This is a genomic window from Hyphomicrobium sp. 01T421 (assembly GCF_056398805.1).
In genome coordinates this window covers 1,552,245-1,607,231 of sequence record NZ_JBFTQC010000001.1, presented here as the reverse complement: position 1 = coordinate 1,607,231, position 54,987 = coordinate 1,552,245, and the positions used below count along the sequence as shown (strand labels likewise).

The 54,987-nt window shown below is 60.7% G+C and carries 55 protein-coding genes and 1 tRNA gene (2 of these 56 running past the window's edge); 22 read left to right on the top strand and 34 right to left on the bottom strand.

What is annotated here, in order from left to right:
- The 3 genes in view from AC1DK3_RS07305 to AC1DK3_RS07295 are tightly spaced (at most 11 nt apart) and all read left to right on the top strand, a layout consistent with a single transcriptional unit that may run on beyond the window.
- Window positions 1-1,719, top strand: partial view of an ATP-binding protein gene (locus AC1DK3_RS07305; protein WP_477191578.1) — the 3' portion only. Its footprint begins 1,005 nt before the window's first position; the window shows 1,719 of its 2,724 coding nt (coding positions 1,006-2,724); its start codon lies beyond the left edge, outside the window; its stop codon occupies window positions 1,717-1,719.
- Window positions 1,716-2,408 (top strand): response regulator, encoded by a 693-nt coding sequence (locus AC1DK3_RS07300; protein WP_477191577.1) that lies wholly within the window; start codon window positions 1,716-1,718, stop codon window positions 2,406-2,408. Before AC1DK3_RS07305 ends, AC1DK3_RS07300 begins: the two co-directional genes overlap by 4 nt.
- 11 nt (window positions 2,409-2,419) lie before the next feature.
- Window positions 2,420-2,884, top strand: coding sequence for a PTS sugar transporter subunit IIA (locus AC1DK3_RS07295; RefSeq protein ID WP_477191576.1), 465 nt, complete (start codon window positions 2,420-2,422; stop codon window positions 2,882-2,884).
- Window positions 2,885-2,909: 25 nt separating this feature from the next.
- On the opposite strand, the gene AC1DK3_RS07290 is transcribed toward AC1DK3_RS07295, so the two are convergent.
- Window positions 2,910-4,448 (bottom strand): acetolactate synthase large subunit, encoded by a 1,539-nt coding sequence (locus AC1DK3_RS07290; RefSeq protein WP_477191575.1) that lies wholly within the window; start codon window positions 4,446-4,448, stop codon window positions 2,910-2,912.
- A 686-nt stretch (window positions 4,449-5,134) separates the two neighbouring features.
- Between AC1DK3_RS07290 and AC1DK3_RS07285 the strand changes: the two genes are divergently transcribed.
- Complete coding sequence (locus tag AC1DK3_RS07285; RefSeq protein WP_477191574.1) at window positions 5,135-6,178, top strand: cytochrome-c peroxidase; 1,044 nt, start codon at window positions 5,135-5,137, stop codon at window positions 6,176-6,178.
- A 33-nt stretch (window positions 6,179-6,211) separates the two neighbouring features.
- On the opposite strand, the gene AC1DK3_RS07280 is transcribed toward AC1DK3_RS07285, so the two are convergent.
- The 8 genes from AC1DK3_RS07280 to AC1DK3_RS07245 all read right to left on the bottom strand — a co-directional run bounded on the left by AC1DK3_RS07280 (window position 6,212) and on the right by AC1DK3_RS07245 (window position 15,209).
- Complete coding sequence (locus tag AC1DK3_RS07280; RefSeq protein WP_477191573.1) at window positions 6,212-7,834, bottom strand: ABC-F family ATP-binding cassette domain-containing protein; 1,623 nt, start codon at window positions 7,832-7,834, stop codon at window positions 6,212-6,214.
- A 361-nt stretch (window positions 7,835-8,195) separates the two neighbouring features.
- Entirely contained in the window at window positions 8,196-8,363 is a 168-nt protein-coding gene (locus AC1DK3_RS07275; RefSeq protein ID WP_477191572.1) for a hypothetical protein, read from the bottom strand.
- 110 nt (window positions 8,364-8,473) lie between these two features.
- Window positions 8,474-9,136, bottom strand: a complete 663-nt coding sequence (locus tag AC1DK3_RS07270) for a ParA family protein (protein ID WP_477191571.1) — start codon at window positions 9,134-9,136, stop codon at window positions 8,474-8,476.
- Between the two features lie 246 nt (window positions 9,137-9,382).
- Window positions 9,383-9,457: transfer RNA gene (locus AC1DK3_RS07265), tRNA-Glu, on the bottom strand.
- 109 nt (window positions 9,458-9,566) lie between these two features.
- The gene (gene recJ / locus AC1DK3_RS07260) at window positions 9,567-11,399 is read right to left on the bottom strand and encodes a single-stranded-DNA-specific exonuclease RecJ (RefSeq protein ID WP_477191570.1); all 1,833 of its coding nucleotides are present in this window, start codon (window positions 11,397-11,399) and stop codon (window positions 9,567-9,569) included.
- 210 nt (window positions 11,400-11,609) lie between these two features.
- On the bottom strand, window positions 11,610-12,611 hold the full coding sequence (glpX, locus tag AC1DK3_RS07255) for a class II fructose-bisphosphatase (RefSeq protein ID WP_477191569.1): 1,002 nt from the start codon (window positions 12,609-12,611) through the stop codon (window positions 11,610-11,612).
- Window positions 12,612-12,647: 36 nt separating this feature from the next.
- Complete coding sequence (locus AC1DK3_RS07250; RefSeq protein ID WP_477191568.1) at window positions 12,648-13,973, bottom strand: homoserine dehydrogenase; 1,326 nt, start codon at window positions 13,971-13,973, stop codon at window positions 12,648-12,650.
- Window positions 13,974-13,982: 9 nt separating this feature from the next.
- Window positions 13,983-15,209, bottom strand: a complete 1,227-nt coding sequence (locus tag AC1DK3_RS07245) for an LL-diaminopimelate aminotransferase (protein WP_477191567.1) — start codon at window positions 15,207-15,209, stop codon at window positions 13,983-13,985.
- Between the two features lie 402 nt (window positions 15,210-15,611).
- On the opposite strand from AC1DK3_RS07245, the gene AC1DK3_RS07240 reads away from it, so the two are divergent.
- Window positions 15,612-17,420, top strand: coding sequence for a PHA/PHB synthase family protein (locus tag AC1DK3_RS07240; RefSeq protein WP_477191566.1), 1,809 nt, complete (start codon window positions 15,612-15,614; stop codon window positions 17,418-17,420).
- Between the two features lie 62 nt (window positions 17,421-17,482).
- Here AC1DK3_RS07240 and AC1DK3_RS07235 read toward each other — a convergent pair whose 3' ends face one another.
- From AC1DK3_RS07235 to AC1DK3_RS07225, 3 genes are all read right to left on the bottom strand, one after another.
- Entirely contained in the window at window positions 17,483-17,803 is a 321-nt protein-coding gene (locus tag AC1DK3_RS07235; RefSeq protein ID WP_339084431.1) for a hypothetical protein, read from the bottom strand.
- 21 nt (window positions 17,804-17,824) lie between these two features.
- A complete protein-coding gene (locus AC1DK3_RS07230) occupies window positions 17,825-19,114 on the bottom strand; it encodes an O-acetylhomoserine aminocarboxypropyltransferase (RefSeq protein WP_477191565.1) in 1,290 nt (429 codons plus the stop codon).
- Window positions 19,115-19,202: 88 nt separating this feature from the next.
- Window positions 19,203-19,409, bottom strand: coding sequence for a hypothetical protein (locus AC1DK3_RS07225; protein ID WP_477191564.1), 207 nt, complete (start codon window positions 19,407-19,409; stop codon window positions 19,203-19,205).
- Between the two features lie 420 nt (window positions 19,410-19,829).
- Between AC1DK3_RS07225 and AC1DK3_RS07220 the strand changes: the two genes are divergently transcribed.
- A complete protein-coding gene (locus AC1DK3_RS07220) occupies window positions 19,830-20,057 on the top strand; it encodes a hypothetical protein (protein ID WP_477191563.1) in 228 nt (75 codons plus the stop codon).
- Window positions 20,058-20,443: 386 nt separating this feature from the next.
- Window positions 20,444-21,205 carry an arginyltransferase gene (locus AC1DK3_RS07215; protein ID WP_477191562.1) on the top strand — a complete coding sequence of 254 codons (762 nt, stop codon included), beginning with the start codon at window positions 20,444-20,446 and terminating at the stop codon, window positions 21,203-21,205.
- 11 nt (window positions 21,206-21,216) lie between these two features.
- Here AC1DK3_RS07215 and AC1DK3_RS07210 read toward each other — a convergent pair whose 3' ends face one another.
- Both AC1DK3_RS07210 and parC read right to left on the bottom strand, forming a co-directional pair.
- The gene (locus tag AC1DK3_RS07210; RefSeq protein WP_477191561.1) at window positions 21,217-21,684 is read right to left on the bottom strand and encodes a hypothetical protein; all 468 of its coding nucleotides are present in this window, start codon (window positions 21,682-21,684) and stop codon (window positions 21,217-21,219) included.
- A 59-nt stretch (window positions 21,685-21,743) separates the two neighbouring features.
- Entirely contained in the window at window positions 21,744-23,993 is a 2,250-nt protein-coding gene (gene parC, locus AC1DK3_RS07205) for a DNA topoisomerase IV subunit A (RefSeq protein ID WP_477191560.1), read from the bottom strand.
- A gap of 249 nt (window positions 23,994-24,242) precedes the next feature.
- Here parC and AC1DK3_RS07200 point away from each other — a divergent pair, with 249 nt between their 5' ends.
- Together AC1DK3_RS07200 and AC1DK3_RS07195 are read left to right on the top strand one after the other, a co-directional pair.
- Complete coding sequence (locus AC1DK3_RS07200) at window positions 24,243-24,950, top strand: CAP domain-containing protein (protein ID WP_477191559.1); 708 nt, start codon at window positions 24,243-24,245, stop codon at window positions 24,948-24,950.
- A gap of 84 nt (window positions 24,951-25,034) precedes the next feature.
- A complete protein-coding gene (locus AC1DK3_RS07195) occupies window positions 25,035-25,295 on the top strand; it encodes a hypothetical protein (protein ID WP_477191558.1) in 261 nt (86 codons plus the stop codon).
- Between the two features lie 62 nt (window positions 25,296-25,357).
- On the opposite strand, the gene AC1DK3_RS07190 is transcribed toward AC1DK3_RS07195, so the two are convergent.
- On the bottom strand, window positions 25,358-26,152 hold the full coding sequence (locus tag AC1DK3_RS07190; RefSeq protein ID WP_477191557.1) for an SDR family NAD(P)-dependent oxidoreductase: 795 nt from the start codon (window positions 26,150-26,152) through the stop codon (window positions 25,358-25,360).
- 242 nt (window positions 26,153-26,394) lie between these two features.
- Here AC1DK3_RS07190 and AC1DK3_RS07185 point away from each other — a divergent pair, with 242 nt between their 5' ends.
- Window positions 26,395-26,874, top strand: a complete 480-nt coding sequence (locus tag AC1DK3_RS07185) for a CYTH domain-containing protein (protein ID WP_477191556.1) — start codon at window positions 26,395-26,397, stop codon at window positions 26,872-26,874.
- 30 nt (window positions 26,875-26,904) lie between these two features.
- Here the strand turns inward: AC1DK3_RS07185 and AC1DK3_RS07180 are convergent, their stop codons facing one another.
- Window positions 26,905-27,918 carry an AraC family transcriptional regulator gene (locus AC1DK3_RS07180; RefSeq protein WP_477191555.1) on the bottom strand — a complete coding sequence of 338 codons (1,014 nt, stop codon included), beginning with the start codon at window positions 27,916-27,918 and terminating at the stop codon, window positions 26,905-26,907.
- Window positions 27,919-28,056: 138 nt separating this feature from the next.
- Here AC1DK3_RS07180 and AC1DK3_RS07175 point away from each other — a divergent pair, with 138 nt between their 5' ends.
- Window positions 28,057-28,515, top strand: coding sequence for a cupin domain-containing protein (locus tag AC1DK3_RS07175; protein ID WP_477191554.1), 459 nt, complete (start codon window positions 28,057-28,059; stop codon window positions 28,513-28,515).
- Here AC1DK3_RS07175 and AC1DK3_RS07170 read toward each other — a convergent pair.
- Both AC1DK3_RS07170 and AC1DK3_RS07165 read right to left on the bottom strand, forming a co-directional pair.
- Window positions 28,512-29,603 carry a L,D-transpeptidase gene (locus AC1DK3_RS07170; protein WP_477191553.1) on the bottom strand — a complete coding sequence of 364 codons (1,092 nt, stop codon included), beginning with the start codon at window positions 29,601-29,603 and terminating at the stop codon, window positions 28,512-28,514. The two genes, AC1DK3_RS07175 and AC1DK3_RS07170, sit on opposite strands and share 4 nt — an antisense overlap.
- 264 nt (window positions 29,604-29,867) lie before the next feature.
- Window positions 29,868-30,143, bottom strand: a complete 276-nt coding sequence (locus AC1DK3_RS07165; protein WP_477191552.1) for a metal-sensitive transcriptional regulator — start codon at window positions 30,141-30,143, stop codon at window positions 29,868-29,870.
- A 95-nt stretch (window positions 30,144-30,238) separates the two neighbouring features.
- On the opposite strand from AC1DK3_RS07165, the gene AC1DK3_RS07160 reads away from it, so the two are divergent.
- Entirely contained in the window at window positions 30,239-32,620 is a 2,382-nt protein-coding gene (locus tag AC1DK3_RS07160) for a heavy metal translocating P-type ATPase (RefSeq protein ID WP_477191551.1), read from the top strand.
- A gap of 43 nt (window positions 32,621-32,663) precedes the next feature.
- Here AC1DK3_RS07160 and AC1DK3_RS07155 read toward each other — a convergent pair whose 3' ends face one another.
- Complete coding sequence (locus AC1DK3_RS07155; protein WP_477191550.1) at window positions 32,664-33,377, bottom strand: MgtC/SapB family protein; 714 nt, start codon at window positions 33,375-33,377, stop codon at window positions 32,664-32,666.
- 222 nt (window positions 33,378-33,599) lie between these two features.
- Here AC1DK3_RS07155 and AC1DK3_RS07150 point away from each other — a divergent pair, with 222 nt between their 5' ends.
- Window positions 33,600-35,390 carry a hypothetical protein gene (locus AC1DK3_RS07150; protein WP_477191549.1) on the top strand — a complete coding sequence of 597 codons (1,791 nt, stop codon included), beginning with the start codon at window positions 33,600-33,602 and terminating at the stop codon, window positions 35,388-35,390.
- 122 nt (window positions 35,391-35,512) lie between these two features.
- Here the strand turns inward: AC1DK3_RS07150 and AC1DK3_RS07145 are convergent, their stop codons facing one another.
- Window positions 35,513-35,722 carry a cold-shock protein gene (locus tag AC1DK3_RS07145; RefSeq protein ID WP_045835921.1) on the bottom strand — a complete coding sequence of 70 codons (210 nt, stop codon included), beginning with the start codon at window positions 35,720-35,722 and terminating at the stop codon, window positions 35,513-35,515.
- Between the two features lie 393 nt (window positions 35,723-36,115).
- Between AC1DK3_RS07145 and AC1DK3_RS07140 the strand changes: the two genes are divergently transcribed.
- From AC1DK3_RS07140 to AC1DK3_RS07125, 4 genes are all read left to right on the top strand, one after another.
- Window positions 36,116-36,994: an NAD(P)-dependent oxidoreductase gene (locus tag AC1DK3_RS07140; RefSeq protein WP_477191548.1), complete on the top strand. Its 879-nt coding sequence runs from the start codon at window positions 36,116-36,118 to the stop codon at window positions 36,992-36,994.
- Window positions 36,995-37,161: 167 nt separating this feature from the next.
- On the top strand, window positions 37,162-38,511 hold the full coding sequence (locus tag AC1DK3_RS07135; protein ID WP_477191547.1) for a cytochrome P450: 1,350 nt from the start codon (window positions 37,162-37,164) through the stop codon (window positions 38,509-38,511).
- 76 nt (window positions 38,512-38,587) lie between these two features.
- Window positions 38,588-39,349 (top strand): glucose 1-dehydrogenase, encoded by a 762-nt coding sequence (locus tag AC1DK3_RS07130; RefSeq protein ID WP_477191546.1) that lies wholly within the window; start codon window positions 38,588-38,590, stop codon window positions 39,347-39,349.
- A 78-nt stretch (window positions 39,350-39,427) separates the two neighbouring features.
- Complete coding sequence (locus AC1DK3_RS07125; RefSeq protein WP_477191545.1) at window positions 39,428-40,297, top strand: class I SAM-dependent methyltransferase; 870 nt, start codon at window positions 39,428-39,430, stop codon at window positions 40,295-40,297.
- 108 nt (window positions 40,298-40,405) lie between these two features.
- Here the strand turns inward: AC1DK3_RS07125 and AC1DK3_RS07120 are convergent, their stop codons facing one another.
- Together AC1DK3_RS07120 and AC1DK3_RS07115 are read right to left on the bottom strand one after the other, a co-directional pair.
- Window positions 40,406-40,585, bottom strand: a complete 180-nt coding sequence (locus AC1DK3_RS07120; protein ID WP_092868114.1) for a DUF1328 domain-containing protein — start codon at window positions 40,583-40,585, stop codon at window positions 40,406-40,408.
- 143 nt (window positions 40,586-40,728) lie between these two features.
- Window positions 40,729-41,169 (bottom strand): MarR family winged helix-turn-helix transcriptional regulator, encoded by a 441-nt coding sequence (locus AC1DK3_RS07115; protein ID WP_477191544.1) that lies wholly within the window; start codon window positions 41,167-41,169, stop codon window positions 40,729-40,731.
- 187 nt (window positions 41,170-41,356) lie between these two features.
- Here AC1DK3_RS07115 and AC1DK3_RS07110 point away from each other — a divergent pair, with 187 nt between their 5' ends.
- The 3 genes from AC1DK3_RS07110 (at window position 41,357) to AC1DK3_RS07100 (ending at window position 43,160) form a co-directional block, all read left to right on the top strand.
- Window positions 41,357-42,205 (top strand): alpha/beta fold hydrolase, encoded by an 849-nt coding sequence (locus tag AC1DK3_RS07110; RefSeq protein ID WP_477191543.1) that lies wholly within the window; start codon window positions 41,357-41,359, stop codon window positions 42,203-42,205.
- Window positions 42,206-42,218: 13 nt separating this feature from the next.
- Window positions 42,219-42,737 carry a DUF302 domain-containing protein gene (locus tag AC1DK3_RS07105; RefSeq protein WP_477191542.1) on the top strand — a complete coding sequence of 173 codons (519 nt, stop codon included), beginning with the start codon at window positions 42,219-42,221 and terminating at the stop codon, window positions 42,735-42,737.
- 165 nt (window positions 42,738-42,902) lie between these two features.
- Complete coding sequence (locus AC1DK3_RS07100; protein ID WP_477191541.1) at window positions 42,903-43,160, top strand: hypothetical protein; 258 nt, start codon at window positions 42,903-42,905, stop codon at window positions 43,158-43,160.
- A 142-nt stretch (window positions 43,161-43,302) separates the two neighbouring features.
- On the opposite strand, the gene AC1DK3_RS07095 is transcribed toward AC1DK3_RS07100, so the two are convergent.
- Together AC1DK3_RS07095 and AC1DK3_RS07090 are read right to left on the bottom strand one after the other, a co-directional pair.
- Window positions 43,303-44,835 (bottom strand): acyl-CoA carboxylase subunit beta, encoded by a 1,533-nt coding sequence (locus AC1DK3_RS07095; RefSeq protein WP_477191540.1) that lies wholly within the window; start codon window positions 44,833-44,835, stop codon window positions 43,303-43,305.
- 137 nt (window positions 44,836-44,972) lie between these two features.
- Window positions 44,973-45,668, bottom strand: a complete 696-nt coding sequence (locus tag AC1DK3_RS07090; RefSeq protein WP_477191539.1) for a DUF2750 domain-containing protein — start codon at window positions 45,666-45,668, stop codon at window positions 44,973-44,975.
- Between the two features lie 212 nt (window positions 45,669-45,880).
- Here AC1DK3_RS07090 and AC1DK3_RS07085 point away from each other — a divergent pair, with 212 nt between their 5' ends.
- On the top strand, window positions 45,881-47,179 hold the full coding sequence (locus AC1DK3_RS07085) for a hemolysin family protein (RefSeq protein ID WP_477191538.1): 1,299 nt from the start codon (window positions 45,881-45,883) through the stop codon (window positions 47,177-47,179).
- Here the strand turns inward: AC1DK3_RS07085 and AC1DK3_RS07080 are convergent.
- Genes AC1DK3_RS07080 through AC1DK3_RS07065 form a run of 4 tightly spaced genes read right to left on the bottom strand, consistent with a single transcriptional unit; the run spans window position 47,176 to window position 49,705 of the window.
- The gene (locus AC1DK3_RS07080; RefSeq protein ID WP_477191537.1) at window positions 47,176-47,973 is read right to left on the bottom strand and encodes an ATP12 family chaperone protein; all 798 of its coding nucleotides are present in this window, start codon (window positions 47,971-47,973) and stop codon (window positions 47,176-47,178) included. The genes AC1DK3_RS07085 and AC1DK3_RS07080 overlap by 4 nt on opposite strands.
- Complete coding sequence (locus AC1DK3_RS07075; protein WP_477191536.1) at window positions 47,970-48,650, bottom strand: HAD-IA family hydrolase; 681 nt, start codon at window positions 48,648-48,650, stop codon at window positions 47,970-47,972. Before AC1DK3_RS07075 ends, AC1DK3_RS07080 begins: the two co-directional genes overlap by 4 nt.
- A 37-nt stretch (window positions 48,651-48,687) precedes the next feature.
- Entirely contained in the window at window positions 48,688-48,996 is a 309-nt protein-coding gene (locus AC1DK3_RS07070) for a DUF1272 domain-containing protein (RefSeq protein ID WP_477191535.1), read from the bottom strand.
- A 10-nt stretch (window positions 48,997-49,006) separates the two neighbouring features.
- Window positions 49,007-49,705 (bottom strand): winged helix-turn-helix transcriptional regulator, encoded by a 699-nt coding sequence (locus AC1DK3_RS07065; RefSeq protein ID WP_477191534.1) that lies wholly within the window; start codon window positions 49,703-49,705, stop codon window positions 49,007-49,009.
- Window positions 49,706-49,894: 189 nt separating this feature from the next.
- Between AC1DK3_RS07065 and AC1DK3_RS07060 the strand changes: the two genes are divergently transcribed.
- Window positions 49,895-50,116: a tautomerase family protein gene (locus tag AC1DK3_RS07060; RefSeq protein WP_477191533.1), complete on the top strand. Its 222-nt coding sequence runs from the start codon at window positions 49,895-49,897 to the stop codon at window positions 50,114-50,116.
- 57 nt (window positions 50,117-50,173) lie between these two features.
- Here the strand turns inward: AC1DK3_RS07060 and AC1DK3_RS07055 are convergent, their stop codons facing one another.
- The 6 genes from AC1DK3_RS07055 to AC1DK3_RS07030 all read right to left on the bottom strand — a co-directional run.
- A complete protein-coding gene (locus tag AC1DK3_RS07055) occupies window positions 50,174-51,166 on the bottom strand; it encodes an RluA family pseudouridine synthase (RefSeq protein WP_477191532.1) in 993 nt (330 codons plus the stop codon).
- Window positions 51,163-51,543, bottom strand: coding sequence for a fluoride efflux transporter CrcB (gene crcB, locus AC1DK3_RS07050; protein WP_477191531.1), 381 nt, complete (start codon window positions 51,541-51,543; stop codon window positions 51,163-51,165). The genes AC1DK3_RS07055 and crcB overlap by 4 nt, the downstream gene beginning before the upstream one ends.
- A 76-nt stretch (window positions 51,544-51,619) precedes the next feature.
- Window positions 51,620-52,327 (bottom strand): VIT1/CCC1 transporter family protein, encoded by a 708-nt coding sequence (locus AC1DK3_RS07045; protein WP_477191530.1) that lies wholly within the window; start codon window positions 52,325-52,327, stop codon window positions 51,620-51,622.
- A 21-nt stretch (window positions 52,328-52,348) separates the two neighbouring features.
- Window positions 52,349-52,996 carry a ParB-like protein gene (locus AC1DK3_RS07040; RefSeq protein ID WP_477191529.1) on the bottom strand — a complete coding sequence of 216 codons (648 nt, stop codon included), beginning with the start codon at window positions 52,994-52,996 and terminating at the stop codon, window positions 52,349-52,351.
- A 180-nt stretch (window positions 52,997-53,176) separates the two neighbouring features.
- Window positions 53,177-54,490, bottom strand: a complete 1,314-nt coding sequence (locus AC1DK3_RS07035; RefSeq protein WP_477191528.1) for a replication-associated recombination protein A — start codon at window positions 54,488-54,490, stop codon at window positions 53,177-53,179.
- 73 nt (window positions 54,491-54,563) lie between these two features.
- Window positions 54,564-54,987: the 3' portion of a cadherin-like domain-containing protein gene (locus AC1DK3_RS07030; protein ID WP_477191527.1), read on the bottom strand. 230 nt of this gene lie beyond the right edge of the window; only the last 424 of its 654 coding nucleotides appear in the window; the start codon falls outside the window, past its right edge — the gene reads right to left on this strand; its stop codon occupies window positions 54,564-54,566.

The following is a 54,987-nucleotide window of genomic DNA, read 5'->3' as shown; positions in this document are numbered from 1 at the left end:
ATTATGGCTTACGCGAGAGAACATAATGTCACTCAGATCATCATCGGCAAATCCGAGAGGCCGCGCTGGTTCGAAATTCTGAACGGCTCCGTCGTTCACGATCTGGTAAGGCAATCGGCCAGCGTCAGCGTGCATGTCATTTCGGGCGAGCAGCTTCCCAACGGCGCGCAGCCGCGCCCGGCCGTGCGCGCCGCGCCCGAGAAGACTTCCAACAATATCCTCGCCTATATTTTTGCCATAGCCGCGGTGGCGACGTCACTTGGTTTGGCGTGGCTGATCAGGCCCTGGATCGGCGTCGAGAGCGTCGACCTCATTTTCCTGACGGGCGTCATCGCCGTCGCGGTTCGCTACGGCCTGTTGCCTTCGCTGTTCGCCAGCATCTTGGGATCGCTCACGTACAATTTCTTCTTCCTTCCACCGCTCTACACGTTCACGATTTCAGACCCAAAGAACGTTGCAGCGTTCGTATCGTTTGCCGTCGTCGCAATCGTCGTATCGAACATCGCGGCACAGACGCGCAGCCAGGCGGTCATTGCGGTCAATCGCGCCAGCACAACGGAATCGCTTTACGGCTTCAGCCGGAAGCTCGCCGCAACGGCCACGCTCGACGACGTGCTGTGGGCGACCGCCTTCCAGATCGCGTCAATGTTGAAGGTTCGCGTCGTATTGCTTCTGCCCGACAATGGTTCCATCGCGGTCAAAGCCGGTTATCCGCCGGAGGATACTCTCGATGCGTCGGATTTGGCGGCAGCCACGTGGGCATGGATGAATGATCGGCCGGCGGGGCGCGGAGCCGATACGCTGCCCGGCTCTCAGCGCCTCTTTCTGCCGCTGCACACGGCGCGTGGCGTCGTCGGCGTCGTTGGTATCGATAGCGACAATCCCGGCCCGCTGCTGACGCCCGATCAGCGGCGCCTGTTCGATGCCCTGATCAACCAGGGAGCGCTTGCGATCGAACGCGTGCGACTTGTCGCGGACATCGAGCAAGCGAAGCGCACTATGGAGACCGAGCGGCTTCGGGCGGCTCTGCTCACTTCGCTGTCGCATGATCTCAAGACGCCGCTCGCCGCAATCCTCGGCGCGGCAAGTACGTTGCGCGACGTCGCGGACAAGCTCGACGAGGCGCAGCGGGACGAGCTTCTGTCGACGGTCATAGATGAATCCGAGCGTCTCAATCGTTTCATCGCCAATCTCCTGGATATGACCAAGCTCGAGGCTGGCGCCGTGACGCCGAAGGCTGAGGTGCACGACGTCAGCGAGATCGTCGATGCGGCTCTCAAGAGAGCGAAGAAGATCCTAGCCCATCACAAGGTGCAGTACGCGCCTGTAGCCGGCAATCCGCAAGTGAGAGCCGATCCGGTCCTCCTGGAGCAGGTGCTTTTCAACGTTTTGGACAACGCCGCCAAATACGCGCCGGAAGGCACCGCAATACAAATCGATGCCTGGCAAGACTACGACCGGATCACCTTGCAGGTATCGGATGAGGGCCCGGGAATTCCACCGGAAGATCTTGAGCGGATCTTCGATAAGTTCTATCGATCCTCCAAAGGTGATCGCGTGCGCGCCGGAACGGGACTTGGGCTTCCCATTTCGCGCGGATTCGTCGAGATCATGGGCGGCACGATAACGGCCGCAAACCGGCCCGATCGCAGCGGCGCCGTGTTCACGATTTCCCTGCCGGCGGGCTTCGAGAGCGAAACGTTGGATCACGCCGCATGAGCGCGCCTCTCAACGTTCTGATCATCGACGACGAGCCACCCATTCGTAAGCTGCTGCGCATGGGTCTTGCGACACAGGGCTATCAAGTGACGGACGCGCCCAACGCCAAAGTCGCGTTGGAACTCATGGATACGAAGCCGGATCTCATCATCCTGGATCTCGGCCTTCCCGACATGCAGGGTCTCGATCTCTTGCGCGCCCTTCGCGCGAAGAATGAATCCGTTCCCATCGTGGTGCTCTCGAGCCGGGCTGACGAAGGCGCCAAAGTTCATGCCCTCGATCTCGGCGCCGACGATTACGTTACGAAGCCTTTCGGCATAAATGAGCTTCTTGCCCGCATCCGCGCGGCTCTACGCCACCAGCTGCAAAGCCATGGTGAGCGGCCTATTTTTCGTGTCGGAGATCTGAGCGTCGATCTCGTCAGGCGCATCGTTAAAGTCGGCGACCGCGAGGTTAAGCTTTCGCCCAAGGAATACGATCTGCTGCGGCTGTTCGTTCAGCACGCTGGAAAAGTTCTCACGCATAACTTGTTGCTGCGGGAACTCTGGGGGCCATCAGCGGATTCTCAGTACGTGCGTGTCTATGTCCGTCAGCTCCGGCAAAAAATCGAGGCGCATCCGGAAAGCCCTGAATACATTCTGACCGAAACGGGCGTCGGTTATCGCCTGCGCATTCCCGACGAATTATAGAGCGGCCCTAAATGGCAACCAGCATCAGCAGCTTTCTTTCGCCCAGCGACGTGTTTCTCGATGTCGGCGAGCCGGACAAAATCTCTCTGCTGAGAGATCTCGCGCGACGTGCGGCGCCGTCTGTCGGGCTGAGCAGCGACGTCATCGTCACCGAACTCATGAAACGGGAGCAGCTCGGATCGACGGGCATGGGCGGCGGCGTTGCAATTCCGCACGCTCGCTATATCGGACTGACAAAGCCGTTCGGGCTCGTTGCACGCATTAAGCCGGCTGTGGATTTCGAAGCGATCGACAACATGCCGGTCGATCTCGTTTTTCTTCTGCTCGTGCCGTCTGCTGCCGAAGGCGATCACCTCAACATGCTCGCCGCTGTGTCGCGGCGGATGCGCAGCCGCGAGGTCACGCAGAAGTTGCGCACCCTTCAGGACAAGACTATTTTCTACAAACTACTCACGGCCGAGCCTGAGAAACATTGATCGCGCCAATCGGCGATCGATCTTTCTACGACATGATCGCTTCGATCAGGCGAGGTCCCTTTTGAGCGAGCGCCTTTTCCAACTCGCGTGCTAGCGCTTCTGCATTGTCGACGGCGACGGACGGCACGCCGAAACCTTCTCCGATCTTTACCCAATCGAGATTGGGACGATCCAGCCCTGTCATCGAGCGGGCGACAGGCCCCGGCGCCGTTACGCCTGCCCGTTGGAATTCCACGTTCAAGATGTTGTAGCTGCGGTTAGAGCCGATGATCGTGACGACATCCAAGTTCTCGCGTGCCTGCGTCCAGAACGCCTGCACGGAATAGGCGCCGCATCCATCGGACTCGAAATTGATGACCTTGCGGTCCGGACATGCGATGGCAGCCCCTGTTGCCGCGCCTGGGCCTTGGCCGATGGCGCCGCCCGTCAACATCAAATGGCTGAAGCGTGGTGCGTTCCGGGATGCTTCGAAATAAGGCGTGCCGGCGGTCAACGCCTCGTCCATGACGATGCAGTTTTCCGGCTGCAGCAGCGCTATGACAGCGGTGACGGACTTTGCGTCGAGCCCCCCGCGCGGCATCGAGATGGGCGCACCATGCTGACGGCGAACATCATGCGAAGCCTGAAGCTCGGCCGCGACTGCCTCCAGGGCTCCAAGAACGTTCTCGCCGCGGGTCGCCAGCGTGACGGTCTGTTCTTTGCTGGTCAAATAGCTGGGCTGTTCAGAATATCCGAAGAACGCAACGGGACGGCGCGTGCCGGCGAGCACAATGCTTTCGTAACGGCGTGTCAGCGCCTGCGCCTGGTCGGGAAAATATGGGAGCCTCGTTGCTGCGGGTAAATCGCCGCCGCGCTCCATGCGCGCGAAGAACGTATCGCAGAGAAGATCGGCGCCAGTCGCGGCAGCAATTCTGCCTGCGAGCCGCATGCCGGATTCCGACAAGCCCTCGCCGCCCAACAGTATCGCTGACTTTCCGCGCTTCAGCGCCCGCGTTGCCGCCGTCACATTCGCCGGAGAATAGCTGACTTTCGGTATGGCGCGCCCGAAAGGAGCATTGTTGCCCGCCTCAGCCTGCTGGCAATCGTGCGGAACGATCAGGGTCGAGATACCGCCGCCGTTGGCCCGCGCGCGCTCGACCGCTTCGGCCAGATCCGACGCTAACGCTGCAGCATCTACGTTTCTCTTCGTATATGCGCTGACCGTATGGGCGAGCCCTTCGATGTCGGATGCCAACAACGGATCGGCCGCACGATGCCAAGTCGCATGTTCGCCGATGACGTTCAGGATCGGCGTTCCTGCGCGTCGCGCGTTGTGCAGATTTGTCAGGCCATTGGCGAGGCCGGGGCCTAAATGGAGCAGGCACATCGCCGGCTTGGACATCATCCGGCCGTAGCCGTCGGCCGCTCCGGTCGCGACGTTCTCGTGGAGGCAAAGGATACCGCGCAGACCGGCGACCTGATCCATCGCGAGAACCAACGGCAACTCCGTCGTGCCCGGATTTGCGAAACAGACCTCGATGCCTTCGTTCAAAGCGGTGGTGATGAGTGCCTGCGCACCGTTCATGGCCCGGTTCCTTTGGTTCGCTCCCGAGAATCAGGACCCGACTTCAATCCCACCACACATGTACGCTGAGAGCGCCGATTGTTCGACGCATTCAGACCGGCCGGACAGCGCGGTATCCGTAGCGTCGCGTTTCTGGGGCGCGGTCGCCGACTCCTAATGCCGAACATCGCTTTAGAGGAGAAATTCCTTCTGGCAAGCGGCCAATTGCTGGTGATTTCGAGCGCGATGGAAATCCAAACGGCGTTGGACGGCTAAGGGCTCTTCTTGAATAAATGGTCGCCTACGGTCTGCTCGCCGGCGCAGCACCTAATGAGGTCATTGCCCGAAATCGACCTGCCGTCGCCAAACTGTATCGCGACGTTGGATTGACCGCCGGCGATCAGCCGGCAAGCCTCCTCCAATGCTGCATCAAGGGTCGGATGTTCGCTGCCTATTGCTACAGGGATTGCGCCGAACGTTACAAAATATGCCATTCTTTACCGCCCAGCCACTCGCGATGCATACGGACTATCCATGCCATTTGGCCAAACGGCGCGCGTCCCGAAGCGTTCCGTTCTTTTCACTGGGGTCTTTTCACTGGGGCCCGGGTGCATTGGACTTAGGTCAATTCGTACGCGCCACGTTCGCGCCAACTTAGCAATAGCCCTCGCACAAAGCGCGACCAGACCCACGTCTTGGAGGCGCCTATGCGCGTACCTGTTGTTTTGGCGGCGGTGGTGTTCCTGACTTCTACCGCTGGGCTCCTCATCGCTGAAGAAGACCCGGTGATGAAGGAAGCTCAATCGACATTCGCGCCGATTCCTCTCACACCGCCCCCCATAAAAGGTGTAACCGCCAGTCCCGCACTGGTCGAACTCGGCAAGGCGCTCTACTTCGATCCCCGGCTATCCCAAAGCCACAACATCAGCTGCAACACATGCCACCAGATCGGCCTCGGCGGCGTCGACATGCTGCCCACCTCCATCGGCCACAAATGGCAACACGGCGCCCGCAATTCCCCGACGGTATTGAACTCCATATTCAACATCGCGCAATTCTGGGACGGGCGCGCTGCAGATCTAGCGGCACAGGCCGGCGGTCCGATTCAAAATCCCGTCGAGATGGCCACCAGTCATCAGGACGCCATCGATACGTTGAAAGGCATTCCCGGTTACGAGAAGCTTTTCAAAGCGGCTTTCCCCTCGGAAAAAGACCCTATCACCATAGGAAATGTCGAGGATGCCATCGCGGCATTCGAAGCGACCCTCATCACGCCCAATGCGCCGTTCGACAAATTCCTGCGCGGCGACGAGAACGCTTTAACATCCGAGCAAAGGGAAGGTCTGCAGCTGTTCATGAGCAAGGGCTGCTCGACTTGCCATTCCGGCATCAACGTCGGCGGTCAGATGTACGCGCCGTTCGGCGTGGTCGAGAAGCCGGGCGCTGAATTGCTGCCGCCGAAGGACAAAGGCCGCTTCGACGTGACAAAGACTGCGAGCGACGAGTACGTCTTCCGCGTGCCGCCGCTGCGGAATGTCGAGCTGACGCCGCCGTATTTCCATAGTGGGAAAGCCTGGGATCTTCGGCAAGCCGTGGCCGTGATGGGGAACAGTCAGCTCGGTGAAAAGCTGACAGACAGCGAAATCACGAAGATCACGGCGTTCTTGCGCTCTTTGACGGGCGACCAGCCGAAGGTCACATACCCGATCCTGCCGCCAAGCGACGCCTCGACGCCACCCCCTGAGCCATAGCGCGCGCTCGGGCTCGCGGCCGCCGGGACGGATTTAGCTACGCAGGCCTGGAGCTTCCTGGCCGGTCCGCTCGACGTATTCGGTGTAGCCACCGCCGTATTTATGGATGCCGTCGGGCGTAAGTTCGAGCACCCGATTGGATAGCGCGGCAAGGAAGTGGCGGTCGTGCGAGACGAACAGCATGGCGCCCTCGTATTGCGAGAGCGCAGTGATGAGCATTTCCTTGGTCGCCATGTCGAGGTGGTTCGTCGGCTCGTCCAGCACCAGGAAATTCGGCGGATCGTAGAGCATCTTCGCCATGACCAGACGCGCCTTCTCGCCGCCGGAGAGCACGCGGCATTTCTTTTCCACGTCATCACCGGAGAAGCCGAAGCAGCCGGCCAGCGAACGCAGCGAGCCTTGGCCCGCCTGCGGGAACGAATCTTCCAGAGACTGGAACACGGTGCTGTCGCCATCAAGCAGATCCATGGCGTGCTGGGCGAAATAGCCCATCTTCACGCTGCCGCCGATTTTGACCGTGCCCGCGTCCGGCTCTGTCTTGCCCGCGATCAACTTCAAAAGTGTGGACTTGCCCGCGCCGTTCACGCCCATGACGCACCAGCGTTCCTTGCGGCCAACATGGAAATCGAGACCTTCGTAGATGCTGCGACTGCCGTAGCTTTTATGCACGCCCTTGATGCTGACAACGTCCTCTCCGGAACGCGGTGGCGATGCAAACTCGAAGGCGACAGTTTGGCGGCGCTTCGGCGGTTCGACGCGATCGATCTTCGCCAGCTGCTTGACGCGACTTTGCACTTGGGCCGCGTGGGACGCACGCGCCTTGAAGCGCTCGATGAATTTGATCTCCTTCGCGAGCATGGCCTGTTGACGGTCGAACTGGGCCTGCTGCTGCTTCTCGGAGAGCGCACGCTGCTGCTCGTAGAATTCGTGGTTGCCCGCGTACGTCGTCAACGAGCCGCCATCGATTTCGACGATCTTGGTGACGATGCGGTTCATGAACTCGCGATCGTGCGAGGTCATCAGCAGGACGCCCTCGTAGCCCTTGAGGAATTCTTCGAGCCAGATCAGGCTTTCCAAGTCGAGATGGTTGCTCGGCTCGTCGAGGAGCATGGCGTCGGGGCGCATGAGGAGCACGCGTGCCAGCGCCACGCGCATCTTCCAGCCGCCCGACAAAGCGCCGACATCGCCGTCCATCATTTCCTGGCTGAAGGAGAGACCCGCGAGCACTTCGCGTGCGCGGCCTTCGAGGGCATAGCCGCCCAGCTCCTCGAAGCGGCCCTGCACTTCGCCGTAGCGCTCGACGATCTCTTCCATCTCGTCCGCCCGGTCGGGATCGGCCATGGCGGCCTCGAGCTCCGCCAGTTCGGCCGCGACTACGCTCACCGGGCCGGCGCCGTCCATCACCTCGGACACGGCGCTTTTGCTCGACATCTCACCCACGTCCTGGCTGAAGTAGCCGATCGTGATGCCGCGATCGGTCGAGACTTGGCCCTCGTCCGGCTGCTCCTGGCCGATGATCATCCGGAAGAGCGTCGTCTTGCCGGCGCCATTCGGGCCCACGAGGCCGACCTTCTCACCCTTGTTGAGGGCGGCGGACGCTTCGATGAAGAGGATCTGGTGGCCGTTCTGCTTGCTGATGGAATCGAGACGAATCATATGCGCGCTTTTTTTGGCGCTGGCTGCGACAGCTCGTGCTGCCGAGTCACCGTGCGCACAGGCCCCGGACAAACGGTTGTTCGGCACCCTTAGTCCATGCGTCGAGCCCACGGAAGAGCCTTCCGGGCGGCCGCGACATTCGTTCTCAAATGGTGAGGTTGGGGAAACGCGTTGCGCGCTGCGTTTCGAGGCGGCCAAGACGGAGCAGAGGCTTGCGTTCGCCAGATTCCAAGGGGCCGGCGCTCCCTACGGGAGCCGGACCCGCTTTTTCAGGTTTTGAGTGGGATGCGGCACCGGCCGGCAGGGGGCGTCATATGCCCCCTAGGACTCATGTCGATGCCGACCGGTTCGAAGCCTTTTCTTACGCCGCCAATTTTGCGTGACCCGCAGGGTATCCAGAACGCCCGGCAGCATTGCTTGCCTTCGACCGCCATTGTTCCCAGCTCATGCTGGTGTAAGCCAACGCGATTCCGAACCCGGCAAACGCCGCGAGACACACCACGAGATAGTACATTTCGAATGTCGTCATTGTCGCCTCCCTTAGAAGAGTGAGGCGAGTTTAGAGCGGTGCCCAGTCGATGAATTGACTTACGTCAATTGTGCCGAATATCCGGTGCTCAATCGAGCCGACAGCCGGCTTCAGTCACCGTTTCCATTTTGCATTACCGCAGACTGCTCCGCTATTTTTCTGAGCAAACTTTCTATGAGTACATCCGCGGACTCGTTGGCCGCCCCATCGATTGTTTCGGTCAGCGCTTGCCCACGGTTCTGCGCATTCCGGTACGAGGCGCGCTCCGGGATGAACCCCGGCAATAATTCGTAGCCCGCAGCGGCAATGTAGTTTCGCGCGACCTTCTCCTCGCTTGCTTCCAACACACGGCAGAGGGCAACCGCCAGGCGACTTTGAGAAATTCCTATTTCCTCCAAGGCGCGAAGGAGGAGAACGGTCGGATACAAATCATCTATGGTGGCGCTGGTCGGCACTACGACAACGTTCGAGGCGCGGGCCACTGTGCCTGTCGACGGACTCGTGTGGCCAGGCGTATCAACGATGATGAGATCGAAAGCTTCACTATCCACGAGTGCTTCTTCAAATGTACGGAAGGCGCCTACGTTGATGGGAGAAGCAGTCCGTCTCTGCTTGCGGGCTTTGCCCCATCTGACGGAAGTCTGCTGTTGAACATCAAGGTCTGCGAGCTTGACCTTCAACCTGCCCGTCGCGCCGACCGCGGCGAGGGCCCGGGCGAGCGTGCTTTTGCCGACGCCGCCTTTTTGACTGACGAATGACACGATCAGAGGCATTCGCACTCCCCAACGCGCGCTTTTTTTTGGATCTTCCTTCTATCCTGCGCCCACGCGTGATGGACTGTTACTTGAAGGTTCGCAAGTCCGTGTGCTGGAACGCCGAAATTTCCCAGCTGCGGACAACGGGTAACCAACGATGATGATATGAGGGTCCACTGCACGACCGCTCGCTTTGCACTCCCTTCTTTCGAGGGAGACAAATCGTTAAAAAAATTCAATGAGATCAATGCCGGAAAATAGTCTTGGCGCTCCCTAGGGGAGTCGAACCCCTCTTTTCAGAATGAAAATCTGACGTCCTAACCGATAGACGAAGGGAGCGGCCCTCGACTTGAGAACGCACCCTATAATCGGCTTTGACCGTCTTTGGCAAGCCGACCGCGCTCGCATTTTTTGCGACAGGATGGACATAATCGACGCGGGTCATATTTTACTGGCTGCGCGGGTCGGCGGCGTCCTCAATTTGCAGCTCGATGCGCTCGCGGCCGCCCCAGGTATCGCGGCGCAGGTGGCCTGCGACGTGGAGCGGCATTCCGCTCGCCGACATCAAAAGATCGCCCAATGGTTGCCCGGCGGCCCGGAACGCGACGCCATCGAGTCGCGCGCCATCGCCGCCTTCGAGAATGACGCGGATGTGGGCTTCGGCGATGAGCTTGCCGAATTTGACGCGATGTGCCGGCAACGCGAAACGCGCTTCCGAGTTGCCCTGGCCGAACGGGCTGACACGCTCGATCAGATCCATCAGCTCGCGGGTCGCGCCGGACGCGACGATCGAGGCGTCGATGTCGAGATGCGCGGTATCGCCCACGCCCTTTGCAGCCGTGCCAAGGCTGCTGAGCAAAAACTGCTCGAGCGCCGGGAGGCCGTCTCTGCCGACGGTCAGGCCGGCTGCCATCGCGTGGCCGCCGCCCTTCGCCAACAGGCCTGCAGTCACGGCCGCGCGGATGGCCGCTCCGAGATCGATGCCGGGGACGGATCTGAGCGAGCCCGTACCCATTGCCGAGGCTTCCCAGGCGATGACGCACGCGGGCCGCCGAAAGCGTTCGACAAGGCGGCTGGCGACGAGACCGACAACGCCCTTGTGCCACGTCTCCGAAGCAACGATGAGGATTGCCCGAGAGGGATCATCGGCGACCTGACGATCGGCAATCGCAAGCGCTTCTTCGAGCACCAGCGTTTCGATGTCCTTGCGCTCTTTGTTGAGCCGATGGAGCAGCTCGGCGATGCGTTGCGCTTCGACCGGGTCTGATGTCGAGAGGAGCGTCGCTCCCAGCGCGGCGTTGCCTATGCGGCCGCCAGCGTTGATGCGCGGCCCGAGAATGAAACCCAGATGATAGGGCGTCGGCGCGACCGTCAGTCCTGCAGCGTCTGCCAAGGCCGTGAGGCCGACATTCTCCCTCGCGCGCATCACCGCGAGGCCCTTTTTGACGTAGGCGCGATTGAGCCCGATCAACGGCACGACGTCTGCGACCGTTGCGAGCGCAACGAGATCAAGCAGAGCCAGGAGGTCAGGTTCGCGTGACGCGCCGTAGTAACCGCGCTTGCGCAATTCCCGCGCCGTCGCGACGAGCACGAGGAACACGACGCCTGCGGCGCAGAGCATTCCCTGCCCTGAAATGTCGTCCTGCCGGTTCGGATTGACGATGGCCTGCACGTCGGGCAGCCGCTCGTCCGCCTGGTGATGGTCGATGATGACGACGTCGGCGCCGAGTTTGCGCGCGACCGCCAGCGGCTCGTGACTCGTCGTTCCGCAGTCGACCGTAACGATAAGCTTCGCGCCCTCCTTGACGAGCGTCTCGATGGCTGCCGCGTTCGGTCCGTAACCTTCGAAAATGCGGTCCGGGATGTAAATGCGCGCCGGGGTATCGTGATGCTCGAGAAAACGCTTCATCAGGGCGGACGAACACGCGCCGTCGACATCGTAGTCGCCGAAGATCGCGACGTTCTGGTTCGCTTGCACAGCGTCGGCGAGGCGTGCTGCGGCCTTCTCCATGTCGCGGAGCGAACTCGGATCGGGCATCAGCGCTTTGAGCGATGGGTCGAGAAAGGTTGCGACGTCATCGAGCGCGACGCCGCGCGCCGCAAGCACGCGTCCCATCAAGTCCGGCAATCCATGCCGCTGACTGATCGCCGTTCCGAGCGGCCTTAAGTTTTGCGGCAAGCGCTCCCGCCAGGCGAACCCGCGCGCGCTTTTGCCGACGCCGAGAAACGCACGCTCTTCGGCGCCGCCGTCCAAGTCAATCGCCGCGAGATTCGAGCGCAATCGATCACCCTTTTTTATTTGCGCACGGCGACTCCCCTCCGGGGAGCCGGCCGCCGTGCGCGGCCGTTTGTTCACGCGGGCGACACCGCTGCGCGGAGCCGGCCGCCCTGCGCATAGAACTGTTCAGGTTGTAGGTCGATTCGGTCGGGGCAGCGGCAGGGGCTCGCGTTGTATCCACAAAATACGTGAGCCGCCGATGCCGGCGAAGCATTACATGAAGCGCGTTCCGACGTTGCGGACCGTCGACTTGATGCGGCGGACGGTGCCCGTCTTCGAGCGCATCACGACCGTTTCTGTCTCGGCGTAATCGCCGCGGATCCTGACGCCCTTCAGCAGCGAACCGTCGGTCACGCCGGTCGCCGAGAAGACGACGTCGGCCGATGCCATGTCCTCGAGCTTGAACTTCCGGTTGATGTCGGAAATGCCCATTTTCTCGGCGCGGATGCGTTCCTCGTCCTTCATCGGCACGAGACGGCCCTGGATTTGGCCGCCGATGCAGCGCAATGCGGCGGCTGCGAGGACGCCTTCCGGAGCGCCGCCTGAACCCATGTAGATGTCGATGCCGGTTTCCTTGGGGTCCGTCGTCCAGATGACGCCAGCGATATCGCCGTCCGGAATGAGCTGCACGCCGGCGCCCGCTTCACGCACGGCGCGGATCAGTTCGGCGTGGCGCGGCCTATCAAGAATGCAGGCCATGATCTCATGGATCGGCACGCCCTTCGCCTTGGCAAGCGCGTTCAGATTTTCGGCCGGAGATGCGTCGAGATCGACGACGCCTTCGGCGTAGCCGGGGCCAATGGCGATCTTGCTCATGTACATGTCGGGCGCATGGAGCAAGCCGCCCTTCTCGGAGATCGCGAGGACGGCCAGCGCGTTGGGCATCGATTTCGCACAGATGGTCGTGCCTTCGAGCGGATCGACCGCGATATCGACTTCCGGCCCCTCACCTGTTCCGACTTTCTCGCCGATGTAGAGCATCGGCGCCTCGTCCATTTCACCTTCGCCGATGACGACGGTGCCCCTGATCTCGACGCGGCCGAGTTCGCGGCGCATGGCATCGACGGCCGCCTTGTCAGCTGCCTTCTCGTTGCCGCGACCACGTAGGTGCGCCGCCGCGATTGCGGCGGCTTCGGTGACGCGGGCGAGCTCGAGCACCAAAATCCGATCGAGACCCGGCCCGTGAGTGCCGTTCGATTGCTCAGCTCTGCTCATATCCTTGTCCTTCTCGCGGGGGCTAAATGTGAAATCCTAAAGCTCTTCAATTCGTATCATCTGCGGACGCTCGGTGACGTTGCCGTCCTTCTCGATCGTTTCGAGAGCCAGCCGCATCGCTTCTTCGGTCGTCTCATGCGTGATGATGATGACCGGTTGATCCGCGCGGTTCTGGACCCGCGAACTCGCGCGCGGCGCATGCAGCGTCTGCGGACGATGTTGTACGATACTTTCTAGCGAAATACCCCGGTCGCCCATAGCTTTCGCGACGTTCGCCATGGCGCCCGGCTTATCGTAGAGCGCCAGCCGGACGTAATAGGACCCGTAATGCTGATCGAGCTTGGCGCGGCGGTGCGCCTTCAGCTGTGCGACGGGCGTGACGAACGGCGGCACGACGAGACCGCGCGCGATATCGAGAATGTCTCCTGCGACGGCCGACGCGGTCGGCTTCGCGCCGGCACCTGGTCCGACGAGCAGAATATTGCCGGAAAAATTACCGTCGATCGCAACGGCGTTCGTCACACCGGAAACTTCGGCGATGGCGGAATCCTTGTTGATCAGGACAGGCGAAACGCGAGCTTCGATGCCGGCTTCGGTTTCCATCGATACGCCGAGCAGCTTGATGCGATAGCCGAGGCTGTCGGCCGCCTCGATATCCGCCTGGGTGATCGACTGGATGCCTTCGACGTGGATCTGCTCGAAGGCGACCCTTGTTCCGAAGGCGAGGCTCGTCAACAGTGCGAGCTTGTGAGCGGCGTCGAAGCCGCCGATGTCGAATGTCGGATCAGCCTCGGCATATCCCAGCGCCTGCGCTTCCTTCAGAACATCGTCGAACGCACGATTTTCACTCTGCATCTGCGTCAGGATATAGTTGCAGGTGCCATTGAGGATGCCGTAGACGCGCTTGACGCGATTGGCGCCGAGCGCTTCGCGCAGCGTCTTGATGACCGGAATGCCGCCTGCGACCGCCGCTTCGAAATTCAGCGCGACGCCGTTCGTTTCGGCGAGACGCGCAAGCTCGACGCCATGCTTTGCGAGCAGCGCCTTGTTGGCGGTAACGACATGCTTCTTGGCGCCCAATGCCGCTTCAACCGCCGCCTTCGCGACACCATCTTCGCCACCGATCAGCTCGACGAAAACGTCGTTCGAAGGATCGAGTGCGAGCGCGATGGGATCATCGAACCATTCGACGCCATCGACCGCGATGCCGCGCTCCTTGGCTTTGTTGCGCGCGGAGATGCCGGTTACGCGGATCTCGCGGCCGACAATGTTCGCGACGTGAGTGCCGTTGGCCTGAAGAAGCCCCAGCAGGCCACCGCCAACCGTGCCAAGTCCGGCTATACCAAGTTTGAGAGGTTTCATGGCTGATGATTATTGGCTTGCGGATTTTCTGGGATGAGACACGGGCTGCGTAGGTTCGGCTGATTCCGAAAAGAGCTTTTTGATCGACCGCGCTGCTTGACGAATGCGCTGCTCGTTTTCGACGAGAGCGATGCGAATGAAGCCCTCTCCATATTCGCCGAAGCCGATACCGGGCGATACGGCGACATCGGCTTTTTCGATGAGCAGTTTCGAGAACTCGACCGAGCCCAGATGCCGATAACGCTCGGGCACCGGCGCCCAGGCAAACATCGTGGCGGGCGGCGGCGGAACGGGGAAGCCTGCTTTGCCGAAGCTCTCTACGAGCACATCGCGGCGGCTCTTGTACATCGCGCGAATTTCGTCGACGCACTCCTGCGGACCGTTGAGAGCGGCTGCGGCTGCGACCTGGATTGGCGTGAAGGCGCCGTAGTCGAGATACGACTTCACCCGCGCCAGCGCGCCGATCAGCCGTTCGTTGCCGACGGCGAAGCCCATCCGCCAGCCCGGCATGTTGTAGGTTTTCGACAGCGACGTGAATTCGACGGCGATGTCTTTGGCGCCCGGCACCTGCAAAATGGAGGGCGGCGGCACGTCGTCGTAATAGAGTTCGGCGTAGGCGATGTCCGACAGGATGATGATGTCGAGCTTTTTTGCGAGCGCGACGGCTTCTTTGTAGAAATCGAGGCCCACGACCATCGCCGTCGGATTGGACGGGAACGACATCACGACCGCCAGCGGCTTCGGGATCGAATGCTTTACCGCGTGCTCGATCGCGCGAAGAAAATCCTCGCCGTTGCTCGCCGGGAGATGGCGCACGGACGCGCCGGCGATGATGAAGCCGAAGGTGTGGATCGGATAAGTCGGATTGGGCACCAGAACGACGTCGCCGGGCGCGGCGATGGCCTGCGCGATATTGGCGAAGCCTTCCTTCGATCCGAGCGTCGCCACGATCTCGGTTTCGGGGTCGAGCTTCACACCGAAACGCCGTTCATAGTAGGCGGCCTGCGCCTTGCGGAGACCGGGTATGCCTTTCGACGCAGAATAGCGATGCGTGCGCGGCTTATTGATCGTTTCGATGAGCTTGTCGACGATATGTTGCGGCGTCGGCATGTCCGGGTTGCCCATGCCGAGATCGACGATGTCAGCGCCGCGCGCGCGCGCCGCCGCCTTCAAACGGTTCACTTCCGCAAAGACGTAAGGGGGTAGGCGCTTGATGCGGTGGAACTCTTCGCTCAAAGATCTTTACCCCTCGGCGCCGCAGCTCAGGCGGCAGTTAGTGTCGGCTCTCGCGCGAAGCTCGAAAGTCCCGGCTGGAACCAAATCGGACCGGGCGTTTCTTCGCGACAGGGCCCGGCGAATGCCTCTTTACGCTTGCGCCCTACGTCCCGTCCAGTCCGCAGCGCGCCGCAACATGCAACGGCCTCAAATCCAGGTCCCCCAATTATTTTTCGCAACGCGGGAGCAAACGTGCCGCGGCCACGGTAATGCCATCTCCGCTTACCTAATCGGAAACGCCGGCATGTCCGATTCGCCCTTGATTCGACGTCTGCCTTGACTGCACTGTCGGTCAGGGTTCCGGTACGAACGGGCGCCTAGCCTGCGTCGACGGGACAAGAATAGAAAGCTTCTGAAGTCGCCATGCCGCAAGACAGCCACGAAGAGCCGCCGTCATTCTCTCCGTATCATATCTCGGACCCCGAAACGTTTGCGTCGAACCTGCTTAAGGCGTTCGAACGGGGAAGCGCGGCCTTTGCTCAGCTCGCCGAGCGCCCGGACTCGAAAATCGGCCCCTATACACCGGCGAGCGAGTTTTCCGCGGCCACCGAAACGATTTCAGCACTGGTGCGGAAATGGCTTGCCGATCCGGTCAAGCTTACCGAGGCGCAGGGGGAGTTCGTCAGGCAGTTCGCGGCGCTTTGGAACAACGTGCTTCAACGCATGATGGGGTTCGGCGTGCCGCCGCTCGTTCGGCCGGGCGCGGGCGACAATCGCTTCAAAGATCCGGAATGGGACAACAACCCGTACTTCGACTTCTGCAAGCAGGCCTATCTCCTTGCCTGCAAGTGGGCAGAGGATCAATTGGCGGCGACGCCGGACCTCGAGCCCTACGAGCGCCATCGCGCCGAGTTCTATTTGCGGCAGCTGACGAGCGCCTACTCTCCGTCAAATTTTCCCGTGACCAATCCTGAAGTCTTGCGGGAGACGATTGCGACCAACGCTCAGAACCTGCTCAACGGGGCGAACCTGCTGGCTGAGGATTTGAAGCGTTCGGGCGACCTGATGAAAATCAGCCAGACCGATCCGACCGCATTCGAACTCGGCCGCAACCTTGCGACGACGCCGGGCAAGATCGTTTTTCAGAATACGCTTTTGCAGCTCATTCAGTATGCCCCCACCACGGAGCAGGTTCGTTCCCGGCCGTTGATCATGGTGCCGCCGTGGATCAACAAATACTACATCCTCGATCTGACGTCCTCGAAGAGCCTCATCAAGTATGTGGTCGACCAGGGCTTCACGGTATTCGTCGTGTCGTGGGTCAATCCGGACGAGCACCTCGCCGATAAGACGTTCGAAGACTACGTGCTCGAAGGCATTCTGGAAGCGGTGCGCGCCGTTCAAGAGGAGACAGGCGTCGAGCAGATCAATGCGCTCGGCTATTGCGTCGGCGGCACGGCGCTTTCGACGGGCCTCGCTTACCTCGCCCAGCGCGGCGAAGAGCCTTTCAAATGCTGCTCGCTGCTGACGACTCAGGTCGACTTTTCGCTTGCCGGCGATCTCTTGCTGTTCACCGACGATACGCAGCTCGCGAGCCTCGACGCGCTGATGAACGAGCGCGGCTTTCTCGACGGTTCGCGCATGGCCAACGTCTTCAATATGATGCGGCCGCGCGACCTCATCTGGCCTTACGTGGTCAACAACTATCTCCTCGGCAAGAAGCCGTTCCCGTTCGACCTCCTGTTCTGGAACCAGGACTCGACGCGGATGGCGGCTGCCAACCACAAATATTACTTACGGGAATTCTATAACGAGAACCGGCTCGCGAAAGGCGAGATGACGCTGGGCGGCATCAAGCTCGACCTCAAAAAGATCAAGCTGCCGATTTTCTCGGTCGCAACGCGCGAGGATCATATCGCGCCGGCCGCTTCCGTCTTCCGCGGCATTCAGATGTTCGGCGGACCCGTCGAGTTCGTGCTCGCCGGTTCGGGGCATATCGCGGGCGTCGTCAATCCGCCGGAAAAAGTGAAGTACCAGTACTGGACCGGCGGCAAGGCGATGACGAACGTCGGCAGTTGGGAAGCGTCGGCCACGGAGCATCCCGGATCGTGGTGGCCGTACTGGATCGATTGGCTGTCGCAGCAGTCCGGCGGCTGGGTTCCGGCCCGCACACCGGGAGCGAAGCTCGGCATCATCGAGGATGCGCCTGGTTCCTACGTCAAGGCTCGCTAGCCTTCGATTTTGGGGCCTGCGGCGGCCGTTTCGCCGTACGCTCGCCCAACACGCGATGACGATCAGGCCAACTCGAATTCGCCTTCATAGTCGACGGGCCAGAGCACGGTAAACTCTTCGCTGTCGATTGCCCGGAATGCGACGGCGTTCACGTCGAGCTCATCGGCCGCGTCCTCGACGATCGGCTCGATCTTTTCCCAGACCTTCGCTGCATTCTTCGCGAGCAGGATGAGATTGATGACGCCTTCTCCCGGCTCGTGGCCGTCGACTTCAGCCGAGGTCGAGTTGCCTAGGGCTTCGATCAGGCGATCCTCGAGCGCGATGACCCTCTCGAGAGTGTCGTCGTCGTCGCCCTGAAACTGGAGGACAAGCTGATGGTTCATGGTTCCTTTCCTGCCGGCGTCTCAAACAGCAGTGAGCGCCTGTTCAAGATCGCCGATAATATCGTCTATATCCTCGATACCGATCGATAGCCTCACAACGTCAGGCCCCGCTCCGGCGGCTATTTGCTCGTCATCCTGTAGCTGCCGATGCGTCGTCGACGCCGGATGAATGACGAGGCTTCGCGTATCCCCGATGTTGGCCAGAAGGCTGAAGAGCTTCAACCCCGAAACCAGCTTCACGCCCGCTTCATATCCGCCTTTGACGCCGAAGGTGAAGACGGCTCCCGCACCTTTTGGACAAATCTTTTTCTGGATTTCGTGGCTCGGGCTTCCCTCAAGCCCAGCGTAGCTGACCCAGGCAATTTTGGGATGGGCATTGAGCCACTTCGCAACGGCCAGAGCGCTGTCCGACTGGCGTTGCATTCGAAGCGGCAACGTCTCAACACCGGTCAGTAAGAGGAAGGCGTTGAATGGTGAGATCGCGGGGCCGAGGTCGCGCAGTCCCAGGACGCGCGCGGCGATGGCAAAGGCCATCGGGCCGAAAGCTTCCGCTAGCTTCACGCCATTGTAGGAGGGGTTCGGGTCGACCAGCGATTTATAGCGATGGCGGCTTCCCTGCCAGTCGAAGGTTCCGCAATCGACAATGGCGCCGCCGATCGAGTTGCCATGGCCACCGATGAACTTCGTGAGGCTATGGAGGACGATATCGGCGCCAAAATCCTTGGGCTTGCAGAGATAGGGCGTAGCAAGCGTGTTATCGACGATGAAGGGAACGCCTGCCTTTTTGGCGATTGCAGCGATGGCTGGAAGATCAACGACAATTCCGCCGGGATTGGCGATGCTCTCGCAGAAGATGGCCCGCGTCCGAGGCGTGATCGCGGCGGCGATGGATGCCGGATCCTTGGCATCGGCCCATGCGACCTGCCAGCCGAACTTCTTGAACGCGTGATTGAACTGATTGACCGAGCCGCCGTAGAGCTGCCGTCCAGCCACGAACTCGTCACCCGTCTCGAGAAGCGTGTGGAACGTCAAGAGCTGCGCGGCATGCCCGGACGCGACCGCAAGTGCGGCGGAACCGTCTTCAAGCGCTGCGAGGCGTGCCTCCAACACCGATTGTGTGGGGTTCGTTATGCGGGTGTAGATGTTTCCAAACGCCTGTAGCCCGAACAGCGCCGCGGCGTGGTCGACATCGTTAAATACGTAGGATGTGGTCTGGTAGATCGGCGTTGCGCGCGCGCCGGTCGTCGGATCAGGTGTCGCCCCTGCATGAACTGCAGCAGTCGCGAATTTCTGGGTTGGCGTGGACGACATAACCTGTGGCTCCTGGTCGCGAAGTTGCCGCGAAGGAGGAGCCGAGTCAGGGCTCGCCTGTCAACTGGTTAAGCTCGTCCACACCGATTCAAAGTTTTGCGAATTGCCCGGCAATCCCGCAGTGCCACTTCTGAATGGTCCAGTTGGGGTGTTCCCCGATCCATTTCGCCATCTCGATCTGGCCGCTCGACATGCACTGCTGCGCGCTGACGCTCTCGCCCTCGAAATTCAGGGTGACATCTCTGCAACGGGACGGCTGATCAACCATGCAGACGGCGACGACAAGCTCAATCATAGGACCTCCAGGTGTAGGTCTGCCGACCGCTCGTTAAAGCGGTCCGTTTAGCCCTGGGCGGTTTCCTCGAGTCTGCTTTTTGTTCATTCCCGGGAAGAAGCGGGAAGAATAGCCAAAGTATGTAGGAAATAATGCATTGCACAAGAACACGGCTGTCGCAGTCCTTGCCTATTTTGAAGTCACGTTACATTTGTCGCGGCAATGTTGCCGAAACACCCCGCAACGCGCAGCAAATCGTATCGCATGCGCCACAGTTTTGCCTTGTCAGGATGGGCATCGCATTCGATAAGCAGCGCGAAGGCAACAATTGATTCGAATTTTGCCGGAACGACCAAGACCGATCTTGTGCGAAGTCGGGGGTCGGAGCGATGTGACCGGGGTAAAGTCGCGGGGCGGACTTGTAAGGCGGCAGATCGGCATATGATTAATCAAGGGGCTGAGGCAGCCCAAAGTGCAGCGTTCGACAGCGTACGCGCATCTCAAACACCAACCGTCGGTTGGTTTGTCCGGCGCTCGGCGCTCTGGATGGGCATCATCATCGTCGCCGTCGTGCTGGCGTGCACGCTTTACGCGCTCGCAAGCCAAGTTGGAGCCGATGACATCCGCGACGCGCCAAGTGGCACCGCGGGACCGACGCTCAAGGTTTAGCTGGCCTCAAGTTTTATCAGCTACTCATCGCTTGCAGGTCGACTTGCCTGTCGCTGGAGCGCGACACGTGCTGCGCTCCGCTTGCGATCCCTTATGCCATTTTTCGCTGCGCGCCGTTTTTCATGCCGCGTTCAGCACGGGCTTGGTATGGTGCAATCCAGTTTTGCATCTTCCTGGATGGTAGGGGGCTTTTGCTTGCAATTAGTAGTGGGTTGTTCTCACCGCATTAGACCAATTTTTGAAATAACTAATCTTTTCTCGCGCAACCGGATAAATTTGCCTGCGGGTTCATTATTGTTGCTGCGGGGCTATCACCGATACCTTGAATTTGGGCTCTTCTTACTCCAATCATCTGCGATCGGTTCGAGCCCGAGGGACGCGTCGGAATGACGGAGCAGCAAAAGAAGTTTCCAGAGTTCTATGTAACCGCTCCGCAGCCTTGTCCTTATTTGCCGGGCAGGCTTGAGCGAAAGCTCTTCACGCATTTGACCCACGACAAGCCGCCGGAGCTGGTCGACCGCCTTCTGACGACGGGATTTCGGCGCAGCCAGAACATTGCGTACGTGCCCTATTGCGAAGGCTGCCAGGCCTGCATCTCGGTGCGCGTGCTCGTCGATGAATTCCAGCCGGACCGGTCTATGCGCAGGAGCTGGAACAGAAACTCTTCGCTGATCGCACAGCGCACGGCGCCGACGCCGACGATGGAGCAGTTCAAGCTCTTCCGCGCATACATCGACGCGCGGCACAGCGACGGCGGAATGGCGGACATGACGATCCTCGACTATCGGATGATGGTCGAAGATACGGTGATCGAGACTTTCCTCACCGAATACCGGCAGAAGCCGGCGGACGCGACGGATCTCGATTTCGACTCTTGGCCGCTGAAGGCTATCGCTCTCTGCGACCGGCTCACGGACGGCATCTCGATGGTCTACAGTTTTTACGATCCCGCGGACGCCGACGCCGGCCTCGGCACCTACATGATCCTCGAGCACATCGCGTTCGCCCGACGCATCGGGCTACCGCACGTGTATCTCGGTTACTGGATCGATGGTTCGCGTAAAATGGCCTACAAAACCCGCTTCAAACCGCAGGAGCGCCTTGGGCCCGACCGGTGGGAACGCGTTGAAGGCCGCGACGAAGACTGAAGCCGAAGTTGCTATTTCGCGAGTTCGGCATCGAGTTTTTCGAACATGTAATCCCACTTCGCCGATTGCGTGTCGACCAGCATCTTCATGCGTGCGCGAAGCTCGAGCAGCAAGGCGCAGTCGGGCGATTCGGCAGCGGCGCCTTCCTGGCCCATCGACGCGATCGCGGATAGCAATTCGTCCGCCGTCTTATCGTAAACAGCCGTCTTTTCGTCTTTCACGAACGGCCTTGCCTGGACGATGAAGTCGTCGTGCGTCCAGTTGCGCTTGTCCTTGAGCTCGCGCAGCTTCTCCTGAAAGACGGGCCGGTTCTGGTTGTTCAAGTCGCGTAGGCTGCCGGATGCCACTTCGACGACAGACTCGAAATCTTCCTTGGCGCAGGTCGCCGGCGTTTCGTCTGCCCGAAGACCGGAGCAGCACGAAACGATCGCCATACCTATTCCAGCGGCGATGGCCGCCCGTCCTCTGAACCCACCCATGCCGGCAGTCGTAGCTTTGCGCACGCAAAGCGACAAGCGCCGTCAATCAACACCCTGAATTAAAAGCGCGGCCCGAATGAATTGGAGCGTGGGAAACCCTTCGGCGCCACCTTGCCCGCCTGCGCGCGCTCCCCAGCCCACTCCTTCAGTTCGCTCCAAGACAGAGTAAATTCGCGGCTCGCACTGTCGAGCCAGGTCAAGCCCGCGGATTTCTTGAAGACGCGGGCGTCGGACAGCGCGCCGTCCTTGAAGCGCTGAAGGATGACGCCTTTACCGCGCGTCATTTCGTTGACCTCGTCGAGCTTGAAGATCAGGAGCTTGCGGTTTTCACCGATGGTCGCGACGTGATCGCCCTCGACCGGAACGCAGACGCGCGCCTCCTCAGGCTCCGTGACGTTGAGGATCTGCTTGCCCTTGCGCGTGGAGGCGATGACTTCTTCCTCGGGGACGATAAATCCATAGCCGCCCGTCGACGCCACGAGCAGCTTCCGCGATGGATCGTGAACGAAGATTTCCGCGACGTCGTGGTTTTCTTCGAGCTCGATCATGAGGCGCAACGGCTCGCCGTGGCCTCGGCCGCCCGGAAGGGCGTTGGCTTCGAGAGTGAAGAACCGGCCGTTGGTCGCAAACAGGACGAGCTTATCCGTCGTGAAGGCTTTCAAGGCGCGCTTCAGTTCGTCGCCCTGCTTGAATTCGAGTTTCGACAGGTCGTCCTGATGGCCCTTGAGCGCGCGCACCCAGCCCTTTTCGGACAGGATAACCGTTACCGGTTCCTTCTCGACGAGGGCGGCCGCGAGATCGACTTCGACCTCGGGTGCGTCGTCGAACGTGGAACGGCGCTTACCGAGAGCCGTCTTCTTCGAGTATTTCTCGCGCGTCTCCTTGACCTCTGCGGCGACGTGCTCCCACTGCAGCTCTTCCGATTTCAGAAGCTGTTTCAGCTCGCGGCGCTCTTTCGAAAGCTTATCGTGCTCGGCGCGGATCTCGACTTCCTCGAGCTTCGACAGCGAACGCAGCCGCAAGTTCAGGATGGCTTCAGCCTGCACTTCGCTGAGGCTGAATTTCGAGATCAGCTTTGCTTTCGGATCGTCCTCGTAGCGGACGATGCGGATCACCTCATCGAGGTTGAGGAAGGCGATCAGATAGCCAGCGAGAACTTCGAGGCGATGCTCGATCTTCTGCAGCCGATGCGTCGAGCGGCGAACCAGAACCTCGATGCGATGCTCGAGCCACTGCCAGAGCACGTCACGCAGATTGAGCACGTTCGGGATCTGGCCGCTCGACAGCACGTTCATGTTGAGGCTGACGCGGACATCGAGCTCGGTCAGGCGGAACAGACTTTCCATAAGCAAAACGGCATCGACGGCGCGGGTCTTCGGCTCGAGGATGAGACGGATCTCTTCCGCGCTTTCATCACGCACATCGCCGAGGAGCGGCAACTTTTTCTCGCTCATCAGGTCGGCGATTTTCTCGACGAGCTTCGCCTTCTGCACGCCATAGGGAATTTCGGTGACGACGACCTGATAGCCGCCACGCGTGGTTTCTTCCTTCGTCCATCGCGCCCTGACGCGGAAGCCGCCGCGGCCCGTCTTGTAGGCTTCGAGTATCTGCTCGCGAGGCTCGACGATGACGCCGCCCGTCGGGAAATCGGGTCCCGGAATCATTTCGACGAGCTTCTCGATCGTCGCGTTCGGGTGCTTGATCAGATGCAAGACCGCCGCGCACAGCTCGTCGACGTTATGCGGCGGGATGCTTGTCGCCATGCCGACGGCGATGCCGGTAGAGCCGTTGGCGAGCAGATTCGGAAAGGCTGCCGGCAGGACGACCGGTTCTTCGACGCGGCCATCGTAGTTCGGGCGGAAGTCGACCGTGTCCTCGTCGATGCCCTCGAGGATCAGCGCCGCAGTCTCGGTCATGCGCGCTTCGGTGTACCTGCCGGCGGCCGGGTTATCGCCGTCGATGTTGCCGAAGTTTCCCTGCCCGTCGACAAGCGGATAGCGTACGGCGAAATCCTGCGCGAGGCGCGCCAGCGCGTCGTAGATCGCCATATCGCCGTGCGGATGGTAGTTACCCATCACGTCGCCGACGATCTTGGCGCACTTGATGTAGCCACCCTCGGGATTGAGCCGCAGTTCGCGCATCGCGTAGAGGATGCGGCGATGGACAGGCTTCATGCCGTCGCGCACATCCGGCAGCGCGCGGTGCATAATCGTCGACAGAGCATAAGCGAGATAACGCTCTTCGAGAGCGGTCCGGAGCTCGACTGGCTCGATCGGGCCCTCGCCCGGCAGAATCGGTTTTGTGGTCATGGCGCATCCCTACAGTGCCTCCGAGGCGCTCTCAAGTTCTGAGCGACCATGGGCGACCTTCGGTCGTGACCGCCAACAGCTAAGACGCACGCGCCGCGCCATTTGGGCGCAAGTTGGCATGCCGCAGCCGGTGCCTGGCGGCCACTGTTCCACAATGAGGGGATTTGCATCTGGACGCGACCGATGGCGCCAAGGTATTCCCGCGGCTAGATCTTCGACACCTGAAGCTCAGCAGGAACGCAATCGGTAATGGCTGCACTGGTGCCCGACCTGCCGCAGGTCGAACAGCACATCGTCGAACTCACGAATAAGGCGCGGCAAGAACAGAAACAGCCGGCTTTAAAAATCAACGCGTTGCTGGCGAATGCGGCGCGCGCCTACGCCGAGCGGGTGGCGCGCAGCGGCACGTTCTCTCATACCGCCGACGGCCGCACGCCTGCTCAACGCGCGGAAAGCGCCGGCTATAAGCATTGCGATATTGCCGAAAATCTCGCGATGGATCAGGACAGCCGGGGCTTCGACACCGGCGCTCTCGCTCTCCAAGCGGTTGCGGGCTGGATGAATTCACCACCGCACCGCGCCAACATCATGAGGGCTTCCGTCACCGAAATCGGCGTTGGCGTTGCGCGTGCGCCTGGGCCGAAGCCAAAGTTCATTGCCGTCGAACTCTTCGGACGGCCTGCGACAGAAATCTACAGCTTCAAGCTGTTCAATTTATCGAACACGGGCGTCAGCTATTCGTTCGACGGTAAGACGCGCGATTTGAAACCCAACACATCGGTTTCAATCACCGCCTGCTCTCAGGGGGAACTCGTCCTATCGAAACAAGGCGGGTGGTTTTCGAACGCGACGGAAATCGGCCGTACGCGTCCTGAGAACAAGAAGGTTTACACGCTGAAATCGACCGCCATCGGCGGGACGACGTTGGAAGTTTCCGCGCACGGGCAAACTCCTTAGCGGCCGCGGCATCTCTTCCGGCGAGGAACACTTTCGGAGCCCCAGCGTTTCTACTTATTCTTTGAAACGGGAATGAGAAACATCATGGAAGCACGCCACCTCATGATTTACCTGGGTCTAAGCACCCTGGCTGTCATTGCAGTCGTCGGCGGAGTTGCCGCGTATCAGCGCACTCAATCCGACGTGCTGGTCGATATCCCTGCCGTTCGCGTCGAAACCAACAAGGCGACTGGCGAGACGAAAGTCGATGCGCCCTTCGCGCACGTCGAAAAAGACAGCCAGGGAACGCGCGTAGAGGCGCCCGGCGTAAAAATCGACGTTCCCCGCAGCGCGCCATCGGATTAGGCGTTCAGTCGAGCCACGCTTATGAGCCGCCCGCCCAACGACGGACGGCTTTTTCTTTCGACCTAGCCGATTGTTCTCAGGATGCCGCCTTCGACACGAAGAGCCGCGCCGTTCGTGGCGGAGGCTTCCTTCGACGCGGCGTAGACGACCATATTCGCGACTTCCTCTACGGTCGCGAAGCGCTGGAGGAGCGACGCGGGCCGATGCGTCTGCACGAATGTTGCAGCCATTTCATCGGGGGTTTTGCCTGTAGCGGCGGCCATCTCGTTCAGAAATTGATCGACGCCCTCGGATCTCGTCGGGCCTGGCAGCACGGCGTTGACGGTGACATTCGTTCCGGCCGTCAGCTGAGCAAGGCCTTGCGTCAGCGAGAGCTGCGCCGTTTTCGTCACTCCGTACTGGATCATCTCCGGCGGGATATTCACGGCCGACTCCGACGATATGAAAATGATGCGGCCCCAGTTTCGTTCGAGCATGCCGGGCATGTAGGCACGCGACAAACGCACGCCCGACATCACATTCGTTTCGAAATAGCGCGACCAGTCGGCGTCTGTAATTTCGAAGAACGGCTTCGGCTCGAAGATGCCGGCATTGTTGATCAGGATGTCGACGGACGGCACCGCCTTCGCAAGCGCGTCGCAGCCCGCGGCTGTCGATACGTCGGCGGCAACTCCGGTGACGGCCGCGGCGTTGACGCTGGCGTGGATCGCCGCGATGCCTTTATCGACCGTTTCCTGCTTCCGGCCATTGACCACGACTTTCGCTCCCGCGTGCGCCAGGCCCTTTGCGATCGCGAGGCCGATGCCGCCCGTGGATCCCGTCACAACCGCCGTCATATTCGTGAGGTCTACCTTCATGGGATCAATCCAATTGTCATTGATGCAGTTTCAGGCCGGAATTTGAATAATTTCAAATGGCTTTCGTGGCGACGTGTACCCCGTGAGCTCTAGCACGGGCGAAGTTTCGGTATCACGCCGATTTACCATCACGGCGGATACGCAATCTTTGCATACATCCGCTACGGTGGACTTCGACGATCGGCCGCCCCACTTGTCTGGAGGCGTCAGCCGTTTAACGCACGCAGGTGGTCGGAGATCGAATGGCAATCGAGATCGAACGAAAATTTGTTGTACGCGACGACAGCTGGCGGCAATCGGAGATCGGTTCCGCGCCTATCGAGCAGGCCTATTTCGCGCGCACGCCGCACGTCAAGGGCCGCATCCGCATTTTTGGCGACAACGCCTACATCACATTGAAGAGCGCGGTAGGCGGACTGTCGCGCCACGAATTCGAATATAAAATACCGGAGGCCGACGCCGTCGAGATGATACGCGAGTTCAGCATCGAACCGCCCATCACGAAGGTTCGCTACGACGTCCCCTTCAAGGGCAACATCTGGACCGTCGACGTATTCGGAGGCGCGAACGACGGTTTGGTGCTTGCCGAGATCGAATTGAAGAGCGCCGATCAGTCGATCGCCCTTCCTCCGTGGATCGGTGAAGAGGTGACGAACAATCCCCGCTATGAAAATTCGAGCCTCGCCCGCACGCCATTCACGACCTGGACCAAGAACGGCTAGCCACCGGATGCGGCGGGCCAAAGGCTGCCTTCAGATGCGCAGCGCCGCTTGGCGATATGCGCTTGGCGATAGCCCCGTCCACCGGCGGAACGCGCGGGTGAAATGCGCCGGGTCAGAGTAGCCGAGCCTCAGCGCGATATCGGTCACCGCCGTTTCACTCTCCAGCAGCAACCGCTTCGCGTTGCGGCTCAGCAGATCGTCCACCAGTTCGATGAACGAGGTGCCGTGCGCGCTCAGCCGGCGTTGAAGCGACCTGGACGTCGTTCCGAGCTTGGCGGCGACCCAATCGATGCGGGGATAGCCCTCGTGCAATGCAAGCTCGGTCACCGCCGCCGTCGTCGCCAGGACGTCGCTTTGGCGGGGGCCGGGCGGCTCGCTACGGGCATCGCATTCATCCGATACCGATCCTCCCGAATAGATCGTGTTCCCGAGGAGGGACGCATCGAACTCGATCGCCGGAACGGCATGCCCGTGCGAGACATTCGCTCCGAAAATGTCTTCAAGGGGAGCGCGGGGTGAGCAGAGGGGAAGCGCCGTCATCACCACGCTCGGCCGCCATCTGGGCCCCGCATAACCGCGCACGATATCGATGGCGTATCCCAATGCGAGAAATTCGTTGTGGTGACGCCCTTCCGTCTCCGGCTCGATGAACTCGATCGACCAGCGGACGCGCGATCCGTGACGCGAGACGGTGAGGACGGTCGACGTCTGCAGCATAACGTTCAGGCCGGAGTGGGCGCGCATCATCGCTTGGCTCAGTGTCTCTGCCTTGCATACCCAAGCTCCGAACGCGCTCAGATCCTGGCTCTTCACGGCTCGGCCGAGACGCGCGCCGAAATAAGCGTCGCCGGTATCGCGGGCCGCCTTCTCGAGCAGCCGAAACTGTTCCCGGAGCGGCACAATCAATTCCCGCTGCTCGAGAATTGCGAACGGCAAATCGACCTTGCGAAGAACGCGTGCGATCGACCCGCCCTGGCATTCCATGAAAGTCGCGATCGGGCCCAGGGAACTCGCTCGTGTTACTCCTGAAAGACGAGGCGCCATGCACACTGCCCAATGCAAATTCCAACGAATTTGGCGCAAAATGGCAAGCGGGCGAATGGGCTTCAAGTCACGTTGGCGTTATGAGCGAGCATCATCGATGCGCGCATTCACGTCCTAACCAAGAAACCGGGGTGACCCATGACCACTGTCCTACAGGCGACACCCGCGATGACGGTTCCGTTCGAAGATCATATCACTTGGCATACGCTCGACGGTTTTCCGCACCTCGCCTATCACATTTGCGCAGTCGATGAGCAAAAGCGCATCGTCGATATTCTGTTCAAGTTCGACGCCAATGCCCAGATCGTGCTCCACCGGCACAGGGCCGACTACATCACGCTGACGCTCCGCGGGGAGCTGCACATTTACGACGCCAACGGCCAATTGAAGGAGATCCGCCCGACCGGGGCTTATGTTGCCGGGGCGGCGAACGGCGAGCCGCATCGCGAAGGTGGAGGTGATGAGGATGTGATCGCGTTCTTCAGCAACCGCAACATCGAAGGTGTCGTCTACGAAATTCTAGACGACAACCTCAATACGATTGCGACACTCGGCATGGAGGAGTTCAAAGCCCTCCACGCCGCGCAACGCGCTTAGTGCCAGCCGTTGTAAGGATCGTAATCGTCGGCCGGCGCCGTCGCGCCGCGAGCATACGTTCGCGCGCGCGGCGCGGCTTTTTCTGTCGCCGCTCGAGACGCCGAGGCTTTTGCATTTGACGCTACTCTGCCACCGAGCGAACGGACGACCGTCACTTCGGTGCCAACGCGCACGAGCGAAGCGAGATGCAGAACATTCTCGTTCAGCATGCGGAAGCAGCCGGACGATTCCGCCTTGCCGATCGACTTCGGGTCGTTGGTGCCATGAATTCGGTAAAGCGTATTGCCGAGATAGATGGCCTTTGCGCCGAGCGGATTGCGAATACCGCCGAGCATGCGCTCCGGCAGCTCAGGTTTTCGCCGCCGCATGTCGGCGGGCGGATACCAATCCGGCCAATCGGCAACGCGTGAGACCTTTTCCTTACCGGTCCACGTAAAGCCCTGGCGGCCGACGCCGATGGAATAGGCGTAGGCCGACGTCGCGCTCAGCACGTAGTAGAGCTTGCGCGCGCCGGTATCGATGACGATCGACCCCGGGGAATAGGGTCCGCTGAATGCCACCTGTGCCGGCGCGACGGCGCGGATGTAGGGTTTGTCGCCGCCATTCCTTCCGGGTGTCTTGCTGAGACGGGCTTCTTCGTCAGCGGAGGGTGCGGCGTCCCACGCGCCATAATCATCGCGTTGGTCATAGCGCGATGCCGGATATCGCTGATCGTTGAAGTAATCCCGATCGGTCGGTCTCGGATCGCTGTAACGAGGACCGTCGTAACGGGGGCCGGCTCGATCATCGCCGTCGTCGGGATCGCCGTTGTAACGCGGATCGTAGCGGCGCGGATCGTCATTGCGATTTCCGGCACGATTGTCGGCACGGTCGTCGGCTCTCGGCGGCCCCTCGCGACGATCGAAGTAGCGATCGTCGGAATCGCGATCGCTCTCCGCGGGATCGGTGTAGCGATCATCGTCGTCTGGCACGACTTGCAGGGGTGGACGGCGTGGACCGTCCCAAGGGTCCCACTGCTGCGCCGATACATGACTTGCACCGCCGGCTATCGCCGTTGCAGCGACGAACGCAAAAAAGAAGGCTTTCATAGAACCCCCGCGTAACTTTGCTTACCCACTGCTGGGCTTAACCACTACACAACCAACACCAACGCAGCCTGACCGTTCCATGCCTCATCGTTGGCGCTGGATGTGGTCAATCGCGTGGCGAACCGATGGCAGCGGGCGGGGCCGGATTACAAATTCCGTTACGAAACCCAGAGTTCGGGAAAGACGTTAGGTCAACGGGTGCGCAAGAATTCGCCGAGACAAGATCGCGTTCTTCGCCGCCTTGTTTTCCGGCTCGTTGCCCGGTCAGCGCGACGTTCGTCCCAGAACGTCCATCAGCTCGGCAACCTTCCGGCGCTGATCGGCCGTATCGCCGCTCTGAATGGCGTGCTCCACGCAATGGGCTACGTGATCGCGCAGCACTTCTTCCTCGACGCGGCGGAGAGCGGCCCGGACGGCGGAAATCTGCGTCACGACGTCGATGCAGTAACGCCCCTCCTCCACCATTTTGGCGAGGCCGCGAACCTGACCCTCGATGCGGCTCAGGCGCTTCAGACAGGCGGCTTTGGTTTCTTTCTCCATGTCTTGACGCATACCCCATGGGGGTATATCTGTCAATGACCAACGACGATGGTCCCGACGCCCCCGCGCGCCCGGGTTCAGCAAGGAATTGCATCATGACCGCTGACGAACCGAGGACAGAACCTAAGCAGAGCGTTCCTGCAAAGAGCTGCTGTTCGCACAATCACGCAGCGCCCACTCCCGCCGGCAACGTGAAAGATCCGGTGTGCGGCATGACCGTCGATCCGACTACGGCGAAGCATCATGCCGATCATGATGGAAAGACCTATTACTTCTGCTCCGCCGGATGCCGGACCAAGTTCGTCGCCGATCCAATCAAATATCTGAAACCGGAAACGGCGAAAGCGGAGCCCGTTTCGGAGGGCGCCATTTACACTTGCCCGATGCATCCGGAGATCAGACAGGCCGGTCCGGGCTCCTGCCCTATCTGCGGCATGGCGCTCGAGCCAGAACTCGTTACCGCCGAAGCCCAACCCAACGCCGAACTTCAGGATATGACGCGGCGGCTTTGGATTGGCGCGGCGCTCACCCTTCCCGTTTTCATCCTCGAGATGGGCAGTCATCTTTTCAATTTGCATCACATCATCAGTCCGACTGTATCGAACTGGGTGCAGTTCGCGCTCGCGACGCCCGTCGTGCTCTGGGCGGGATTCCCGTTCTTCGAGCGCGGCTGGAAATCGCTCGAGACGCGCAATCTCAACATGTTCACGCTGATCGCGCTCGGCACGGGAGTCGCGTGGATCTATAGCGTCGTCGCCACGCTGTTCCCGGGCCTCTTTCCGCCGTCGCTCCGGGGAATGGACGGCGCCGTACCCGTCTACTTCGAAGCTGCGGCAGTCATCACCGTGCTCGTTCTCGTCGGACAGGTCTTGGAACTTCGGGCCCGCGAGCAAACGAGCGGGGCTATCCGCGCCCTTCTCAATCTTGCTCCGAAGACGGCGCGGCTTCTGAAAGCCGATGGCTCGGACGAAGAGGTGCAGATCGAGGCGATTTCTGTCGGCGACCGGCTGCGCGTTCGTCCTGGTGAACGCATCGCCGTCGACGGCCGCGTCGTCGATGGCAAAAGCAACGTCGATGAATCGATGGTGACGGGCGAACCGCTTGCCGTTTCGAAAAGTGTTGGAGCGAAAGTCATCGGCGGCACGATCAACGGATCGGGCGCGCTGATCGTTCGAGCCGAAAAGGTCGGCCGCGATACGATGCTCGCGCGCATCGTGCAAATGGTCGCCGAAGCCCAGCGCAGCCGCGCGCCCATTCAGCGCCTCGCCGATCAAGTTGCCGGATGGTTCGTGCCGCTCGTCATCGCCGTTGCGGTGCTTGCGTTCGCCGCCTGGATGACGTTCGGCCCCGAACCGCGCTTCTCGTATGCGCTGGTTGCTGCCGTTTCCGTTCTGATCATCGCCTGCCCTTGCGCGCTCGGGCTCGCGACGCCGATGTCGATCATGGTCGGCGTCGGCCGTGGCGCGCAGTCCGGCGTGCTGATCAAGAATGCCGAGGCTCTCGAGCGCATGGAGAAAATCGACACGCTCGTCGTCGACAAGACCGGCACGCTCACGGAAGGCAAGCCCAAGGTGACGGCGATCCGCACTGCGTCATCGATCAGCGAGGCCGATCTGTTGCGGCTCGCGGCCAGTCTCGAGCAGGCGAGCGAGCATCCGCTCGGTGCGGCCATCGTGCTCGAAGCGCGGGATCGGAATATTGCACTATCGGATGTTCGCGATTTCGCTTCTCCATCGGGCAAAGGCGTGTCCGGCGTCATCGACAATCGCAACGTCGTCATCGGCAATCGTACGATCTTCGACGAGGCTGGTATCGATACGTCGGCTCTTGCCGCCGATGCTGACGCGCTTCGGAGCGACGGCGCGACGGCCGTCTACGTCGCGATTGACGGCAAAGCCGCGGGCATCATTGCGGTCGCCGATCCGATCAAGGCGACGACGCTGTCAGCGGTTCGCAAGCTCAAGGCCGACGGCGTGCACGTTATCATGCTTACGGGCGACAACGCGACGACCGCCAAGGCCGTCGCCGCCAAGCTCGGCATCGACGACGTTAAGGCCGACGTTTTGCCGGAGGATAAGGCGAATTTCGTTGCTGAACTCAGGCGCAAGGGTCGCGCGGTGGCGATGGCCGGCGACGGCGTCAACGATGCGCCGGCGCTCGCCGCGGCCGACGTCGGGATCGCGATGGGAACCGGCACGGACGTTGCTATCGAAAGCGCCGGCATTACCCTCGTGAAAGGCGACCTCGAAGGGATCGCACGAGCGCGGGAACTCTCGGAAGCGACGATGTCGAATATCCGGCAGAACCTGTTCTTCGCCTTCGTCTATAACGCGGCGGGCGTGCCGATTGCAGCGGGTGTCCTGTACCCGGTCTTCGGATTGCTGCTCTCCCCAATCATCGCTGCGGCGGCGATGGCGCTGTCGTCGGTGAGTGTGATCGCGAATGCGCTTCGGCTTCGCCACACCGACATTGGCTAGCCGCAATGTTTCGTCGTGATCTTCCGGCAAAGGACGCACGCGTTCAATGCATTGCCTCTCTGATCACCTCGAACGACCGCACTTCATAGTCCGGATGGAGATTGTTCAGGAACTCGAGTGGCGGCTCGTCGATTTCGGGCCGCCTCCAGCGGAGATCGAACGTCAGCAGGGTGCGCCCTGGTTCCTTGGCGTGATTTACTCCCTGAAATCGCGCTCTGAAGCCCGAGCCGCGCAAAAGCTCGTCCAAGTCGGGAAACGGAGGACGGTCGGCGGTCGACGCAACGACGAGCTGCGCCCGCTGATCGCGGGCGATGCGGATGTCGATCCAGGGAAGTGCCGCGAGCGTCAGAATAATCAAAATCGTCCCGGCCGAGCCGAGTAACAGCTGGCCACCGCCGAAGCAGATGCCGACGACGCTCACTGCCCAAATTGTTGCAGCCGTCGTGACGCCCGAGACCAAATTCTCGCGTTTCAGAATGACGCCGCCGCCGATGAAGCCAACGCCCGTGAGGATGCCGAGCGGCAGACGCATCACGTCCATGGTCGTGAACGTGTCTGGCGTCTTTCCTGCAAGACCGAGCAAGATGTTGGCTTGGCTCGTTGCGATGCAGGCGGCAAGACCGACCAGGACTGTGGTGCGCAGCCCCGCACTGTGGCTGGCACTCTCCCGGTTCAGACCGATCAAGAAGCTCGCAATCAGCGTTAGCACCAAACGCACCGTGATATCGAGGGCGGTGGGATGTAAGTGCATTTCCATCGCGGAATTCCTCCGGTCTTAAGATCGGCACGTCAGATTTCGGATGCCTGTTGCCGGCTCCAAATTCATCCGCCGTCGCGACAATCGAAATCATTAACTTCATCAGCAGCGTAAATTCGACGCCATCTTGCCGTTTGAGCCACCGTCGTTTTACCTCTCGTCGATGAGCTTCGGGCCCGCTATTTTCCACGCGTCAACAGTGTCAACAACCGGTGGATTGCCATGACACGCCACCGCCTGCTGTTTATTGCACTTCTCATCTGGGCGCTCGCGATGATCGTGCCGGACTTCGCGCGGGTAGTGCGTCCGCTTGGTTCGTTCGGATTTTACGCCGACAGCAACGGCTTGATTTACGACGTTACGGGGCCTTTCGCGAGCGAAGCCCAGTCTCCAGCCTGGCGAGCGGGCGTGCGCCCCGGAGATCGCCTCGACTTCTCGCGGATGCGCTGCATTCCCTTCGATCCGTATGTTTGCGCCAGCACGATAACGTCCGTCGGCGGCAACGAATATGTGCTGCCAGGTCGGCAGACGACCATCGACCTCTTGCCGACGGCGACTGAGGGCGCGCGGGACGTGACACTGATCGCCGAGCCGCGCCCGACGAATTGGTTCGCTCGTCTGGTTTTGATCCTCGATCAGATCGCGGGCATCGCGGTCATCCTCGGGGCCGGCTGGCTTGTCTGGACGCGGCCAAGCCGCATGACGTGGGGCTTTTTCCTCTATGTGATCTGGTACAATCCCGGGCAGGCCTACGAGTTTTATGCGCAGTTGCAGCGCTGGCCGCTTTTGCTTCTGGGGCAAAACGCACTCGGGAGCATTTCGCAAGCAGTGGGTTATGCGGGACTTCTCGTGTTCGTGATGCGGGCGCCGACCGGCTCCATCCACCCGCCATGGGAGCGGTTCGAGAGGGCCATTCTCGCGCTTACCCCCGTCGTAGCGGTCGCGCTGATGGCGGCCTATGGCAGCTCATTCGGCTTTCAAACCGAGCTTGTGAGCCGTGTGACGATCCTCTTCGGCATTATCGTCAGCATCACGGCAGTCGCTATCTTGCTGGCGAGACGGCGAACCCTTTCGCCCAAGGACAATCAGCGTCTCAGATGGGTCATGTGGGGCTGTCTGATCGGGCTGCCGGCGTTCGTCCTGGCTGATCTCAACGAGTACACGACGCTTCTGACCAACTGGAACGGGCTCGTGATGTCCGAGGACGTCGCCGGGCTGCTCTATTTGCTCAACGGCGTCTTGTGCCTCTTCGTCGTCGAAGCCGTGCGTCGCGACCGCGTCGTGAGCGTCGCGATACCGCTGCGGCGCGTCACCCTTCTGGCTCTGTTGATGAGCGTTCCGGCGCTCCTCCTCCATCAGCAGGCGGAGCATCTGCATGAGCTCGTCGAACTTCCGGGCTGGTCGTGGTTCGGCATAGGCGCACTCGTTCTCTACGTCATCGGCCGGCTGCATGAATGGTCGGTCGAGCTGGCCGACCGTTTTTTCAACCGCTCGCTCGACAAGTCGGCGAAAGCGATCGGAGAGGCGTTGTTGCGGGCGAAGACGCCAACCGAGATCGACCGGCTTCTGGCGGACGGCGTCCTGCGGGCGTTGAAACTGTCATCCGCGGCGACCTTTCGCGGCACGGACACGGCTTTTCGACGCTTCGAGAACAGTGCCGGCTGGGATGATAATGCCGTACGCGATCTCCGCATCAGCGGCGCGGCAATGGAAAATCTGCGCCAAGGCGAGGCAAGCCGTCTCGATACGACCGCCGCCACGGAAGCCGGTTTTCCGAGCGGGCTTGATTTGCCCATCCTGGCGGTTCCGGCTGCGAACCGCGTCCACTGCTATGCTGTGATGCTTTACGGTCCGCACGTGTCGGGGACCGATATCGATTCCAATGAGCGGGAAATGCTCGTGAAACTCGGCCAGCACGCCGCGGATGCCTATGCGCGCGCCGAGAATGACGAACTTCGCAAGACGATTGCGGAGCTCAAGACAGTGCCCGGCTTGCACTCTGGGCGGGCGTGACAGTCTCCAGACATGCAAAAGCCGCGATTACGCATGCGTACCCGCGGCCTTATATCATCTAACTCGTAAGCGAAACGTGGCTGCTGGTCAGACTTGTAGTCCTACCGGCAGTCGGACGTCACTTAAGCGTTCTGAATGACGCTAACGGCGATCTTGCCCGAGCGGCGATCGGTTTCCGTTTCGAAAGCGACCTTCTGGCCCTGCGAAAGGCCGCGCATGCCCGCGCGCTCAAGAGCGGTCGCGTGCACGAATACGTCGTTTCCGCCCTGGTCCGGAGCAATGAAGCCGAAGCCCTTCTGGTCGTTATAGAATTTCACGGTACCCGTGATCATAGAATGTTCCTTTTAAGCCTTAGTTTTTTGAGGCTGACGCATGCGTCAATATGATCGCCTGTGCCGGCCTCAGTTCGATTTTGGAAAGACGTCTGTGCGCTTGGCTGCGCCAGAGGCGGAGTGCCTCGCAATATCCGGCCAAAGTTCGATGAACCGTCGATAGCACGCATGAGCCCGGTTGGATACCGCTAGTTTTTAGCTTCTGATCAACTTTTTACTTCAAGCCCGGCAAAGAGTTCCGTTTGGGGGCTCTGGAACGATCCATAAAGCCTAATTGTCTATTTGGGAGTTTGATGGGTACGGGCAAGGCCGCGTGCCGCCTTTCCGCGTTGTAGCGGCCGAAAAATGGGCCGCACGCGCCCCTAAGAGACACCAGCTCAGCTGTGAGGCATCATGAACGTCGGTTTTATCGGGCTGGGGCATATGGGCTCCGGCATGGCGGCGAACCTGCTCAAGGCCGGACACGATGTCACCGTCTACAATCGGACCCGCGCGAAGTCCGACGCGCTGGCATCCAAAGGGGCGAAGGTCGCCCTGACGCCCGGGGACGCGTGCAAGGGCGACGCCGTTTTCACGATGCTCGCAAATGACAGGGCGGTCGAGGAGGTGGTTTACCAAGACCACGGCATGCTCGCGTCGTTGAGACAGGGCGCCGTCCATATTTCGTCGAGCACGATCAGCGTCGCCCTGTCGAAGAAACTCGCGGATGACCACGGCGAAAAAGGCCAGCGCTACGTTGCAGCACCCGTGTTTGGTCGTCCGGATGCGGCTGCCGCTGCAAAGATCTTTGTCGTCGCCGCAGGGAAAGGCGAAACTTTGAACAGCGTCTCTCCTCTCCTCGACGCTATTGGGCAAAGGACGTTCACGATTTCCGACCAGCCGGAAGCGGCGAACATCGTCAAACTCAGCGGCAATTTCCTCATCGCAACGGTGATTGAATCGCTTGGAGAGGCGATGGCGCTCGTCGGGAAAGCGGGCGTCGATAAGCATCAGTATCTCGAGGTTCTGACGTCGACGCTGTTCGGCGCACCAATCTACAAGACTTACGGGACGCTGCTCGCCGACGCCAAGTTCCAGCCGGCAGGCTTTGCCGCTCCGCTTGGATTGAAGGATATCGAACTTGCTTTGGCCGCGGGCCAGGAATTGCGTGTCCCTCTGCCGATAGCCAGCCTGTTGCGGGATCGCTTTCTGACATTGCTCGCCCACGGTGGCGACAATCTCGATTGGTCCGCGATCGGTGGGCTTGCCGCAAAGGACGCAGGGGGCGCATAATTTTTCTTTGCATCGCGGCGCTCAAAGCCGGATATTTTGCAACGAGAGAGATAGCGGACGCGGTCGGCGGCTATCGCAATTTTTTTTAAATTCTATTGGCCTTCGAAATTCGGAAGGGGGTCGTGCTCTTCTGATTGTCGGCTTTTCTGCTGAGGCAGTGCTTGTCCATGAGCAGGTCCATCACGATTGCAAAACCCGGCCTTCCGCCGGGCCCCAAGGGCACCCTGATTGGAGGCAACGTCTCCCAGATCGGGCCGCGCCGCGTCGATTTCTTTCTCGATCTTGCGCGGACATATGGCTCCATCGCCAGTTTTCGGGCCGGCCGGTGGCGCCTCTTTCTCGTCAGCGATCCCGAGCTTATCCAGCAGGTTCTGGTCACCGATGCGCGGCACTACGTCAAGCATTTCGGTGCTCGCGCTTTCAAGCCGATCCTCGGCAACGGTCTCGTGACGAGTGAAGGCGAGTTCTGGCTCAGCCAACGCCGGCTCATGCAGCCCGCATTCCTCAAGGCGCAAGTGCTGTCCTACGCGCCGATCATGGCCGACCTTGCGAACGCGATGGTTTCGAAATGGGCTCCCGGACGGGCCGTCGATCTCGAGTACGAATTCAGCGTACTGACAAGCGCAATCGCGCTCAAAACGCTTTTCGGCCTCGATGACCGTGGCAATCACGAAGGCGTCTATCGAAGTCTGATGGAGGCTTTCGATCTCCTGACAGTCCGGCTCGACGCGACTTTCAAATTGCCGATCTCTTTTCCTACTCCGGCCAACATCAAGATACGCCGAGCCATCGCGCGCGTCATAGATCTCATCGATGACTTCATTGCGCGGGGAAGATCTCGTCCGCTTGGCAACGACCTGCTTTCGACGATGATCATGGCCCAGCGCGAGGACGGCTCGCGGATGACCGACCAACAGCTTCGCGATGAAGCGATGACGCTCTATCTCGCCGGTTACGAAACAACGGCGCTGACCCTGACGTGGAGTTGGTATCTGCTCTCCCAGCATCCGAGCGCCGAACGGAAGCTCGCCGACGAGTGGGCCCGGGTACTCGGCGGACAAACTCCGACAGCCAATGACCTCGCAGCCCTTCCCTACACCGCGGCCGTCATCAACGAGGCGATGCGGCTCTATCCTCCCGTCTACGCCATCGGCCGCGAAGCGACGACCGACCTCGAACTCGGCGGATACCGCGTCAAGCGCGGCTATACGATCCTGATGAGCCAATGGGTCAGTCACCGCGATCCAAAATATTTTCCGGAACCGGAGCGGTTTTTGCCGGAGCGCTGGCTCGATGGGTTGGCGACGCGGCTCCCGAAATTCGCTTATTACCCGTTCGGTGGTGGCCAGCGCCTATGTATCGGAAGCCATTTCGCGACAATGGAAGCGGCGATTGTCCTTGCGGCCGTCGGGCAAAAATACCGCTTCACCATCGCTCCCGATGCGGTGATCGATATCAAGCCGCAAATCACGCTGCCGCCCAAGTACGGTATGCCGGCGACGCTCGAACTTCGTTGACGCATTCACGCAACTATCGTCATTCACAGCGCGTCAACTGATATCGCCGCGTCGACAGCCAATCGGGATTTCACACATGAGTGCAAAGGTCGTTGCAGTCACAGGCGGTGCTCAGGGCATCGGCCGTGCCGTCAGCTACGCTTTCGCAGCAGCGGGATATGCCGTCTCGATCGCCGATCCCGCTGAGGATGCCGGCGAGGAAGCGGCGGCGCATATTCGAGAGCTCGGCGCACGGTGCCTCTACGAACGCGCGGACACGTCGCAGGAGATCGACGTTCAGCGCTGGATCGCCCGGACCGTCAAAGATCTTGGTTGTCCGCATGTGCTCGTCAACAATGCGGGCATCCTCGCCAATCGGCCTTTCCTCGAACTTCCGATTGCGGAATTCGATCGCGTGCAAGCCGTCAACGTCCGGGGCACCGTGCTTTGCTCGCAGGCGGTTGCGCGAGAAATGGTGAAACACAAGCGCGGCGGCGCAATCATCAATATCTCCTCGACGCGCGCCTTCATGTCGGAGCCAGGTACAGAGGCTTATACGGCGTCGAAGGGTGCAATCTCCGCGCTCACGCACGGCATGGCGATCAGTCTCGGCCCAGCCGGCATTCGGGTGAATTCGGTAAGCCCGGGCTGGATCGAGACGAGCGACTGGCAATTCTCAGGGCGCGCGAAAGAACCTCACCATTCAAAGGCCGACAACGATCAGCACCCGGCCGGTCGTGTCGGCGTGCCCGAGGACATCGCCAAGGCGTGCCTGTTTCTTGCGGACAGCGCCGATTTCATGACCGGCCAGAACATCACGATCGACGGCGGCATGACTGTGAAGATGATCTACGCATGATTTGAGTGTCTGGGCCCAAAATCGCACCGCAATCTGGGAATATAGAATCACGCAGCGTACAGATCAGGACAGACGCTCGTGACAAACGCCATTATCGAGAACGTCTCGGATACCGCTTTTTGGGTTGCGCATTACCGAAGCATCGAGACTAGGCGGAACGACGCGCTTTTTCGCGATCCGCTCGCGGGGGTCCTTGCGGGGCACCGCGGAAAGTCCATCGCCGACGCCATGCCCCGGGGCTTCATGACGTCCTGGGTCATCGCGATCCGGACGCGCATCATCGACGATTTCATTCACGATGCCGTCGCGCAAGGCGTCGACACCGTTCTCAATCTCGGCGCGGGGCTGGACACGCGTCCGTATCGCATGGACCTCCCCTCCTCCTTTCAGTGGATCGAAGCCGACTATCCGCACGTGATTGCGTACAAGGAAGAGCGGCTCGCGGGAGAAACGCCGCGTTTCAAACTCACGCGCATCAAATGCGATCTGGCGGATGACGACGCGCGGCGGCGGCTCTTTGCCTCGACGAATGCGCAAGCCGGGAAGCTGCTTGTTTTGACCGAAGGGGTCGTTCCGTATTTGAGCCCCGAGCAGGCCGGTGCGCTCGCCGACGATCTGCGAACTCTCGATCGTGCGGCAGGTTGGATTGTCGATTTCTTTTCGCCGGAGCTGATCAAGATGCGCGAGCGGATGATGGCCGGCCGATTGAAGAATGCGCCCTTCCGATTTCAGCCCTCCGACTGGTTCGGGTTTTTCGAAGCGCGCGGCTGGCGTACAGACGAACTGCGCTATCTGGGCGAGGAAGGCGACCGCCTCGGCAGGCCGATCGAGATGCCGCTGCTCGGGAAGGCTATGGTCATCATACAAACGTTGTTCATGTCGAAGGCGCGCAGGGAGCGGTTTCGCAAAGCGGCTGGCTACGCGATGCTTAAGCCCACTTCGAATTAGGTCCGGTTTGAATTGAGGTCATAGCAAAACAAAGCCCCGGCACTGCTGCGCCGGGGCCTAGAGCGGTTCCATCGGACAACCGCACCTTCGGCTCGTCACCAAAGATATTTAAACGCCTCTCCGCAGAACGCTTGCGAGAAGGCCCACAACGATGAACACCACGGCAACCACCAGCAGCAGGTGAGCGCCGGACATCGCCGTGCCCGCTACGCCGCCGAAGCCGAGGGCAGCGGCAACGATCGCTACAATCAGAAAAACGATCGCGTAATAAATCAGATTACCACCCATGTGGTCCTCCATATCAATTTGTTCGGGGATGCAACGCGCGCCGGACTCATCGGGTTCCTTAGGCGCGAAAAAGCAATTTCTGCACCGCAATGGGGAACTTCAAACGCAATACGGGGAAAGCTTCAGCTGACGCCGCTGCAGCGCTAAAGACGGCCTGTAAAGGATCTCCGGAAATCCTCGGACGATAGCTCTTCGAGGACGGCACGCAGATCGGCTGCACGCTTATCGCCAAACGTTTTTTCGAAACGCCGTTGCGCATCGGCCCAAAGCTTGCTCGTCTGCTCGAGCTTTTTCCGGCCGGCCTTTGTCAACGTCACGTGCTTGACGCGGCGATCCTTCTTGTCGGGCACCAAGGCGACGTAGCCATCGCGGATGAGCGGCTTGAGGGTGTGACCCAGCGCCGACAAGTCCATCACGATTTCCGCCGCGAGATCGCGCAGCGCCGGATCTCCCATGATGTCGATTTGGGCCAGCAGGCCGAACTGCGTCGCGCGGAGACCGCTCGGCGCGAGTGCATCGTCATAGACCTGCCCCAGCATGCGGCTGGCGCGGCGGAGCATCGAATTATTGCACTCGCGTGTCATTTGTAACCTCGGTGAAACAATGTGGCGTAACCGCGAAAAAATTTCAAGGCATATGCCACTGTTTTTGTTTGGCTAAATCCTGCGCGGCTGTGGTGAAAGCCTGAACGGTGATAAAAATTCGCTTGATTTCCGCCCCTGCCCGCACTTAATCGCTGGCATATGCCAGTATTTATCCAGGAGATGTTTCATGCTCGGCAAAGTGACCGCGACGACCGTTGCAACGCAGACAATCGAAGGCGCGAACGGCGTTCGCTACGCCTATCGCCGGTTTGGCAATCCGAGCGACGTTCCCCTCGTTCTATTTCAGCATTTTACCGGCACGCTCGATTTCTGGGATCCGGCATTGCTCGACGCTCTCGCGGCCGAGCGCGAGGTTATCATCTTCAACAATACCGGCATCGCCTCGACCAGCGGCACCACGCCGAGCACGGTCCGGCAGATGGCGCGCGATGCGTTGACCTTCATCGACGCGCTGAAACTCAGCAAAATCGACATTCTCGGGTTTTCGCTCGGCGGTTTCATCGCGCAGGACATCGCACTTGCGCGTCCTCACCTCGTGCGTCGTCTCATTCTCGCCGGAACCGCGCCGCAGGGCGGCCCGGGGCTTCATGGTTGGCGGCAAGATATCTATAATGCTACGCATGCGGATAATCCTGGGGCCGGCACCCTGCTCTACATCATGTTCAAGCAGACGCCGACGAGCCAGGCGAAGGGCAACGAATATCTCGGCCGCTTCATGGAGCGGAAGGATCGCGACGCGCCGGGAACACTAGCGACACGCGACGCGCAATACGATGCGGTAGTGGAATGGGGCATACCGGATCACAATAAGTTGCAGCGCCTCGCAGCTATCACCCAGCCGACGTTCGTCGCGAATGGCGACGCCGATTTCATGTGTCCGACGCGCCTCACGCATCTGATGGGCGGTCTCATTCCGCACGCCCAAGTGAAGATCTACCCTGACGCCGGACACGGTTTCCTCTGGCAGCACCATGGAGAGTTCGCCGCCGACGTGAATGCGTTTCTATCAGTGTGAGGAACGCATAAAAATGAAAGCCGAGGCCAAGATGGAAACACTATCGTTCACAGGAAAGCGCATCGTCGTTCGAACACCGCGCGGCGTCGATGAGGTGCTGAACCGGCTTCGCAGCGTCATGGGAACGACCACCGTTCCCGACATCCTGGCCTTGGCGAAGGCACAGCCGAGCGAAGCGGAGTTCGCGCGGCAAACCGAAGAGCGTTTTGTTGGTGAAAGCGGCTTCATGCTGTTTCACGTCATCGATCACAGCGGCTGGCTTCCGATCTACGGTATCGAGCGGCGGTCCGTGCGTTGGATCCTCGGCAATCCGCTGTTGGCGATCACAATGATCCGTCACGACATAACTGCGGGACTTTTTGCGCCCGTCGAGCTGCTGGTGACGGATAATCCCGAAGGCGGAGGCTCGACGATAACGTACGTGCTGCCGTCGTCACTTATGGTCATCGAGGAGAACAAGCCGCTGCTTGATGCGGCGCTCGATCTCGACAAAAAGCTCGCGGCTTTAGTCGCCCACGGCGCCGCCGACTGATTTGTGCGGCGATTGCTGCGGGCATAATCGCTTCGAGTAAAACCCGATTTTCCAATCTTTTCGGGCGGATTCGGCCGACAGCAAGAAAACTGGTTAGCACGTTGAAACCATGACGCCGCGAGCTGGTTTGCTTTGAGGTTGGACAGACCGCAAAGGAGATGACGAATGAAGCTTGCGACTACGGCTGCACTTTTGGGCGCGAGCATGCTCGCGTTCACGGCGACGACGGCATCGGCCGATATCGTCTGCAACGGTGACGGCGACTGCTGGCACGTGAAGGCACGTCATACATACGCCCCGGAATTGCATCTTCGGGTGCATCCGGACGATTGGAAGTGGCGCGAGTCCGATGCTTCGCACCACAGGTGGCGCGAACATGAGGGCCACGGCTATTGGCGTGGCGGCGTGTGGGTCGACTTGTAAGATTTACGAGCTCGCCAAGCGCGCAAAATAAAATGTCATCCTCGGGGTGAGCACGAGGATGACATCAATGTTTCGTCTGCTCGCGCGAAGTTTTAGTTGCCGCTTCCGACAGCGCTCCGCGCAGCCGGCCGGAAGCGGTAGATCACAACGGAATGTTGTCGTGCTTCTTCCACGGATTTTCGAGCGTCTTGTTGCGCAGCATGTTGAGCGCGCGGCAGAGACGTTTTCTCGTTGCTGACGGTGTGATGACCTCGTCGATGTAGCCGCGCTCGGCCGCGACGAACGGATTTGCGAAGCGCTTCTTATATTCGTCGATGCGCGTCTGGATTTTCACTGGGTTGGAAAGCTCTGAGCGATAGAGAATTTCCGCAGCGCCTTTGGCGCCCATAACGGCGATTTCCGCTGTCGGCCATGCGTAGTTCACATCGCCGCGAATGTGCTTCGAACTCATGACGTCGTATGCGCCGCCGTAGGCCTTACGGGTGATGACCGTAACTTTCGGCACTGTGGCTTCAGCAAACGCAAAGAGCAGCTTGGCGCCGTGCTTGATCAAGCCGCCATATTCCTGCGCGGTTCCGGGCAGGAAGCCCGGCACATCGACGAAGGTCACGATCGGGATGTCGAAGCAGTCACAGAAGCGGACGAAGCGGGCGGCCTTTCGCGAGGCGTCGCTGTCGAGAACGCCGGCGAGGACCATCGGCTGGTTCGCGACGATACCGACGGTCGAGCCTTCCATGCGCGCGAAGCCCGTGACGATGTTCTTCGCGAACGCTTCCTGGATTTCGAAGAAATCGGCTTCGTCTACGACCTTCAGGATCAGCTCCTTGATGTCGTAGGGCTTGTTCGGATTATCCGGGATCAGCGTATCGAGCGAGTAATCAATGCGTTCCGGACTGTCGTGGGTCGGAATTTCGGGGACGCCGGCCTTGTTGCTCGACGGCAGGAAATCCATCAACCGGCGCATCTGCAGGAGCGCTTCGAGATCGTTCTCGTATGCCTTGTCGGCGATCGACGACTTCGTCGTGTGAACCTTGGCGCCGCCGAGCTCTTCCGCCGTCACGTTTTCGTTCGTCACGGTTTTGACGACGTCGGGACCGGTGACGAACATATAGCTCGTGTCTTTCACCATGAAGATGAAATCGGTCATCGCCGGCGAGTAGACGTCGCCGCCTGCGCACGGGCCCATGATCACCGAGATCTGGGGAATGACGCCTGATGCGAGAACGTTGCGCTGGAATACTTCGCCGTAACCGCCGAGGGCATCGACACCCTCTTGAATGCGGGCGCCGCCGGCGTCGAACACACCGATGATGGGCGCGCGGTTCTTCAGCGCCATATCTTGAATCTTGGTGATCTTCTTGGCGTGCGTCTCGGAGAGCGAGCCACCCATGACCGTGAAGTCCTTGGCGAAAACGTAAACGACGCGGCCGTTGATCGTGCCCCAACCCGTTACGACGCCGTCTCCCGGAACCTTGGTCTTTTCCATCCCGAATTCGGTGCAGCGGTGCTCGACGAACATGTCGAACTCTTCGAACGAGTCTTCGTCCATCAAAAGCTCGATGCGTTCGCGCGCCGTCAGCTTGCCTTTGGCGTGCTGGGCGTCGATCCGGGCGCGGCCACCGCCCAGACGGGCGTTGTCGCGACGCTTCTCAAGCTCATCGATAATGTCTTTCATGGAACCCCTGGGCTGGCTCGGGAGAAATATGCTGGAACGGCTCTCTAGCATGGCTCCGATGCAGCGCAAACGGTGAGTTGTCGCGAACCCCGGCGAGAGCTTTCGGCGGTCGCCTCAGGCCCGAAATCAGCCGTTTTTCAGGGGTGTGAGGCCGTGTCACTGGCGAGACGGCTGGCAAGATCGGCAATCTTTACCTCAACGAAGCCCGCGCCTCGGATCGGCTCAATCACGATCGCATGCCCTCGCCCGGCCGCCCAAGCCAATGTCGAGCCCACGAAGTCGGCGATCGGATCGGCGATGACGCGCTTCCCGGCCAGCTTTTTCATGTGAGCTTCTGCGTCGGAACGGGTGGAGAAGACGTGCAGCCGTTCGGCTGACCGAGGCTTCTCCGTGCCCGGCGTCAACATGGGGCTGTCCTCCCCGCCAACGTAATAGACCTCGCCTTTTTGGCGGGCGGCCGCGGCGTAGAGAGGCACGGCCTCCAACTTCAGCCGGATAATTAGGTCTCGCGGATCGATCTCGGCCTCGATCGGGTCGGAGACCCAATCGGTCCCGGCGAAGCCTTTCGCCGTCGCGATACCCGGCAGAATATCGGTCACGAAGACTTCGAGCGTGATGTCCTGAAGCTTGCTGTTGCCGGCCAGAGCCTCGGCCCAGCGCTCGGCTTCGATGGGGCTCGACCAGAAGAGCTGGACCGTGCGCCCCGAAACTTTCTGCGACGGAACGGAAGCGTTCTCTTCGTCGGCGAGGGTTAGCACGCGGCCTTCGCCCACCGCCCGGCGGATGAACCGGTCGCGTTGCGCTAGCTCTGGAATGCGCGGCGCATTGAGCATGGGTATCGGTTCCGTCGACCCGAATCAGTGTGGGAAATGTTGGCGCGAAATGCGCGTTAAGAGCAAGCCGGTCTCGCGTGCAACTCGCCGATTGCCAAACCGCGGGCAACCGGCGCGAGGCGTCCGCCCTTGATTTGTAGTCCACGAACCCATAAATAGCTTCGTTCAACAGCTTGGAGTGGCTTGGACGCGATCCGTCGGCCGAGAATCGCGTGACCGAACTACTCATTGTCCTGGGCCTCATCCTTCTCAACGGCCTTTTTGCGCTTTCCGAGCTGGCAGTCGTTTCCGCCCGCCGCCCGCGCCTTCAGGCTATGGCCAACTCAGGCCATCGCGGCGCTCACAGCGCCCTGGCGCTGTCTGCCGATCCCGGGCGCTTCCTATCCGCGGTTCAAATCGGGATCACCCTGATCGGCATCATCAACGGTGCTTATTCGGGCGAGACCTTCGGCGAATACGCATCGGAATACCTGCAAGATCTCGGACTTAGCCGAGCGGTGGCCGATCCGGTGGGGTTCGGCGTCGTTATCGCGGTGATCACCTATCTTTCGGTCATCGCCGGCGAACTGGTGCCGAAGACTTTGGCGCTCCGCAATTCTGAGGGCATCGCCTGCGCAGTTGCGCCCATCATGACGGCGTTCGCCAGTGCCGCGGGGCCGGTGGTTTGGCTGCTCGACAGGTCAACGCGGATGGTCTTTCGCGCTTTGGGACTTTCGCGAGAAAGAGAAAGCCGCGTCACCGACGAAGAGATCAAGACGTTGATCTCTGAGGCCGAAACCGCTGGCGTCCTGGAGAGCGGCGAAGGCGAACTCATCTCGGGCGTTATGCGCTTGGCTGACAGGGCTGTCATTGGCCTCATGACGCCGCGTACGGACGTCGACTGGATCGACATCCACGCGTCCGAAACCGACATCAAAGAGCGGCTGATTTCCACACCGCACTCGCGTTTGCCAGCTGGCGAAGGCTCGACCGACAAATTGATCGGCGTGGTGCAGACGCGCGAACTGCTCGCCGGTCTTCTTGCGGGCAAGGCGTTCGAGGTCGCCGCTTATATCCGCAAAGCGCCGATGATTCCCGAGTCGACGTCGGCGCTCGATGTTCTATCCGTGTTGCGGGATGCGGAAGTGCCGATGGCGCTGATCCACGACGAATATGGGGAATTCGAAGGCCTCGTGACGCCAGCCGACATTCTGGAAGCGATCGCGGGCGTATTCAAATCGGACGCGGAAGGTAATGAGCCGCATGCCGTCGAGCGCGACGACGGTTCGTGGCTCTTGTCGGGGTCGATGCCGGTCGACGAAATGGCCGATAAAATCGGTATCGAACTCCCCGAGAGCCGTTCGTACGAGACTGTCGCCGGCTTTGTGCTGGCGAAGCTGCAGCACATTCCGAAAACCGGCGAACACGTGGACATCTCCGGCTGGCGCTTCGAGGTTGTCGATCTCGACGGCCGGCGCATAGACAAGGTCCTGGCGAGCCGCTTGACACAATTGCGCCGCCGCGCGCCCTAGGACGTCGAAGCCGTCAGCTCCAGGAAGCGGATTGCGGAATCGAATTCGGCCTTGCGGCCGTGGCGTCTCGCTGCGGCTTCCTCATCCTCGCCCCAGACCGAGATCTGGTAATCTTCATCGACGTGCGCGGCTTTCCACGCGGCGTCGGGGCTCAGCCACTGCCGGAACACGGCCAGCGTTATCAATGCCGATCCAGTCAGCGTCGTCAGCACATGAAGCGCCGTCAACCGGAACGCGTCGTGCGGCAAAGCCTTCGAGAATGCGGCGAGCGAGGCTTCGGGCTGGGCAACATGCACGACGCCCGCAACGACCTCGAAATGCGCGGGAAGCGTCGTGTTCGCCCAGGCGACGATCGGGTCCCAGTGCTCGGATTGGCTTTCGAAAAGTTTCGGAGGCATCGGTGCCCGGTAACAGACGAGATCGCTTCCCGCATAAGCGGTGATGTCGGCTGCAACCGCTTCGATCGTATCGACGACCGCATCGATTGCAGTATTGGCGAAGCGCGTCAGCGGCATCTTTGCCGGATCGATAACGCCGGCCTGATCCCGCCATTCGACGGCGATGGCTTCGGCCAGCGCTCGCGTTGGAAGGGCGAGCTGCCGCTTCTTCGGCGTTTTGATCGCGCGGCCATCCAGAAGAACCTGAAATGGCGCAACGTCGCCGACGCTCACATCTTTATAGAAGCGCTTCGGGAGCGGCTTCTTGAGACTATCGGTGATGGGACCGCGGGGGCTGCCCGAAGGGCGATCCGCGCCGGACGCGCCGGCATCACCATTACCGTTCCCGGTGCTCATGCTTCGCACCTTTCAGTCGCGAGTATGTTTTCGATTGCAGTGGGCAGATCCTCGAAGCGTTCGATGATCACATGCGCACCTGCCTGCGTCAGCATGGGAACTTCGTGATAGCCCCAGGCGACACCGATCGCAGCCACTCCCGCGGCGCGCGCCATCTCCATGTCGTAAGTCGTGTCGCCGATCATAACGGTGAGATCGGGCGTCGTGCCGGTTTCAGCCATGGCGCGCAGCAGCATCGATGGATGCGGCTTCGACGGATGATCGTCCGCCGTCTGAATTGTCGAGAAGCTCTCGTGCCAGCCTTCGCGACTGAACAGCCGGTCGACGCCACGGCGTGACTTGCCGGTCGCTATCCCCAAAAGGTGATCGTCGCGCAACGCAAGTTGCGCGATCGTTTCCTTGGCGAGCGGGAACAGGATCTCGGTTTCCGACGGATCGTGCTTCAAATCGCGGAAGGCTGACTTGTAGCGCTCGGCGAGTTCGGCTCGCGTTGCGCGGTCGTGATCGGGCGCAAGAGCTGCAAACGCTTCGGGTAGCGACAAGCCGACGACCGAGAGCGTGGCGGCACGCGACGGGGCGACCAAACCTAGCGATGAGAATGCGTGATCCATCGACAGCACGATGCCAGCCTGGCTATCGACGATCGTGCCGTCGCAATCGAAAACAATGAGCTTCATGGGGGGTATTTAGCGACGCGGGGGCCGCTGTGCAACGTCAGCGATCTTCGGGCGGTATACCCCTGATTTTGGCCAAGAATTTCGCATGTGCGGCGAGGTCCACCGGCCTGTGCCTAATGACCGTGCTGGCTGGGTCCTTGCCGAGATAGTTATCACCGTTCCAGTTCACGGATGGACGGATTGGCCGGGGCGCAAAGCCGCCTCCGCAATTCGGGCAGACGTTGCTAAGGACGTTGTCCACGCACTCCGCGCAGAACGTGCATTCGTAAGAGCAAATCCGCGCTTCTGTCGCCTCGGGCGGCAACGCTCGATTGCAATGCTCACAAGCCGGTCTGAGCTCTAGCATCCGACCACCTCTACGCGACCAGCTTGCCGATCTTGGCGAACGTGCTGAGGCACATCCAAGACGCCAAGCTGGCCTCGAGCTGCTTGCTTCCTGTGATGACGAGCTTATTTGCCTCTCGAGCCTTGCCGAACGTCGTATAACCCATCCAGACCTCGGTCATCGTCCTCAGATCGGTCGACAGGTAAAGATCGACGTCGAAACCCGGATCGACCCAGCACAAATCGACGGGCTTTCCCGGCTCGACAATCAGCCACCAATTTCGCTGCGCCTCGCGTTGATCTTTGAACATGACCTGGATCGTGCTCCGCCGGCGCGGCATGGGCTTGGGATCTATGCGGCGGCGCATATCCCACATCAGAAGATTGGGATCGAGATTGGCCAATGACGTTTCGGTCTCGATCCACCTTTGCCCCCAAGCGCCGACAGCTTCGATGACAGGCCGCAGATCGCTTCCCGCCTTGGTCAAGCGATACTCAAACGTATCCGGCTCGCCCGGCACTTGAACGCGCGACACGATACCCGCGGCTTCGAGGTCTTTCAGGCGCTTCGAGAGAAGTGCAGGCGACATCCTTGGCACGCCGCGCCGCAACTCGTTGAACCGCGTCGACCCGACGACAAGCTCGCGAACAAGAACAAGAGTCCAGCGGGAGCCAAGGATCTCCGCGGCCATCGCAACAGGGCAGAACTGATTGTAGCTCGTCTCGGCCATGGGTCGCTCCCTGACGCAGCTTCGGGCGCCAAAGTACGCGAGGTGTACCCGCCACGCCAGTTCAGGATCTGTACTGGTGTGATTCAGTTCGTGAACTAGCTGCTTCGTCAGTGAACGTGAAATGTCCGGTCATGCGGCGGGACAAATCCCCAAAGCGCCGCCCAACTGAACATTCGAAAAGGAACCATTATGCCACTCATCGATATCCAGCTCATCGAAGGCGTCTTCGACAAGAGCCAGAAGCAGGCCATGATCAAGAAAATCACTGATGCGATGGTCGAAATCGAAGGTGAGGCCATGCGCGGCGTAACCTGGGTGCGCGTGCACGAGGTCGCAAGCGGAAACTGGGGCATTGGCGGCAAGGGCCTGACAACGGCGGACGTGAAAGCTCTGCAGGCTCAAGAGAGATGACGGCGTCGAGGCTCCAGGCAGCAAACCAAGCGTCCGGAGCCTCGCATGCTTTTCGATTTACTCGAACTTCTGCGCGTCGAACCCGAGAAGGTCCCACGTCCTCTGCATATGCTCGGGGAGAGGCGCGGTGACGTCGATCGTTCCGCCTCTCGGATGCGGAATGACGAGACGGCGGGCATGCAGGTGAAGTTTCTTATCCATATTTTCCGCCGGCATATCCACGTCGCCTTCGTACTTGTTGTCGCCGACGATCGGATGGCCGATGAGATGCATATGCGCGCGCAATTGGTGTTGTCGGCCAGTCACGGGTTTCAACGAAACCCAGGATGCTTTCCGCGCGGCGCGATCGATGACCGAATAGTGCGTCGTCGCGTGCATCGCGACTTCCTGCTCGCCGGGGCGCGCCTTGCGAACCTTGTCGCCGTCGGGGCCTGAGGCCTTCACCAGCGCGGCTTCGATTTTTCCCTGGGGCGGCTTCGGCACGCCCTTCACGAGCGCCCAATACGTTTTCGCTGCGGAGCGCGTCTGGAATGTGCGCCCGAGCTTCGCTGCGATGTCGCGCGATTTCGCAACGAGCAGCACACCCGTCGTATCGCGGTCGAGGCGATGGACGAGGCGCGGGCGTTCGCCGCCGAAACGGTCCGCCATGCCTTCGAGCATTCCGTCGATGTGCTTCTTCGTGCCGGTGCCGCCTTGCACGGGCAAGCCGAACACCTTGTTGAGAACGAGCACATGCTCGTCCTCGAAGATGATCATCTTCTCGATGATGTCACGGTCGCCCTTGGAGACGCCCGGAGGCGCCCGCAATCCGGTTACCTGTTTCTTGGGCTGGCGGACGACGGCGGGCACGCGGATTTCCGATCCGGAGCGCACGCGGTCGTTGGCTTGGGCGCGTTTGGAATCGATGCGAATTTGGCCGGAGCGCAAAAGCTTTTGCAGATACGTGTAGCCGACTTCCGGGAAGTGCACGCGGAACCAGCGGTCGAGGCGCATATCGTCCTCGCTATCGGCGACGCGCAGTGTCTCGACCTTGGCAGATGCAGTGGTCATGCGAGCACCCATCGTGCTGTCGCAAGTCCGGCGAAAATCGCAAACAGGCTCAAAACCACGGACGCCAGAACATAGCCGAACGCTGCGGTCATGGTGCCCCGTTGATAGAGCGTCGCGAACTCGAGCGAGAACGCGGAGAATGTCGTGAATCCGCCGAGGATGCCGGTGGCGAGGAAAGTTCGCATCTCGTTCGAGGCATCGAAACGGAGCGCAAGCGTCTCGATCAGCGCGCCCATCAGGAACGAGCCGACGATGTTGATCGTCAGCGTCGCCCATGGAAATTCGATCAGGCCCGCGTGGGCGAACACCCGATTAATCAAAAATCGAAAGCCAGTGCCTATCGCACCGCCTGCCGAAGCAAGAAGCAGTAATCTCATACGGAATCCCAATAACAGATAAGGGTCCGTATAGCTCTGATGGTTTCGCATAGGAAGAGCGGCATCCTGGACGGGGTTAAACCGCATATCCCGAAAGATGGCCGATAGCGGCGGTCAAGGCCATCGCCAGGGCGCCCCAGAACGTGACGCGGGCGGTGGCGCGCCAAACATTTGCGCCGCCGATGCGGGCTCCGACCACGCCCAGCGCCGCAAGGCATATGAGCGAGGCGACGGTTACAATCAGCGTCACGCGGCCGCCGGATGCGGCAATCGCGGCCAGCAGCGGCACTGAAGCGCCAACAGCGAATGACGTCGCCGAGGCAAGGGCAGCGGTGATCGGGCGGGCGACCGTCATTTCTGAAATACCAAGCTCCTCGCGCGCATGGGTGCCGAGGGCATCGTGGGCCATGAGCTGCTTGGCAACCTGGCGGGCGAGCGCAGGCTCGACGCCGCGTTTTGCGTAGATATCGGCGAGTTCTTGCAGTTCAAATTCCGGCTGTTCGACAAGCTCCTTGCGTTCGCGCGCGAGGTCGGCTCCTTCGGCATCGGCCTGTGAGCTGACGGATACGTACTCGCCGGCCGCCATCGAGAGAGCGCCCGCGACGAGCCCGGCGATGCCCGCAATTACAATCGCTTTGGGCGAGGAATCGGCTGCCGCGACGCCAGCTATCAAGCTGGCGGTCGAGAGTATGCCGTCGTTCGCGCCGAGCACGGCCGCGCGAAGCCAGTTCATTCGTTCGACGACGTGCTGTTCGGCTACGGCCACGGCTTGCTTCGCTTCCATTTCCGAGTCCAGGGCTTTGGATTACGTGCGGGTGTGGGGGCCGCACCATCCCGGCAAATAGGCGGCATCGGGACTCTTGGCGAATTCGAGGGATTTCTGCAATGCCGTTTCGAAATCGTCTTTTGCCGTCTTGGCGTCGACCCGGCGGCGCAGCGCGTCGGCCCAGAGAAATTCGCTGAAGGGCGTCGTATCCTTGGCGTAGCCACCCGCGAACCGCAGCTCGCCCGCCAAACTGCGATAGGGATCGTCTACGAGATCGGCAACGCTTTTGGGTAGAGCCGTGCGGGGTTGGCGCTGGCCGTCGGCATCGAAGGGATGCATCCAGCCCCGATTGTCCATGAACGTCCAAAACTCATCCTTCTCAAGTGCGCGGAGATCGGCGACCGGCGAGATCAGAATCTGCTCGACCTTTTCTTCGTACAGGGCGCGCGCAAGATGGTGATGATCGACGACGTAGTAGCGGCCTTTAGGCCCGCGAACGACGGGGATCATGTGACGGCCGAGAAATTGGCCCGACTTCGTTGGCGCGAGGCCGCGCCAGTCCTGACGCTTTTGCTCCACCTCCCGCATACCGACGGTCATTTGCGTTGGACGAAGTTCGGAGATTGTAATGGGGTGGAGCGTCGGCGCCGGGGATTGAGACGCGGTCGTGGAATCTGCTTGAGCCATCTTGACCATCCAGAATGCAGCCGGAAGTGAAGCTTCGACGAAAAACGTATTATAAGAAAATCACAGGCAGATATCGCCCAGTCCTTTGCTTGTAGCGGAATTCGACCGCTAACGGACTTACCAAAACTTAAAGATCGACCTCAAATCTCGGGCCGATGGAACGCTTCATCGGGTTTTTAATTATTTGTTCCGTTCGGCTCTGAGCTTCGCCCAGTAGTCGAGACGCTTCTTGATCTCGCGCTCAAAACCGCGTTCGGGCGGATCGTAATACTGCGGGCGCTTCCGGAACTCGTCAGGAAAATAGTTCTGGCCCGAGAAGGCGTCCGGCTGATCGTGATCGTAAAGGTAGTCGGAGCCGTAGCCCTCCTCCTCCATCAGCTTCGTCGGCGCATTCAGGATCGTCTTTGGCGGCGCCAGCGAGCCGTGCTCCTTCGCCGCCCGCATCGCAGCTTTGAAGGCGACATAGTTGGCGTTCGATTTCGGCGCCGTCGCTACGTAGATGACCGCTTCGGCCAATGCCAGCTCGCCCTCGGGGCTGCCGAGAAAATCGAAAGCGTCCTTTGCCGCATTGCAGACGACGAGCGCCTGCGGATCTGCAAGGCCGATGTCCTCGACCGCCATGCGCACCAAGCGGCGGGCGAGAAAGAGACGGTCTTCGCCGCCATCGAGCATGCGGCAAAAATAGTAGAGGGCGGCATCCGGATCTGATCCGCGCACGGCCTTATGCAAAGCCGAGATCAGATTGTAGTGGCCTTCGCGCGACTTATCGTAAAGCGGAGCGCGGCGCTGCACGAGCTTGACCAAGGCTTCGCGGTCGAGCGGCTTGGCCTTCGCCGGTGCGGCGGCGAATACGTCCTCGACGAGATTGAGAATGGCGCGGCCGTCGCCGTCCGCCATGCCTTTCAGCGCGTCTCGGGCATCGTCGTTCAGAGGGAGCGGGCGGCCAACCTCGGTCTCGGCGCGAGACAGGATCGTCTCGAGGTTCGCATCATCGAGCCTGTTCAGCACCAGGACGTTGGCGCGCGACAGAACAGCGGCGTTGAGTTCGAACGACGGGTTTTCCGTCGTTGCGCCGACGAGCGTGATCGTGCCGTCTTCCATGTACGGCAGGAAGCTGTCCTGCTGCGAGCGGTTGAAGCGATGGATCTCGTCAATGAAGAGCAGCGTGCCTTTGCCCTGCTCGCGCATCATCTTGGCGCGCTCGAACGCTTTGCGAAGATCGGCGACGCCCGAAAAGATCGCGGAAAGCTGCTCGAATGCGAGCTTTGTTTCGTTGGCCAGAAGGCGGGCGATCGTCGTCTTGCCGGAACCCGGCGGTCCCCAGAAAATGAGGCTCGGGACGCGGCCGCTTTTCAGCATGCGCGTCAGCGTGCCGTCGGGCCCGACGATGTGGTCCTGGCCGACGACCTCTGCGAGCGTTTTCGGGCGCAGCCGGTCGGCAAGCGGACGCGGCGCGCTTTTTTCAAGTCCGGCAGCTTCGAAGAGATTGGCCATGCGGGGTTTATATATGGCCGCCGGGCCGCCGTCCAAATGGCAAAGCTGTCGCTCCACCACGGATCAAACCGTCCTAATCGCGCACTGCGACGTTGACGGTCTTTGCGGGGCCGGAGCTCGAGCCGGAGAGGTCCGTTACCTGGACGTTGAACCGGGCCTTCTGAGCATCCGAGCCGTCGTGCGCGAAATAGACGACGCCCCTCTCCAGGTCGGCCTGGGAGAAGGAGCTGACCGGAAGCTTCGGGTTGCTCGACAGCGCCAGATAGCCGCCGGCGGCGTTCGAGATTTGAAAATGCAGATCCTCGGGCTTGTCGTCCGGATCGAGGGCGTTGAGGTCGGCCGTCGTGATACGGACCGCGCCGCCCTTCGGAACGGTGAGATCCAGGTCGCCGCCGATCGTCGGGGGAATGTTACGCACGTGTGCGGATAGCTCGCCGCCCTCTTCCATCGACAGGCGGCCGTATTTAATTTTTCCGGCGGCGTGGCCTGTGCTCTTG

What these genes read in the sequence shown, in the direction of transcription:
- AC1DK3_RS07240 (WP_477191566.1), top strand. Translation starts at nt 15,612, where the DNA reads ATGCCGCAAGACAGCCACGAAGAGCCGCCGTCATTCTCTCCGTATCAT.
- AC1DK3_RS07180 (WP_477191555.1), bottom strand. Translation starts at nt 27,918, where the DNA reads ATGGCGCCTCGTCTTTCAGGAGTAACACGAGCGAGTTCCCTGGGCCCG.
- AC1DK3_RS07250 (WP_477191568.1), bottom strand. Translation starts at nt 13,973, where the DNA reads ATGAAACCTCTCAAACTTGGTATAGCCGGACTTGGCACGGTTGGCGGT.
- AC1DK3_RS07200 (WP_477191559.1), top strand. Translation starts at nt 24,243, where the DNA reads ATGGCTGCACTGGTGCCCGACCTGCCGCAGGTCGAACAGCACATCGTC.
- AC1DK3_RS07235 (WP_339084431.1), bottom strand. Translation starts at nt 17,803, where the DNA reads ATGAACCATCAGCTTGTCCTCCAGTTTCAGGGCGACGACGACGACACT.
- AC1DK3_RS07035 (WP_477191528.1), bottom strand. Translation starts at nt 54,490, where the DNA reads ATGGCCAATCTCTTCGAAGCTGCCGGACTTGAAAAAAGCGCGCCGCGT.
- AC1DK3_RS07075 (WP_477191536.1), bottom strand. Translation starts at nt 48,650, where the DNA reads ATGAAGCTCATTGTTTTCGATTGCGACGGCACGATCGTCGATAGCCAG.
- AC1DK3_RS07045 (WP_477191530.1), bottom strand. Translation starts at nt 52,327, where the DNA reads ATGGAAGCGAAGCAAGCCGTGGCCGTAGCCGAACAGCACGTCGTCGAA.
- parC (WP_477191560.1), bottom strand. Translation starts at nt 23,993, where the DNA reads ATGACCACAAAACCGATTCTGCCGGGCGAGGGCCCGATCGAGCCAGTC.
- AC1DK3_RS07225 (WP_477191564.1), bottom strand. Translation starts at nt 19,409, where the DNA reads ATGATTGAGCTTGTCGTCGCCGTCTGCATGGTTGATCAGCCGTCCCGT.
- AC1DK3_RS07100 (WP_477191541.1), top strand. Translation starts at nt 42,903, where the DNA reads ATGAAGCTTGCGACTACGGCTGCACTTTTGGGCGCGAGCATGCTCGCG.
- AC1DK3_RS07090 (WP_477191539.1), bottom strand. Translation starts at nt 45,668, where the DNA reads ATGCTCAATGCGCCGCGCATTCCAGAGCTAGCGCAACGCGACCGGTTC.
- AC1DK3_RS07170 (WP_477191553.1), bottom strand. Translation starts at nt 29,603, where the DNA reads ATGAAAGCCTTCTTTTTTGCGTTCGTCGCTGCAACGGCGATAGCCGGC.
- AC1DK3_RS07230 (WP_477191565.1), bottom strand. Translation starts at nt 19,114, where the DNA reads ATGTCGTCCACGCCAACCCAGAAATTCGCGACTGCTGCAGTTCATGCA.
- AC1DK3_RS07145 (WP_045835921.1), bottom strand. Translation starts at nt 35,722, where the DNA reads ATGATCACGGGTACCGTGAAATTCTATAACGACCAGAAGGGCTTCGGC.
- AC1DK3_RS07060 (WP_477191533.1), top strand. Translation starts at nt 49,895, where the DNA reads ATGCCACTCATCGATATCCAGCTCATCGAAGGCGTCTTCGACAAGAGC.
- AC1DK3_RS07105 (WP_477191542.1), top strand. Translation starts at nt 42,219, where the DNA reads ATGAAAGCCGAGGCCAAGATGGAAACACTATCGTTCACAGGAAAGCGC.
- AC1DK3_RS07195 (WP_477191558.1), top strand. Translation starts at nt 25,035, where the DNA reads ATGGAAGCACGCCACCTCATGATTTACCTGGGTCTAAGCACCCTGGCT.
- AC1DK3_RS07275 (WP_477191572.1), bottom strand. Translation starts at nt 8,363, where the DNA reads ATGACGACATTCGAAATGTACTATCTCGTGGTGTGTCTCGCGGCGTTT.
- AC1DK3_RS07070 (WP_477191535.1), bottom strand. Translation starts at nt 48,996, where the DNA reads ATGCTAGAGCTCAGACCGGCTTGTGAGCATTGCAATCGAGCGTTGCCG.
- AC1DK3_RS07055 (WP_477191532.1), bottom strand. Translation starts at nt 51,166, where the DNA reads ATGACCACTGCATCTGCCAAGGTCGAGACACTGCGCGTCGCCGATAGC.
- AC1DK3_RS07220 (WP_477191563.1), top strand. Translation starts at nt 19,830, where the DNA reads ATGATTAATCAAGGGGCTGAGGCAGCCCAAAGTGCAGCGTTCGACAGC.
- AC1DK3_RS07080 (WP_477191537.1), bottom strand. Translation starts at nt 47,973, where the DNA reads ATGAGCACCGGGAACGGTAATGGTGATGCCGGCGCGTCCGGCGCGGAT.
- AC1DK3_RS07120 (WP_092868114.1), bottom strand. Translation starts at nt 40,585, where the DNA reads ATGGGTGGTAATCTGATTTATTACGCGATCGTTTTTCTGATTGTAGCG.
- AC1DK3_RS07110 (WP_477191543.1), top strand. Translation starts at nt 41,357, where the DNA reads ATGCTCGGCAAAGTGACCGCGACGACCGTTGCAACGCAGACAATCGAA.
- AC1DK3_RS07160 (WP_477191551.1), top strand. Translation starts at nt 30,239, where the DNA reads ATGACCGCTGACGAACCGAGGACAGAACCTAAGCAGAGCGTTCCTGCA.
- AC1DK3_RS07130 (WP_477191546.1), top strand. Translation starts at nt 38,588, where the DNA reads ATGAGTGCAAAGGTCGTTGCAGTCACAGGCGGTGCTCAGGGCATCGGC.
- glpX (WP_477191569.1), bottom strand. Translation starts at nt 12,611, where the DNA reads ATGAGCAGAGCTGAGCAATCGAACGGCACTCACGGGCCGGGTCTCGAT.
- AC1DK3_RS07300 (WP_477191577.1), top strand. Translation starts at nt 1,716, where the DNA reads ATGAGCGCGCCTCTCAACGTTCTGATCATCGACGACGAGCCACCCATT.
- AC1DK3_RS07270 (WP_477191571.1), bottom strand. Translation starts at nt 9,136, where the DNA reads ATGCCTCTGATCGTGTCATTCGTCAGTCAAAAAGGCGGCGTCGGCAAA.
- AC1DK3_RS07210 (WP_477191561.1), bottom strand. Translation starts at nt 21,684, where the DNA reads ATGGGTGGGTTCAGAGGACGGGCGGCCATCGCCGCTGGAATAGGTATG.
- AC1DK3_RS07140 (WP_477191548.1), top strand. Translation starts at nt 36,116, where the DNA reads ATGAACGTCGGTTTTATCGGGCTGGGGCATATGGGCTCCGGCATGGCG.
- AC1DK3_RS07280 (WP_477191573.1), bottom strand. Translation starts at nt 7,834, where the DNA reads ATGATTCGTCTCGATTCCATCAGCAAGCAGAACGGCCACCAGATCCTC.
- AC1DK3_RS07290 (WP_477191575.1), bottom strand. Translation starts at nt 4,448, where the DNA reads ATGAACGGTGCGCAGGCACTCATCACCACCGCTTTGAACGAAGGCATC.
- AC1DK3_RS07175 (WP_477191554.1), top strand. Translation starts at nt 28,057, where the DNA reads ATGACCACTGTCCTACAGGCGACACCCGCGATGACGGTTCCGTTCGAA.
- AC1DK3_RS07165 (WP_477191552.1), bottom strand. Translation starts at nt 30,143, where the DNA reads ATGGAGAAAGAAACCAAAGCCGCCTGTCTGAAGCGCCTGAGCCGCATC.
- AC1DK3_RS07115 (WP_477191544.1), bottom strand. Translation starts at nt 41,169, where the DNA reads ATGACACGCGAGTGCAATAATTCGATGCTCCGCCGCGCCAGCCGCATG.
- AC1DK3_RS07295 (WP_477191576.1), top strand. Translation starts at nt 2,420, where the DNA reads ATGGCAACCAGCATCAGCAGCTTTCTTTCGCCCAGCGACGTGTTTCTC.
- AC1DK3_RS07215 (WP_477191562.1), top strand. Translation starts at nt 20,444, where the DNA reads ATGACGGAGCAGCAAAAGAAGTTTCCAGAGTTCTATGTAACCGCTCCG.
- AC1DK3_RS07155 (WP_477191550.1), bottom strand. Translation starts at nt 33,377, where the DNA reads ATGGAAATGCACTTACATCCCACCGCCCTCGATATCACGGTGCGTTTG.
- AC1DK3_RS07185 (WP_477191556.1), top strand. Translation starts at nt 26,395, where the DNA reads ATGGCAATCGAGATCGAACGAAAATTTGTTGTACGCGACGACAGCTGG.
- AC1DK3_RS07135 (WP_477191547.1), top strand. Translation starts at nt 37,162, where the DNA reads ATGAGCAGGTCCATCACGATTGCAAAACCCGGCCTTCCGCCGGGCCCC.
- AC1DK3_RS07095 (WP_477191540.1), bottom strand. Translation starts at nt 44,835, where the DNA reads ATGAAAGACATTATCGATGAGCTTGAGAAGCGTCGCGACAACGCCCGT.
- AC1DK3_RS07150 (WP_477191549.1), top strand. Translation starts at nt 33,600, where the DNA reads ATGACACGCCACCGCCTGCTGTTTATTGCACTTCTCATCTGGGCGCTC.
- AC1DK3_RS07040 (WP_477191529.1), bottom strand. Translation starts at nt 52,996, where the DNA reads ATGGCTCAAGCAGATTCCACGACCGCGTCTCAATCCCCGGCGCCGACG.
- crcB (WP_477191531.1), bottom strand. Translation starts at nt 51,543, where the DNA reads ATGAGATTACTGCTTCTTGCTTCGGCAGGCGGTGCGATAGGCACTGGC.
- AC1DK3_RS07065 (WP_477191534.1), bottom strand. Translation starts at nt 49,705, where the DNA reads ATGGCCGAGACGAGCTACAATCAGTTCTGCCCTGTTGCGATGGCCGCG.
- AC1DK3_RS07190 (WP_477191557.1), bottom strand. Translation starts at nt 26,152, where the DNA reads ATGAAGGTAGACCTCACGAATATGACGGCGGTTGTGACGGGATCCACG.
- AC1DK3_RS07285 (WP_477191574.1), top strand. Translation starts at nt 5,135, where the DNA reads ATGCGCGTACCTGTTGTTTTGGCGGCGGTGGTGTTCCTGACTTCTACC.